Below are 57,671 nucleotides of genomic sequence, written 5' to 3' on the forward strand. Positions count from 1 at the left end.
GTGATCGACCTGGTGCGCGCCGAGCAACCGACGGTCTCGCACCAGACGATCTACGACGTGCTGCGGGCGCTCACCGACACCGGGCTGATCCGGCGCATCCAGCCGGCCGGGGCGAACGCCCGCTACGAGGCCCGGGTGGGTGACAACCACCACCACGTCGTGTGCCGTTCGTGCGGGGCGATAGCCGACGTCGACTGCGCCGTCGGCCACACCCCCTGTCTCACCGCTTCGGACGACCACGGTTTCGTGATCGACCAGGCGGAGGTCGTCTACTGGGGCACCTGCCCCGGCTGCGCGGCCGCCCGTCCCCGAAATGATTCGCCGCTCCCGGAAGGAAGTAAATGAGCTCCACCCAGGACAACCCGTCCAGCGCGCAGGGCGTGGACAAGAAGGCGGCGGCCGGTTGCCCGGTCGCGCACGACTCGGTGACTTCGCACGGAAGCGAGAGCGAAAACCCGGCGATCGACTCCCCGACGCCGAAGACCGGGGGCCGGCCGCGCACGAACAAGGACTGGTGGCCCAACCAGCTCGACCTGTCGGTGCTGCACGCGCACTCGGCCAAGGGCAACCCGCTCGGCGAGAACTTCAGCTACGCCAAGGAGTTCGCGAAGCTGGACGTCGACGCCCTCAAGCGCGACATCACCGAGGTGCTCACCACCTCGCAGGACTGGTGGCCTGCCGACTTCGGGCACTACGGCGGCCTGATGATCCGCCTGAGCTGGCACGCGGCGGGCACCTACCGCATCCACGACGGCCGCGGCGGCGCCGGTGACGGCAACCAGCGGTTCGCCCCGCTGAACAGCTGGCCGGACAACGCCAACCTCGACAAGGCGCGCCGCCTGCTGTGGCCGGTCAAGCAGAAGTACGGCCAGAAGATCTCGTGGGCCGACCTGCTCGTGCTCGCCGGCAACGTCGCCCTGGAGTCGATGGGCTTCGAGACCTTCGGCTTCGGCTTCGGCCGTGTGGACGTCTGGGAGCCCGAAGAGGTCATCTGGGGTCCCGAGGACGACTGGCTGGGCGACGAGCGCTACGTCAGCGAGTCGGAGATGGCGCCCGAGGTCGGCGCGACCGAGATGGGCCTCATCTACGTCAACCCCGAGGGTCCCCGCGGCAACGCGGACTTCGAGGCGGCGGCCCACTTCATCCGGGAGACCTTCGCCCGGATGGCGATGAACGACGAGGAGACCGTCGCCCTCATCGCCGGCGGCCACACCTTCGGCAAGACCCACGGTGCCGCCGTGGCCGACGACCACGTCGGCCCGGAGCCCGAGGGCGCCCCGCTGGAGGCGCAGGGCCTCGGCTGGCTGAGCACCCACGGCACCGGCAAGGGCGCGGACGCGATCACCAGCGGTCTCGAGGTCACCTGGACCGACAAGCCGACCCAGTGGAGCAACCGCTTCTTCGAGATCCTCTTCGGCTACGAGTGGGAGCTCACCACGAGCCCCGGCGGCGGCAAGCAGTACGTCGCCAAGGACGCGCCGGAGATCATCCCGGACCCGTTCGACCCGAACAAGAAGCACAAGCCGACGATGCTGACGACGGACCTGTCGCTGCGCTTCGACCCGGTCTACGGCCCGATCTCCCGCCGGTTCCTGGAGAACCCGGACGAGTTCGCGCTGGCCTTCGCCAAGGCCTGGTACAAGCTGCTGCACCGTGACATGGGCCCGGTCAGCCGCTTCCTCGGCCCGTGGGTCGCCGAGCCGCAGCTGTGGCAGGACCCGGTGCCGGCCGTCGAGGGCGACCTCGTCAACGACGCCGACATCGCCGCGCTCAAGGCGAAGGTCCTCGACTCGGGGCTCTCCGTCGCGGAGCTGGTCTCCACGGCGTGGGCCTCGGCCGCGAGCTTCCGCTCCACCGACAAGCGCGGTGGCGCGAACGGTGCCCGCATCCGCCTCGAGCCGCAGCGCAACTGGGAGGTCAACCAGCCCGAGCAGCTCGGCAAGGTCCTCGAGGTCCTCGAGGGTGTCCAGCGCGACTTCAACGAGGCCGGCGGCGCGCAGATCTCGCTCGCCGACCTGATCGTGCTGGCCGGTTCGGCCGCCGTCGAGAAGGCGGCGCGCGACGCCGGCGTCGAGACGACCGTGCCGTTCCACCCGGGCCGCACCGACGCCTCGCAGGAGCAGACCGACGCCGACTCGTTCAAGGTGCTCGAGCCGCGCGCCGACGGGTTCCGCAACTACCTGCGCTCCGGCGAGAAGCTGCAGCCGGAGGTGCTGCTGGTCGAGCGCGCGTACATGCTCGGCCTGTCCGCGCCCGAGATGACGGTGCTGGTCGGCGGCCTGCGCTCGCTCGGCACGAACCACGGCGGTGCCGCGCACGGCGTCCTCACCGACCAGCCGGGTGTGCTCTCAGGCGACTTCTTCGCCAACCTGCTCGCGCCGGGCACCAAGTGGAAGGCGTCGGAGTCGACGGAGAACGTCTACGAGATCCGTGACGTGACGACCGACGAGGTCAAGTGGACCGCCACCGCGGTCGACCTGATCTTCGGGTCGAACTCGCAGCTGCGGGCCCTGGCCGAGGTCTACGCCAGCGACGACGCCCGCGAGAAGTTCGTGGCCGACTTCGTGGCCGCGTGGACGAAGGTCATGGAGCTGGACCGCTTCGACCTCGCCTGATGTTCACCGCGACGGGCCCGGCCGGTTCTTCGGCCGGGCCCGTTCGCGTGTGCGGCGATCTTGACATCGGGTGACCGCCGACCTACCGTGAGTCCCACGCCGCCGGGTTGTCCAGACCATTTCTCCGTGAAAGGACACCCGACGATGCGTGTTCGCGCCCTGCTCGTCCTCCTGGCGGTCCCGGCACTGGCCGCGGCGACCGCGTCCCCCGCATTGGCGGCGGACCCGTCCGTCGCCCCCGGCGGCAACTTCGACCTGTCCGTCTGGCAGCTGCAGGAACCGGTCGGCTCCCCGGGCAAGCCGACGACCATCTCCTCGTCCCGGCTCCAGGGACCGAACGGCTTCCAGGACAGCTACTTCTACACCGACACCCGCGACGGCGCGATGACCTTCTGGGCGCCGGAGAAGGGCGTCACCACGCCGAATTCGAACTACGCGCGCTCGGAGCTGCGCGAGATGAACCGCGACGGGTCCGCGGCGAACTGGTCGCTGAGCGGGTCGCACAAGCTGAGCGCGACCCTGCGCGTGGTCTCGGTGACGTCGAACGTGTGCGTCGGCCAGGTGCACCTCGGCACCGGCGGCTCGTCGACGAAACCGCTGCTGGAGCTGTACTACCGGGCGAGCGGGGACATCGTGCTGGGCACGGAGAACTCCCCCGACGGCGGGCAGACGCCGCACACCGTCGGGCACGTGGCGCTGGGCAAGACGTGGACCTACACGATCGGCATCTCCGGTGGCAACACCATCGACCTCACGGTCAACGGCAGCACGACGCACTACGGCATCCCGGCGTCGTTCAAGCCGTACAAGCAGTACTTCAAGGCGGGCTCGTACAACCAGTCCTCTTCGGACAGCACGACGAAGGGCGCCCGCGTCGCGTTCTACGGCCTGAAGGTCACCCACGGCTGACCGAGCGGCCCGGCCGCCACCGGGCCGCTCCTCGTCAGCGCCAGCCCAGCTCCGGGGCCACGTGCTTCACGATGTTCTCCAGCACGTGCGCGTTGTAGTCCACGCCGAGCTGGTTCGGGACGGTGAGCAGCAGGGTGTCCGCGGCCTGGATGGCCTCGTCCTCCTTGAGCTGCCGCACGAGCTCGTCGGGCTCGCCGGCGTAGGACCGGCCGAAGATCGCGCGGGTGTTCTCGTCGATCATGCCGACCTGGTCGCGGGAGTGGCGGTCGCGGCCGAAGTACGCGCGGTCGGTGTCGTTCGTCAGCGCGAAGATGCTGCGGCTGACCGAAACCCGCGGCTCGCGCTCGTGGCCCGCCTCCGTCCACGCCTCGCGGTAGGCCTCGATCTGCTTGCGCTGCTGGACGTGCAGCGGCTCGCCCGTCTCGTCGTCCTTGAGCGTCGAGCTCTGCAGGTTCATGCCCAGCTTCGCCGCCCAGACGCTCGTCGCGTTCGAACCCGAGCCCCACCAGATGCGGTCGCGCAGGCCTTCGGAGTGCGGCTCGAGCCGCAGCAACCCGGGCGGGTTGGCGAACATCGGCCGCGGGTTCGGCTGCGCGAAGCCTTCGCCGTCGAGGAGCTTGAGGAACACCTCGGTGTGCTGGCGGGCCATGTCGGCGTCCGTCTCGCCCTCGCCCGGGGCGTAGCCGAAGTAGCGCCAGCCGTCGATCACCTGCTCGGGGGATCCCCGGCTGAGGCCGAGCTGGAGCCTGCCGCCCGAAATCAGGTCGGCGGCGCCCGCGTTCTCGATCATGTACAGCGGGTTCTCGTAGCGCATGTCGATCACGCCGGTGCCGATCTCGATCTTCGACGTCCGCGCGCCGATCGCCGCCAGCAGCGGGAACGGGCTGCCCGCCTGCCGCGCGAAGTGGTGCACGCGGAAGTACGCGCCGTCCACGCCGAGCTCTTCGGCGGCGATCGCCAGGTCGATCGACTGGTGCAGGAAGTCGGCGGCCGACCTGGTCTCGGAGTGTGCGCCCGCCGACCAGTGGCCGAACGAGAGGAACCCAATCTTCTTCACGCCCCCTCAGACGTCCGGCGGCCGGAAATGATTCCCCGGTGTGAGCCGGCCGACCGTCGCTCGTTCCGGTGAACCGCCGTCCGCCCGCGGCCCGGCCGGGTACTCCGCCGGAAACGAGGAGGAGACGCATGCCCGACAACGACCTCACCGGGTTCCTGATCATCGGCCTGGTCTTCGTGGTGGCCGACGGCCAGGTCCTCTACCGCGGCGGCCGTCGCTACCTGAGCGGGCCGGACGGCGGGGAGGGCTCCGGGTCGATGGCGTGGATGGTGGTGACCGTCTTCCACCTGGTGTCGTTCGGCGTGCTCGCCCTGCTCTCGGTGGTCGGCCCGCAGTGGTCGGGCTCGACGGCCGCGCTGGTCGGCAGGCTCGGCATCTTCCTCCTGCTGATGGCCGTGGCCCACGTGCTCACGCTGGCCGTGCTCGCCCGCCGCCGTCAGGACCGGATCGTCGAGGAGCACTTCCAGGAGCGGGAGGCCGGCACCGAGACCTACGTCCGGCCCGCCACCGAGGTGGTCGTCGAGCCGGCCGCGACGGACCCGGCGTGGCGCCCTGCCGTCACCCCCGTCCCCGGCCAGGACGGCCCGCAGCCGCGGGTCAGCCCCGATCTCGGCAACCACGGCCCGTACCGCACCTGACCTGCCCCTTCGGGGTTCACCGGATCGAAGGAACCCTCCGGCGAGCCGCGGTGTTCGTGCTGCTGCTCCCGCGCCCGCCGTGTTTTGATCTTGCCCGGCCGGTGCGTGAGGAAGGAAACTGCGGTGCGAACGTCCCGAGCAGGGCTGGCGGTGGCTGTCTCGGTCCTGGTGGCGGCCACGGCGCCCGCCGCCGCGACCACCTCCGACCCGCTCGCGCCGTACCGCGGCCAGGAAGTCGCCTGGGGCGCCTGCCCGTTCAAGCAGCGGGCCCAGCCCAAGCAGGCCGAGTGCGCGCGGATCACCGTCCCGCGGGACTGGGCGGACCCGGCGGCGGGCACCGACCTGCAGGTGGCCGTCAGCCGCGTGACCGCCACCGGCACCCGGCAGGGCGCGATCCTGGTCAACCCCGGCGGGCCCGGCGGCCGCGGCACCGCGCTCGCCGGCGCGCTGGCCGGCCTCGAACCGTCGGTCGGCGAGCACTACGACATCGTCGGGATGGACCCCCGCGGCACCGGCCAGGAAGGCGGCACCGACGCCGGCTACGTGTGCCGGGTGCCGCTGGGGCGGCTGCCCGCGGACGACGACCTCGACGCCCGCGACCGCTCGGCGGCCAGCATCGCACTGCACCAGCGGACACCGCGGGTGCTGGCCGAGGCGTGCCAGAGCGACGCGCTCGCGCCGTTCATCACCACCTGGCAGACCGCGCACGACATGGACCTGATCCGCACGCTGCTGGGCGACGAGAAGCTGAACTACCTCGGGTTCTCCTACGGCACCTGGCTCGGGGCGAAGTACGCGTCCCTGTTCCCGGACCGCGCCGGCAAGCTGGTCCTCGACTCCAGCGTCAACTTCGAAGGCCGCCTCCAGGCCGCGTTCGAGGCGTTCCCGAAGATCGACCAGCGCCAGTTCGACCGCGTCTACGCGCCGTGGCTGGCCCGCCGGTTCCCGGAGCAGCTGGGCAGGACCGCCGAAGAGGTCCGGGCCAAGTGGGAGCGGCTGCGCGTCTTCTTCAAGGAGCAGGGCGTGCCGCCGGACGTCTTCGACTCGGTCTTCGTCGGCAACGGCAGCGCCCGGCAGTGGCTGACCGGCGCCCTGATCCTCACCAAGGGCGCGGCGGCGCTCGACGGCAAGACCACTCCCCCGCCCGCCGCGCTGCGCGCCGACCTCGACCGGGCCTCGCGAGCCGTCTTCGGCCGTCCGGCGGACCGGCTGACCGCCGCCGACGTGGCCGCGGACCCGCCGGAGCCCGACTACGCCGACGTCCCGGGCACCCGGCTGGCCGTGGCGTGCGGCGACCAGCCGACGCGGACGGCGAGCTGGTACAAGCTGCTCAGCGACCTGCAGGGACCGGCGTACCCGCTGTTCGGCTGGGCGTACGGCCTCAGCGAGGCGTGCGGCTTCTGGTCCGACGCGCCCCGGCAGCAGCTGCCGCGGCTTTCGCCGCGCGCCGCGAAGAACATCCTGGTGGTGCAGGGCGAGTTCGATCCGCAGACCGGGTACGAGCAGGCCGAGGCGGGCGCGCGGGCGGCCGGCATCCCGATGATCTCGGTGGCGGATTCGCCCTTCCACGGCCAGTACGCCGTGAGCGGCAATTCCTGTGTGGACAAACTGGTGAACGGCTTCTTCCTCGGCACCGCCCGGCCGGCGGCCACCATCTGCCCCGGCGTGCCGCTGCCCGGCGAGCACCAGGTTTACCCGGTGCCGGGCCCGGCGGGCGAGCCGTCCCAGCCGGCGACACCGGCGCCGCGGGACGCCGACTCGCCGCTGCGCGAACGGCTCCAGGACGACATCAGCGCCGTCAACCGCGGTCGCTGATCCGGTAGGCCACGCCGCGCCGGTCGAACTCGGCCAGGTCCTCGGCGGACAGCCCCCGGCCGGTGAACCGCTCGACGGCGACCAGGCCCTTTTCGGTGCAGTCGCGGTGGTCCCGCCAGTCGAGCCCCGCCAGCGCCGCGACGACCTCCTCGTCCGCGGACGGCTCGCTCAGGCCCGGCTCGAACGAGGCGAGGACTTCGCCGGCGCGGGCGAAGGACAGGCGCGTCACGGCGTTGACGTTCCAGAACATGCTCGCCGCCCGGCCGGCGCGGGACGCGGTGGTGAGCACGGGCGTGCGGGAGCCGAAGGAGCCGTTTTCCTCGATCGCGACCACGGATGACCTCCTCGGCGGACAGGCCGGGTGGCGACCGTGACCGTCGCGGCGACCGCCAGCCGGGACCGGCCGATCCAGCGGTGGGCCGCCTCGGGCCGCGCCACCACCGGCGGTTCCGGTTCGCCGCGCAGGCGGTGGCCGAGGCGGTCGGCCCGGGCGTGCACCCGCGGCGGCTCGGGTGGTGCCGTCCAGATCCAGAGGTCGTGGTTTTCGGTCTCCGGGTCGTCGCGGCCGTAGGCGTGCACGCGGACGCGGTAGTCGCCGGGCCACGGCGGCGTCGTCACCCGCCCGCGGTGGCCGCTCACGCCGGCCGAGCCGCGTTCCGCGTGCCAGCTGAGGTCGACGACCTCTTCCCAGCCCACGGTTTCCACCGTGGCGGGCGGTTCGGCCAGCACCCGGACGCCGACCCGGACCAGCCCGTTTTCCGTGCCGGCGCGGACGACGACGCCACCGGCGGCGGGTTCGGCGAGGCCGTTGTCCGCGAAGCGGCCGTAGGCGGGGAAACCGCCTTCGGTCAAAGCGAAGACGTGCTCCCGGACTGCGGCAGCCGATACTCGGCCCGCTCCTTTTCCCGCAGGGCCGCGGAGTAGCCGTCGGGCATCGGCGCCTCGCGGAGCAGGCTCGCCGCGACCCCGAGCGCCGTCCCGACGATGCCCGCAACGCCGGGACTGCCGGCTTCGCGCGCGACGATGGTCGCGACCACCAGGGCGACCGCGAGGTGGTGGGCGCCGTGCGCGGCCGCGATCGCCGCCTCGTCACCTTCGGCGGATGGGGTTCCTTCGGCCACGAGACGGGCGGTCAGGTCCGCCACCCGGTCGAGGAGGTCGGGCCGGGACTGGTACAGCCACCGCGTTTCCCGCAGGGCAGCGCCCGCAACGACTTCAGCACGTCGGGCTCGGGAAAACCGGGCAACGGCCGGCGTGCCGGCTCGAGTTTCAGCCGCCCCAGCGCGGCGGCCGGCGCGGGCGGGATCACGGCCCGGACGGCGGGCAGCGCGGCAGCGCGGTTCTCCCCCATACGGCCACTGTGCCAGAAACCGGACCGGGGTCGTCTTCACCCGAACGAGCGAGAAAATCTCCTGTCGCGAGGGTAGACATTCGCCGCGGCCGCGGGTAACGTGCTGGGCGTACCGAGAGAGACAAGGAAGGAAGGGAACGGGACCATCATGGGATCGCCCGCAGCGGCCCGGTAGCGCCGCGCGGGTGCCGTAGGCCCATCGAGTTCGGAGGTGGTGCTCGGTCACGGATGCGCGATCCCCGCGTCATCCGGCGCTGTGCCGGACGCGGGAAGCCGGCGGTCACGCCGGCCGGAAATGGTGAAACCCAACCTTCGAGGACCCCGATCGCCACTCGGCGATCGGGGTCCTTCTGATGCGGAGGTGGAATGATCCCCGACGGGGAAAGACCGGCAGCACCCGGAAAGTTCGACGACGAGCACTACCCCGGCTACACGATGGGCCGCGCCGCGGACATGCTCGGCACGACCCAGGCCTTCCTGCGCAGCCTCGGCGAAACGGGCCTGATCACCCCCCAGCGCTCGGCCGGCGGGCACCGGCGCTATTCACGGCACCAGCTGCGCTTGGCCGCCCGCGTGCGTGAGCTGGTCGACGAGGGCACGGCCATCGACGCCGCCTGCCGCATCGTGTCGCTCGAAGACCAGCTCCACGAAGCCCGCCGCCTGAACCGGGCGCTCCAGGGGGAACCCGAGGGCTGAGGCGGTCCACTGTGGACGGCGGTCTCGCTCGGCGACGGCGCGTGCGGGATGACCGCGGCAACCGCCCTCGCCGCGCGGCGCACTCGCGTTGCGGCACCCGCCCGGCACCCTCGCGCCGCAACACCGCTCTCGCCGGCCGGCGCACTCGCGTCGCTGCACGCCTGGCTGGCACCGCCCAGCACACTCGCGCCGCAGCACCCGCCCCGGCACACTCGCGTCACGGCACCCGCCCTCGCCGCCCGACTGCCCACCCCTCCCCCGCGCCGCCCGCGCCAACCTCAGCGACTCCCAGCACTGCAAGCCGCATCGCACCCCAGCCCTTGACGTCCCCCGACCCCGGATGTTCTCATCTCTGGGAGCGCTCCCAGCCGGTGAAACATTCGAACACGGACCAAAGGGAGTTCGATGAAGCGCTCCATCGCTGCACTGGCACTGGCCGGTGCGACGGTTCTCGGCTGCACCGCGGTGCTGGCCATGCCCCAGGCGTCCGCCGCCGCTCAGGGGTGCCGGGTCGACTACACCGTCGCCAGCCAGTGGCAGGGCGGGTTCCAGGCCGGCGTCAAGGTCACCAACCTCGGCGATCCCGTCTCCGGGTGGTCGCTCCGGTTCACCTTCCCGGACGCCGGGCAGAAGGTGGCCCAGGGCTGGAACGCCACCTGGTCGCAGTCCGGCACGACCGCGACCGCCGCCAACGTCGACTGGAACCGGACCCTGGGCACCGGGGCCGCCGCCGATCTCGGGTTCACCGGGACCACCACCGGTGCCAACCCGGTGCCGACCTCGTTCAGCCTGAACGGGGTCGCCTGCACCGGCTCCACGGAGCCGACGCCCACCACCACCACGCCGTCGCCCGGCGGGACGCCGCTGGCGGCCAACGGGCAGCTGCACGTCTGCGGTGTCCACCTGTGCAACGAAGCCAACCGGGCGATCCAGCTGCGCGGCATGAGCACGCACGGGCTCCAGTGGTTCAACTCCTGCTACAACGACGCGTCCCTGGACGCCCTCGCCAGGGACTGGCGCGCCGACCTGCTCCGGATTTCCATGTACGTGCAGGAAAAGGGGTACGAGACCAACCCGGCCTGGTTCACCGACCGGGTCAACACCCTCGTCGGCGAAGCCGAGGAACGCGGCATGTACGCGATCATCGACTTCCACACCCTCACCCCCGGCGACCCGAACTACAACCTCGACCGCGCCAAGACCTTCTTCGCCGCGGTGGCCGCGCGCAACGCGGCGAAGAAGAACGTCATCTACGAGATCACCAACGAACCGAACGGCGTCAGCTGGGGCGGCATCAAGTCCTACGCCGAGCAGGTCATCCCGGTGATCCGCGCCGCCGACCCGGACGCCGTCGTCATCGTCGGCACGCGGGGGTGGTCGTCGCTCGGCGTCTCCGACGGGTCGAACGAAACCGAGATCGTGAACAACCCCGTCAACGCCACGAACATCATGTACGCGTTCCACTTCTACGCCGCCAGCCACAAGGACAACTACCGCGCCACGGTGAGCCGGGCAGCGGCGACGCTGCCGCTGTTCGTCACGGAGTTCGGCACGGTCACCGCCACCGGCGGTGGCACGCTCGACCAGGCCGGCACCACGGCCTGGCTTGACCTGCTCGACCAGCTGCGCATCGGCTACGCGAACTGGACGTACTCCGACGCCGACGAAAGCAGCGCCGCGCTGACGCCGGGCACCTGCGCGGGCAGCGACTACGGCAGCGGGCGGCTGACCGCGTCCGGGGCGCTGGTGAAGAGCCGCATCAGCACGGCGGACAGCTTCTGATCGCCCGGGTGGGGCTCCGAAACCGGGGCCCCACCCGTTCTCAACTCTTCGGTTGACAACGCCCGGGGCTCGCTCTACTGTCGTATTCAACCGAAGAGTTGAGGAAGACCGGTGGACGAAGACAGCGAGCGGCTCAACCGGGTGTTCGCGGCACTGGCCGACCCGACCCGGCGCGACCTGGTGGCGCGCCTGGCCGGCGCGGACGCGACCGTTGGCGAACTGGCCGAGCCCTACGACATGAGCCTCCAGGCGGTCTCCAAGCACGTGAAGGTGCTGGAAGAGGCCGGCCTGGTGACCCGCAGCAAGGACGCCCAGCGCCGTCCGGTCCACCTGGACGCGGAGGTGTTCGACCTGATGACCAAGTGGATCGAGCGGTACCGGCGGCAGGCCGAGGAGCGCTACCGGCGCCTCGACGCCCTGCTGGGCCGCATGACCGACGAAACCAAGCGCTCCCGGAAGGACGCATCATGACCATGGCGAAGTACGACACCGAGATCCTGGCCGACGACGAGGTCCCGGCCATCCGGCTCGTCCGGGAGTTCGACGCCCCGCCCGCGCAGGTGTTCCGCGCGCACGTCGACCCCGAGCTGTACGCGCAGTGGATCGGGCCGCACTCGGTCACGACGCGGATCACCCGGTGGGACGCGCGCACCGGCGGCGAATGGGCCTTCGCCAACGACCGCGACGGCGAGGAGCTCGCCACGTTCCACGGCTGCTTCCACGAGGTGCGCCCGGACGAGCGGATCGTCTCGACGTTCACCTACGACGGCGAACCCGACGGCGTCGCCCTGGAAATCCTGACCTTGGAGGAACTCGAAGGCGGCCGCACCCGGCTGCGGATGCTGAGCGTGGTGCAGGACTTCGCGACCCGGGACGCCATGCTGGCCAGCGGCATGGACGTCGGGGTCAACGAGGGCTACGTCAAGCTCGACGCCCTGCTCGCGAAGGAAGCCTGAGATGACGTCACCGGCTCGGCACCACGTCTCCGAAGCCGCCCGCTTCACCGAACTGGTCTCCTCGGCCGCGCCCGGCGACTGGACGCGGCCGGCCCCGGTCGCGGGCTGGACGGCGCTCGACGTCGTGCGCCACCTCGTCGAGTGGCCGCGCGGCTTCCTCCGCGGCGCCGGGATCGAACTGCCCGCCCTGGCCGTCGACGAGGATCCGGCCGGCGCCTGGAAGCAGCACGTCGCCGACATCCAGGCGATCCTCGACGACCCCGCCGGGCGGGTGCTCAGCAACCCGAACACCGGCGACCGGCCGGTGGAGGAGGCGCTCGACCAGTTCTACACCGCGGACGTCTGGATGCATTCGTGGGACCTCGCCCGGGCACTCGGCCGCGAGATCGACCTCGGCGAGCAGCGCTGCGCCGAGGCGTTGACGGCGCTGCGCCCGATCGAGCAGATGCTGCGCGACAGCGGTCAGTTCGGCCCGGCCGTGCCGGTCGACGAGGACGCTTCGGCACAGGACAAGCTGGTCGGCTTCCTCGGCCGGGACCCGGCCTGGCGGCCTTGACGCCGGACGGTCACGGCCAGGGACGAGCGAGCTTCTCGAACGTCGCCGGATCGCTGTGCACGGCCCGAGGACGGCCGACCGGGCACGGACGTGATTGACAAACGGCGGGTGCGCGGAGGACTCTGGGAGCGCTTCCAGACAACGCCGCCGGGGGCGCTTCCGCCTGCCTGCGGCCGAAGAAGGGCGGAAGGAGAGTCCATGGGATCCGCCTCCCGCCGGAAAGCCGCGCGCCCGGCCGTGCTCGCCGTGATCGCCGTGCTCGTCGTGGGTGTTTCCGTGCTGTGGCCGTGGCAGTCGGGGGCCGCGCCGGTCGCGCCGATCACCGGGAACGCCACCCACTTCGACGCGCTCGGCGCGCCCTACGGCGGCTGCGGCCTGCCGCAGGACATGCTCGACTCGCCCGATTTCGTCGCCCTCAACGTCTACAACACCCCCGGCGACTACAGCTTCTACCCGCGCCCGATCCCGCCCGCGCAGGCCGCGAAGATCGGCCTGTGGGACAACGGCCGCAACTGCGGGCGGTTCGTGCAGGTCACCATCGGCGACTACTGCACCGGCGTCAACGACGGCGCGGCGGGACAACCGTTCTGCCGCAACGGGTCCTGGGTGACCGACGGGTACGCCGGCGCCCAGCTGACCATGGTCGTGGCCGACAGCTGCGGCGACGCGAACGCCTGGTGCCGCGACGATCCCGGGCACCTCGACCTGTCGACGGCGTCGCTCAACCGGTTCGTGAAGAACGGCGTCCCGGTCGGGGACATGAACCCGGCGCACTGGAACAACCGGCGGGTTTCGTGGTCCTACGTGCCCGCCCCGAGCTACACCGGCGACCTGAAACTCGGCTTCCTCCAAGGCTCACAACGGTATTGGACGGCCGTCGCCGTGTCGCACCTGCCCAACGGCGTCCACGGCGTGGAGTTCCTCGGCGCGGACGGCACCTGGCAGCAGGCCCAGCCGGACAGCGACCTCGGGCAGGCCTTCCTCATCGGACCGACCGCCACGGCGGGCACCGCGTACGCGATCCGGGTCCGCGACGCGAGCGACGCGCTCGTCAACGACGGCCGCGTCTATCGCTTCACGTTGCCGGACCAGTGCCTGTCCGGGTGCGCGGCCGCCTACACGGCCATCAGCTACACGACCGGGACGAGCACGCCGACCACCACACCGACGACGACGCCCACCACGCCCACCACGCCGGCCGGGGCGTCGTGCGCGGTGACGTCCGCGGTCACGTCGTCGTGGACCGGCGGGCACCAGCTGGAGTTCACGGTGAGGAACACCGGCTCGGCCGCGCTGACCGGCTGGACGACGGCGTTCTCCTTCGCGGGCGGCCAGCAGCTGACCAACTCGTGGAACGCCGTGCCGGCGCAGACGGGCCGGCAGGTGCAGGCGGTCAACCAGTCCTACAACGGGAGCCTGTCGCCCGGCGCGACGACGACGTGGGGTGCGGTCGTGACCGGCACCGTCCAGCCGTTGGCCGAACTGGCCTGCACTGCCCGCTGACCCTCGGCCCGCGGTGCCCCCTAGGCTCGGCGGCGGAGCCCGGGAGGAGGTGACGGCGTGCCCGGACACGGACACCTGCCGCGGGTCAAGCGCGTGACCATCGAGGACGTGGCCCGCGAGGCCGGCGTGGGTCGGCAGACCGTCTCGCGGGCCCTGCGCGACCTGCCGGAGATCGCCCCGGACACCCGGGAGCGCGTGCTGGCCGCGGCGAGCAGGCTGGGGTACCGGCCGAACGCGCTGGCGAAGGGCATGCGCACCCAGCGGTCGGACGTCATCGCGCTGATCGTCTCCGACATCGCGAACCCGTTCTACCCGGCCGTGGCCCGCGGGGTGTACGACGCCGCCGCGGCGGCCGGGTGCAGTGTCGTGCTGTACAACACCGACGCCGACCCGGGCCGGGAACGCGACGCCCTCGAGGACGCCCTCGCCCGCTCCGCCCGCGGCGTCGTCGGCTTCTTCTACGGCCTCCCCGACGACGTCCTCGCCGGCTACGCGCGCTCGGTCCCGCTGGTGGTCGCCGACCGGCAGCTGCCGCCGGACGTGGCGGCCTCGGTGAGCAACGACTTCGCGAGCGGCACCGCGGCCGCCGTCGAGCTGCTCGCGCGGCGGCCGGACGCCTGCCTCGGCATGCTGGCCGGCCCGGTCGGCGTCGCGGCCGACGAGCGGCGGCTCGCCTTCGTCGCCGCGTGCGCCGCCCACGGGCTCGGCGACGTCTCGGCGCGCATCGTGCCGGGGCCGCCGACCATCGCGGGCGGCACGGCCGCGGCCCACCGGCTCCTCGACGCCCGGCCCGAGGTCAACGGCATCTTCGCGGGCAACGACCTGATGGGCATCGGGGCGGTGCAGGCGGTGCTCGCGCGCGGCGGCGCCGTCCCGCGGGACTGCGCCGTGGTCGGCTTCGACGACCTCGAACTGTCGGCCTACCTCAGCCCGCCGCTCAGTACCGTCCGGATCGACAAGTACGACCACGGGCAGACCCTCGTCCGGGCCCTGCTGGCCGACACCGCCGACCGCATCTCGCTGCCCGTCTCGTTGGTCACCCGCGCGACCGCGTGACGCCGGGGTGGTCAGGGGCGCCGGGCTCGTGGCGCGCGCAGTTGGCGAGGATCCCGAGCATCCCCAGCGTGACCAGCAGCGACGAACCGCCGTAGGAGATCAGCGGCAGCGTGACGCCGGTGACCGGCAGCAGGCCGACGACGTACCCGATGTTGATCGCGGCCTGGGCGACCACCAGCAGGGTGAGCGTGCCCGCCACGAGCCGGATCCAGGGGTCGAGGGCCCGGCGCGCGATCCGCGTCCCCACGATGGCGACGCCGGCGTAGAGCGCGATCACCGCGATGCAGCCGACGAAGCCGAGCTCCTCGCCGACGAGCGCGAAGATGAAGTCGTTCGCCACGCCGGGCAGGTAGCCCCAGTTCGCGCTCCCCTGCCCGAGCCCGCGGCCGAACGCCCCGCCGTCGGCGAGCGCGTACAACGCCTGGGTCGTCTGGTAGGCACCGGAGTCCGGGCCCGGCGAGTCGGACAGGAACGTCAGGACGCGCCCCAGCCGGTAGTCCGCGGACAGGGCGAGCACGGTGAAGCCCGCGGCCGCGCCGGACACCAGTGCCGCGAACAGCCCGGCGGGGATGCCCGCGAACCAGAGCAGGCCCAGCATGACGACGCCGAGGGTGATCGTGCCGCTGAGGTTCGGCTGGGCCATCACCAGCGCGAACATCAGCAGCGTCACCGGGACCACGGGCACCAGCAGGTGCCGCCACCGGTGCAGCAGGTGCTCCTTGGCCACCAGGACGTGCGCGCCCCACAACACCAGCGCGAGCTTGGCGAACTCGATCGGCTGGACCGACTGCCCGGCGATGACGAACCAGCGCTGCGCCCCGCCGCCCGCCGAGCCCAGCGGGGTGAGCACGAGGACCAGCATGCCGAGCGCCACGGCCATCGCCTTGCTCGCCAGCCCCCGGATCTTCCGCAGCGGCAGGCGCAGGCCGAGCCAGAACACCCCGGACCCCAGTACCAGGTACGTGAGGTGCTTGAAGAACATGTCGTACTGGCCGCCGCCGGTGCTCGGGTCGTAGGAGGAGACGGACGAGGCGCTCAGCACCATCACGGCCCCGAAGAGCCCGAGGATCCCGGTCAGGGCCAGCACGAGGTGGAACGACGCGAGCGGCCGCGTCAGCCACCCGGTCAGCGCCTGCCCCGCCCGCGGACGGCGGACCGCTGCCCGTTCCTTGACGTCGATGACGCGCCCCCCACCCCGCTGCGGGAACGGCGGCTCCGTCCCGGCCACGCCAAGCTAGCCACATCCGCCTGGCAGGATCCTGAGAACGCGGACTTCCGTCAGTGGCGTTCTTCAGGGGCGGTCTTCGCGCAGGGCGTAGCGGCGCTCGGCGTAGGCGAGGTCGTCCCGCCACAGCCGGGCGGCGGCCCGGCGCATGAGCGGCCGCAGGGCCGGTGCCAGCCGGGCCGCCGCGGCGAACCCCGGCCGGCCGGAGGCGGCGATCGTCGCCTCGATCACCGCCGTGCGGGGCCGGCCGTCGCGGTCCGGGCCGAGCGGGGTCGCGTGGGTCTCCACGACGCTGCCGGTGCCCTCACCGTCCACAATGGTCATCAGGACGGTGCGCGGGCCCGGGCAGGTGAACTCGGCGAGCACCGGGACGCCGAGCTTGCCCGCCAGCCGGAACGTCACCTCGACCACGAACCGGTCGTCGGCTTCCGCGACGTCGACGCCCTGCGGAGCCGAGAGCACGCGCAGCCGGGCGAACGAGTACGGGTGGAACCACGCGCCGTGCCACGGGTCGAGGCGGTTGGCGACGACGTCTTCTGGCTCGCAGACGCCGGTCAGCGTCGCGACGGCGTCGACCGTGGTCCCAGCCGGGCGGGCCGGCACGAGCGGCCGCTCGGTGGGCTGTTCGCCGCCGGCGCCGTCGAGGCGCACCCACGCCAGGACGCCGTCGTCGAAGGACGGCAGCGCCGTCCAGCCGGGCCGGCCCGCGCCGACGCGCAGGCCGTGCCACCGGCAGACCAGCTCGCCGCAGTGCACGCGAGCCTGGTCCAGCGGCGCGCCGAGGTGGGGGCACGCGCCCGGGCCGACCAGCAGCCCGCCGTCCGGACCGCGCCACGCGACCAGCTCTCGGCCGCCTACCCGCGCTCCGAAGGGCCGGTCGGCCCGGATGTCCCGAGCCGCGGCGAAGACGTACCAGTTGCCCGACGGCCGGGCGCCCGCCCGCTTGACCGCCGCCTCGATCAGCGCGGGGCTGCAGGCGGCGTAGGTGGGTTCCTGCCGGGCCCACGCCGGTTCCCGGAACGGCTGCACCGGCCACCGCGCCGGCCAGCGCTCGATCACCTGCCGCTTGAGGTCCACCGGTTGCGCTCCCGCCTGTCCCGGCCGGCCGGGACGGCCGGCACGCGAGTCATCCTCAGGCATCTGGAGCGGTTCCGCAACGCTTTGCCCGCCGCTCGGGTGCGGGGTTCAGGCCTTCAGGCGTTCGGTGGCCAGCTCCAGCGCCGCGGGCAGGTCGTTGACCCAGGGGGTGTCCCGCTCGACGAGGTCCGCCCAGCCCGGCCCCGCCGTCGCGACGTCGAAACCCCGCCGCCGCAGCCGCCGGGCGAGCAGGTCGTCGGCGGTGGCGGCGGACATCGACCACAGGAACACCACGACCGGGTCGAGCTTGGCCGCGATCGCGACGGTCGTCTCGGCCGGCACCAGCTGGCCGAGGTGGACCGCCGGGATGCCGACCTCCACCATGGCGGCCCGCAGCACCTCCATCGGCAGGCTGTGCCGCTCGTCCGGGCAGCACGCGAGCAGCACCGCCCGGCCCGGCGGGGTGTTCGCGAACCCGGCGCTGTAGCGCTGCAGGGCCAGCGAAATCTCCCCGGTCAGGGCCCATTCGGCGGCGAAGCAGACGTCTCCGCGCAGCCAGCGGCCGCCGAGGTGGCGCAGCACGGGGACGAGCACCTCGGTCCAGGCCGCGGCCGGGCCGAGGGCGTCCAGCGTTTCGTCCAGCAGTGCCGCCAGCGCCGCGAACTCGAGGCCTTCCGCGGCCCGCACGAGCTCCTCGGCGTGCCGTTCGGCGGACAGCTCGGGGACCGCTTCGCCGGCCCCGGAAAACGCCGCCGCGGCGGCCTCCCTGGCCCGCATCCCGCGGTCCATGAGCCGGTGCATGTACTGCAGCCGGCGGACGTCGGCGTCGGAGTAGCGCCGGTGCCGCCCGTCGTCGCGCAGCGTCGGGCCGACGCCGTACCGCGCGGCCCAGGTCCGCAGCGTCACCGGCGAGACGCCGAGCAGTTCGGCGACCTTGCCGGGCGTCCACGCACCGCCGGGCCGGGGCCCGTCCCGGCCGCTGACCGCGTCGACGTCCATCACCACCACGTTCTTCCAAGCCAGGCCCTGTCCGCTTCCACGGATACGGCATCCGGCACCCGCCGGACCCCCACGGCACGCCCGGACGCGCCGTCCGAATGACCATTTGTGACCCACGCCACAGATTATCCGGCTCGCCGCGGGCTACGCGTGTCCGACGGACACCCGGCGACGCCCGGGTGCAGACAGGGCGCCGCCGGGTGCGGGGCCCGCGGCCGAGGGGTGACCTGACGGACCCGCCGGGACGGGTGTGGCATCGCCGTCCCGACCACAGGAAGGTCGTTTGTCCGGCTGTGCATCGATTCGCGGCGGGACCAGCCGAGCTCACTGCGTTCAAGTGGACAAGCTACCGCAGTTGTGAAACGGTTGCGATTCGAATAGGCCGATCGTGCAGAGAGTGCCGAGAATCGAGGGGCGTCGGATGACCACGACCACAGCAGTGGCCCCCGCCGAGCAGCTGGACGCGCTGAGCCGTCGCTGCCTCGCCGAGGCGCACGGGTTCGTGACCGCGCGGGCGAAGGAGCACTTCTCCGGCCGCAGCGAAGGCGCGCTCGCCGAAACGGCCGTCCCGGAGTTCGTGGCGGGCGGGAAGTGCCTCCGGCCGCTGTTCGCCTACGTCGGGTGGCGGTGCGGGCAGCCGGACTCCGGCGCCGCGATCCGCGCGGCCGCCGCGCTGGAACTGCTGCACTGCTTCGCCATGGCCCAGGACGACGTCATGGACGGCTCGGAGCTGCGCCGCGGCCGCACCGCCCTGCACCTCCGGTTCGCCCGGTGGCACGAGGAGCAGGGCTGGGCGGGCTCGGCACGGCGGTTCGGCGAGTCCGCCGCGATCCTGTTCGGAGACCTGTTCCTCGTGTGGTCGGAGCAGCTGCTGCGCGAAAGCGGGCTGACGGCCGAACAGCTGGCCCGCGGCTGGCCGCACTACGACGCGATGCGTGCCGAACTGGCCGTCGGGCAGCTCGGCGACCTGGTGAACGACGCCAGGGCGCTGCCCAGCTGGGACACCCTGCTCGACGTGCTGCGCCGCAAGTCCGGCAACTACACGGTCCGCCGTCCCCTGGAGTTCGGGGCGGCACTGGCCGGCTGCGGCCCCGAGCTGCTGGCCGGGCTGGGCGAGTTCGGCGGCCTGGTGGGCGAGGCGTTCCAGCTGCGCGACGACCTGCTGGGCGTGTTCGGCGACCCGGCGGTCACCGGCAAGCCGGCCGGCCAGGACCTGCGCGACCGCAAGGCCTCCAGCGTGGTGGTGCTCGCCGCGGCGATGGCCGACCGGCGGCGCCAGACCGAGTTCGCCGAGCTGGTCGAGCTGGAGACGGTGGACGACGAAGCCGTCGCGCGCTGGCGGGAGCTGATCGTGGCGACCGGGGCGAGGGACCGGCTGGGCGAGCTGATCCGCGAACGGGCGGACAAGGCCCTCGCGGCCATCGACCCGGCGGTCGTCCCGCGCCACGCCGCCGACCTGCTCACGGCCCTCGCGGCGCGGTGCACGGAGCGGGACCGATGACGGGCGGGCGTGGCAGCGGGTCCGAACGTCATGAACGACTCTTTCATGACATCAGACGTCATGAAAGAGTCGTTCATTGCACCGGCGCGGAGCGGGACCGATGAGGACCGTCCCGGGACCGGTGGACCGCGTCGTCGTCGTGGGGGCCGGGCTGTCCGGCCTGGCCGCCGCCCTGCACCTGGCCGGCCGGGGACGGGAGGTCACCGTCCTCGAACGGGACCCCGGGCCCGGTGGGCGCGCCGGGCGGGTCGAACGGCACGGCTACCTGCTCGACACCGGGCCCACCGTGCTGACCATGCCGTCGATCCTGCGCGACACCTTCGCCGCCGTCGGGGCCGACCTCACCGCGGAACTCCCGCTCACCCGGCTCGATCCGGCGTACGTCGCGCAGTTCGCCGACGGCAGCACCCTGCCCGTGCACACCGACGCCGCCGCGATGACCGACGCCGTCCGTGACTTCGCCGGCCCGGCCGAGGCCGCCGGGTACGTCCGGCTGCGCGACTGGCTGACCCGCCTGTACCGCGCCGAGTTCGGCCGGTTCATCGACGCGAACATCGACTCCCCGCTCGGCATGCTCCGGCCGGAGCTCGCCCGGCTCGTCGCGCTGGGCGGGTTCCGGCAGCTCGACGGCCAGGTCGGCCGGTTCCTGCGCGACGAACGCCTCAAGCGGGTGTTCACCTTCCAAGCCCTCTACGCGGGCGAGTCGCCGATGCGGGCGCTGGCCCTCTACGCCGTGATCTCGTACATGGACACCGTCGGCGGGGTGTACTTCCCGCCGGGCGGCATCGCGGCCCTGCCGCAGGCGCTCGCCCGCGTCGCGGCCGGCGCCGGGGTCAAGTTCGGCTACGGCGACGCCGTCAGCGAGCTCGAACGCACCGGCTCGCGCGTCACCGCCGTCCGCACCGCCGCGGGGGCGCGCTACCCGTGCGACGCCGTCGTCCTGACGACCGAACTGCCCGAGAGCCACCGGCTGCTCGGCCGGCGGCCACGACGGCCCGTGCCGCTGCGGGCCGCGCCGTCGGCGGTCGTCGTGCACGCCGGCGGTCCGGCCACCCAGCCCGAAACCGCGCACCACACGATCTCCTTCGGCCACGGCTGGCGGTCGACCTTCGACGAGCTCATCACCCAGGGGCGGCGGATGAGCGACCCCTCGCTGCTCGTCACCCGGCCGACCGCGTCCGATCCCGGGCTCGCCCCGCCCGGGCGCCAGCTCTACTCCGTGCTCGCCCCGGTGCCCAACCTCGACCGCGGGCCCGCGGACTGGGCCACCGCAACGGATTCCTACGCCGAAGAGGTCCTCGACGTGGCCCGTGCGCGGCTGCTTCCCGGTTTCACCCCGGATTTCACCTACGTGCTCGGACCGGCCGAGTGGGCCGAGCGCGGCCTGGTCGCCGGGACGCCGTTCAGCTACGCCCATTCCTTCGGCCAGACCGGGCCGTTCCGGCCGCGGAACCTGCCCCGCGGCACGGACAACGTCGTCCTGGCCGGCGGCGCCACCGTGCCCGGCGTCGGCGTGCCGACCGTGCTCATCTCCGGCAGACTGGCCGCCGACCGGATCACCGGAGGGACCCGATGACCCGACGCGAACTCGACGCCGCCGGCATCCGTGAACCCGGGCTGCGCGCGGCCTACACGTGGTGCCGCGAGCTCAACGCCCGGCACGGCCGCACCTACTTCCTCGCGACGCGCCTGCTGACCCCGGCGCAGCGGCCGGCGATCCACGCGCTCTACGGCTTCGCCCGGTGGCTCGACGACATCGTCGACGAACCGGACGACGACGCCACCCCGGAGACGCTCGACCTCCGCCTGCACGAGGTCGAGAAGCACTTCCTCGCCGACCTCGACGCCGGGGCGAGCGACGACCCGCTGCTGACCGCGGTGATCGACACCGCGGCCCGCTACACGCTCGCCAAGGCGTACTTCGAGGCGTTCTTCACCTCGATGCGGATGGACCTGACCGTCACCGGCTACGCCACCCGCGCGGAGCTCGACACCTACGTGCACGGCTCGGCCGAGGTGATCGGGCTGCAGGTGCTGCCCGTGCTCGGCACGGTCGCGCCCCGCGCGGAAGCCGAGCCGCGGGCCGCCGCGCTCGGGAAAGCCTTCCAGCTCACCAACTTCCTGCGCGACGTCGCCGAGGACCTCGGCCGCGGCCGCGTCTACCTGCCCGCCGACGAGCTGGCCGCGGACGGCGTCGACCGCGAACGGCTGGCCTGGTGCGCCCGCGAAGGCCGGGCCGATCGGCAGGTGCGGTCCGCGATCCGCGCCCAGATCGCCGTCACCCGCGAGATCTACGCCGAAGCCCGGCCGGGCATCGCCATGCTGCACCCGGTTTCCCGCCCGTGCGTGGCGACCGCGGCCCGGTTGTACGGCGGCATCCTCGACCGCATCGAAGCCGCCGGCCACGACGTCTTCGCCGGGCGCGCGGCGGTTTCCCGCGGGCAGCGGCTGGCCGTGGCGTGCGGGGCCGTGGCGCGGACGCAGTGGGCCCGGCGGCGCCACCCCGCCCCGGCGCTCCCGGTGGCGGTGAACTGACGTGGGCAAGGCCGAATACCTCGTCGTGCTGGCCGCGTGCGTGCTCGTCACCCTGCCGCTGGAGCTCGCGGGAGCGCGCGTCTACCGGCAGCCCCGGCGGCTGGCGCGCGCGGTGCTGCCGGTCGCGCTCGTGTTCCTGGTCTGGGACGTGCTGGCGATCGCCGGCGGCGTCTGGGACTACGCGCCCGAGCACGTCACCGGCCTCCGCGCCCCGTTCGCCGTGCCGCTGGAGGAGATCCTGTTCTTCGTGGTCATCCCGATCTGCGGGCTGCTGACCTACGAGGGCGTCCAGCTCACCATCGCGGTGGTCAGGCGGCTCGCCCGGAAGGAGGCCCGCCGGTGATCCCCTGGGGCTACACCGTGCCCGCGGTCGCCGCGGTGGCCGTCGTCGTGCTGCTCGAACTCCGCCTGCTGCGCACGGGCCTGTTCCGGCGGCCCGCGTACTGGATCTCGATGGCGATCGTGACCGCGTTCCAGATCCCGGTGGACGGCTGGCTGACCAAGCTGTCCGACCCGATCGTCCGCTACTCCCCCGAACACATCACCGGCTGGCGCTTCCCGTGGGACATCCCCGTCGAGGACTTCCTCTTCGGCTTCGCGCTGGTGACCGCCGTGCTGCTGGTGTGGGAACGAACCTGCCCCCGACGGGAGCGCGCGTGAACGCCATGGCGAAGGACGGCCTGCCCCGCGGGGCGGTGCCGTCGGCCTTCGACACCGAAGCGCGGTGGTACGACCGGCTGGTCGGTGCCAACCCGGGCTACCACGAACACCTCCGGCTCTCGGCGCGGCGGCTGGCGCTGCCGCCGGACGGGACGGGCCTGCGGCTGCTCGACGCCGGCTGCGGCACGGGCGCGTCGACGGCGGCGCTGCTGTCCGTCGCGCCCGGGGCGGAGATCACCGCGTTCGACGCGTCCGGGGAGATGCTCGCGCAGGCCCGCGCCAAGGACTGGCCGGCGAACGTCACCTTCGTCCACACGCCGGTCGAGGACCTCGACGGCGTTTCCGGCCCGTTCGACGCGATCCTGGCGGCGTACCTGTTGCGCAACCTGACCGAGCCGACAGTCCAGCTGCGGCGGCTGCGCGGGCTGCTGCGGCCCGGCGGCCGCATTGCCGTCCACGAGTACTCCGTCCGGGATTCGCGGCGCGCCCGCTGGGTGTGGAACGCGGTCTGCGCGGGCGTGATCATCCCCCTCGGGAAGGTCACCACCGGCGACGCGACCCTCTACCGCCACCTGCGGCGCAGCGTCACCGGGTTCGACGGGATCGCCGCGCTCGCCGGCCGGCTCGCCGAGGCCGGTTTCACCGACGTCCGCACCGGAACGATGCCCGGCTGGCAGCACGGCGTCGTCCACACCGTCCTCGGCACCAACCCGCTGGAGCAGCCGTGACCCGTCCCGTCGGCACCGATCGCCGGATCGAGACGCGGCCCGCTCCGCCCGGCCTGGCCGACGCCGGGCTGCTCGGCCGCCGCCCGGCCGCGGCGGTCGTCGGCGGCGGCATCGCGGGCCTCACCGCGGCCACCGGGCTGGCCGAGCGGGGTGTCACGGTGACGCTCTTCGAGCGTGACGGCCACCTGGGCGGCCGCGTCGGCGGCTGGGCCGACCGGCTGCCGGACGGCACCGGCGTCACCATGAGCCGGGGCTTCCACGCGTTCTTCCGCCAGTACTACAACCTGCGGGCGCTGCTCATGCGCACCGATCCCGGGCTCGACCGGCTGACCCCGCTGGCCGACTACCCATTGCTGGACGCCGAGGGCCGCACGGACACGTTCGCCGGACTCCCCCGGACGCCGCCGTGGAACGCGCTGGCGTTCGCCTGGCGCAGCCCGACGTTCACCCCGCGGGACCTGGTGCGCCTCGACGGCCGCGCGGCCCTGCCGCTGGCGACGGTCAGCGTCCCGGAGACCTACCACCGGCTCGACGGCACCGACGCGGCGAGCTTCCTCGACGCGATCAACTTCCCCGAAGCGGCCAAGCACCTGGCGTTCGAGGTGTTCTCGCGCAGCTTCTTCGCCGATCCGCGCGAGCTGTCCGCGGCGGAGCTGGCGACCATGTTCCACCTGTACTTCCTGGGCTCCAGCGAAGGCCTGGTGTTCGACGTGCCGACGGAGCCGTTCCCGCAGGCGCTGTGGGATCCCCTCGCCGGGTACCTGGCCGACCGCCGGGTGAGCATCCGGACCGGCACCCCGGTGGCGTCGCTCGAGCGCACCCCGGACGGCTTCGCGGTCACGACGGCTCAGGAGGTCGCGGAGTTCGACGCCGTCGTGCTCGCCTGTGACGTGCGGGGGCTGCGGGAGATCGTCGCCGCGTCGCACGGGCTGGGCACGCCCGAGTGGCGCGCCGCGGTGGGCGGGTTGCGCACCGCGCCGCCGTTCCTGGTCCGCCGGCTCTGGCTGGACCGGCCGGTCGACGCGACCCGGCCGTCGTTCCTGGGCACCGGGAGCGTGCCGCCGCTGGACAACATCAGCGTGCTGGACCGCTACGAGGGCGAAGCACGGCGCTGGGCGGCCCGCACCGGCGGCTCGGTCGTGGAGCTGCACGCCTACGCGGCCACGACCGACGACCGCGAGACGCTGGTGAAGGCCGTGGACGACCGGCTGCACGCGATCTACCCGGAGACCGCCGGCGCGGGGGTGACGGCGTCGATTTCGTTGTGGCGCGAGGATTGCCCGCTCTTCGGGCTGGGTGACTTCGCCCGCCGCCCGACGGTCGGGACACCGGACCCGGCGCTGGCACTGGCCGGCGACGGCATCCGGATCGACCTGCCGGTCGCCCTGATGGAACGCGCGGCGACGACCGGCTGGGCCGCGGCGAACACGCTCCTGGCCGGCTGGGGGCTCGCCGGGCACCCGCTGCGGTCGGTGCCCAACCGCGGCCGGATCGGCCTGCTCAACCGGCTCGCGGCGACCCGGTCGTTCGGCGGGTGAGCGCGATGCCTTTCGACCGCGCACGCCCGGCGCCCTCCACCCCCCACTCCGGCAGGTGAGCGAAATGGCCGAAGTCGTCATCGTCGGAGCCGGGCTCGCCGGCTTGGCCGCGGCCGTCACGCTGCACCGGGCCGGGGTGCCGTGCGCGGTGCTCGAGGCCTCCGACGACGTGGGCGGCCGGGTGCGCACCGACGTCGTCGACGGCTTCCGGCTCGACCGCGGGTTCCAGATCCTCAACCCGGCCTATCCGGCGATCCGGCGCCTGGTCGACGTCGACGCCCTGGAACTCGGCCGCTTCTGGCGCGCGGTCCGGGTGGCCGACGACGACCGCGTCTCGCTGCTCGGCCACCCGCTCGACACGCCCAAGGCCCTGCGCGACATCGCGGCCCGCCGCTACCTGTCGGCGAAGGACCTGGCGGCGCTCGGGACGCTGTCCGCGCGTGTCGCCGCGGGACCGGCCCAGGCCGTCGTCGACCGCGCCGACCGCACGACGCTCGACGAGCTGCGCCACGCCGGGCTGTCGGCGCGGGCCGTGGAAACCGTGCTGCGGCCGTTCCTCTCCGGGGTGTTCCTGGAACCCGAGCTGACCACCTCGGCCCGGTTCTTCCAGCTGGTGTGGCGGAGTTTCCTGCGGTCGGCCCCGTCGCTGCCGTCGCTCGGCATGGGCGAGCTGCCGCGGCAGCTCGCCCGGACCCTGCCGACGTCGGCGATCCACCTGGACACCCCGGTCGAGGAGGTCCGCCCGGGCGAGGTCCGCACGGCGGGCGGCGAGGTGTGGCCGGCCCGCGCGGTCGTCGTCGCCACCGACGGCTCGACCGCCGCCCGGCTGGCCGGCGTCGCGGAACCGCGCTGGAACAGCGGGACGACGTGGTACTTCGCCCCACCGCGGTCGCCGTTGCGCGAGCCGGTGATCGTGCTCGACGCGCGCGGTGGGCCGGTGGTCACCACGAGCGTGGTCAGCGAGGTGTGCCCGGCCTACGCCCCGCCCGGCGCCGCGCTCGTGAGCGCGTCGGCGCTGACGGCCCTGCCGGAGAGCGAGGTGCGCCGGGCACTGGGCCGGATGTACCGCACGGACGCGACACGCTGGCCGCTGGTCGCCCGCTACGAGATCGCGCACGCGCTCCCGGCGATGCCGCCACCCCACGAGCTGCGCCGCCCGGTGCGGCTGGGCGAGGGCCGGTACGTGTGCGGCGACCACCGCGACACGAGTTCGCTCCAGGGCGCCATCGCCTCCGGTGCCCGGGCGGCCCGCGCGGTGCTCGCCGATCTCGGCGAACAGGGCCGCTGACCACCGCGGGCATTACGACATCCGGGCGGAAATTCGCTCCCCGCACTGCGAAAACCGCCGCGATCCCGTGCGTCACCCGGCACCGATCGTGCCGAGTCATCACTGAACAGAGTGAAACCCACCCCCGGGTCTTCGCTGTTCCGGCCCGGCAAAACCATGGTTTCGGTAGCCCGAATCCGCCGCCGTGCCCCGTTGAGCGCCTTGACACAGGGCGCTCCGAGTGACGTTCTGCCCGCTCGCTAACGAATTCCCGGCTTTTCCGTCTTCCCGAGGCAACCCGCAGTAATCCGGCCTTCGGAAGGGAAGTCCATGTCGCGGAGATCCTTGTTCGTCGCGCTGACCACGGTCAGTGCCTTGCTCACCCCGGCCGCGGTGGCGGCCGCGGCGCCGCCCGGGGTGGATCCGGCCACCGTCGACCTCACGCTCTCCGCCGGGCAGAGCACCACCGTCACCAAGCACGTCACCACCTCCGCCGTGCCGCCGAACCCCGACCTCGTGCTGCTCGCCGACACCACTGGCAGCATGGGCGGCGCGATCGCCAACGTCCGCACGAACGCCGGCGCCATCACCAGTGACGTGCTCGCCGCGCAGCCGACCGCGCAGTTCGGCGTGGCCGAGTACAAGGACTTCACCGACTCCGTGCCCTTCAAGGTCAACCAGGGCATCACCGGCGACACCGCCGCGGTGCAGGCCGGGATCGACCAGTGGTCGGCGAGCGGCGGCGGCGACTTCCCGGAGGCCGACCTCAACGCCCTCTACGAGCTGGCCAGTGGGGCGGTCACCTTCCGCCCGGACGGCACCCGCATCATCGCCTGGTTCGGCGACGCGCCGTCGCACGATCCCAGCGGCGGGCACACCTTGGCCCAGACCATCGACGCGCTCAAGGCGGCGAAGATCCGCGTGGTCGCGGTCAACGTCGGCAACCTGGACGCCGAGGGCCAGGCCAGCGCGATCGCCACGGCCACCGGCGGCGTGCTGCTGAACAACGTGCCGTCGGACCAGGTGTCGAAGGCCATCCTCGACGGCATCAAGGCCATCGAGGTCACGGTGACGCCGAAGGTCACCAGCTGCGACCCGCAGCTGACGGTCACCAACGCCCCGGCGAGCGTCAAGGTACCCAGCGGCGACGTCGCGACGTTCACCGAGACCATCACGGCCAAGGCCGACGCCGCGCCCGGCACCTACCACTGCACGGTCGACTACCAGGTCGACGGCGTGTCCCGCGGGTACGTCGAGACGACGACCGTGCGCGTGCTCGGCCTGAGCATCAACGACGTCACGGTGACCGAAGGCTCCGGCGGCGCGCCGGTGCCGGCCACCTTCACCGTGTCGCTGGTCGGTGGCGCGAGCCCGAACCCCGTGTCGGTGCACTACGCCACGTCCAACGGCACGGCGACCGCGCCGGCGGACTACCAGGCGGCGAGCGGTGACGTGACCTTCGCGCCCGGCGAGACGACCAAGCCGGTGACCGTCCTGGTCAACCCGGACACCGTCGACGAGCCGAACGAGACGTTCACCGTCACCCTCTCGGCCCCGGTCGGTGCCGGGCTGGTCGACCCGGCCGGCGTCGGCACGATCGTCGACGACGACCGCGACGGCGTGTTCTCCTGCACCGGCACCGCCGCGAACGTCATCGGCATCACCGCGGCCGTGGCGAACCCGGCGAACGTGCCCTGCGCCGACGACAGCAAGACCGTCCTCGACGCGACGCTCAACGCCGGCCTGATCAAGGTCCAGACGCACGCGCTGACCTCGTCGACCGACCTGACGCCGGACAACCAGTCGGCGGCCCCGGCGGCCGGTGACCAGGCGAAGGCGACGGCCAAGATCGACAAGACGGTGATCAGCACGCTCGGGCTGACCATCGAGCTGGGCGTGATCCAGTCCCAGGCGGCGGCGACCTGCCAGCCGTCCCCGGGCGGGCTCGCCCCGGTCCTGACCGGCAGCTCGAACGTCGCTTCGCTGAAGATCAACGGCGTCTCGGTCACGGTGGGCTCGGCGCCGCTGACCATCGCCCTGGTCATCGGCTCGCTGAAGCTGAACGGCCAGACGATCGCCAACGGCGTCGTGAAGCAGCAGGCCGTGGCGCTGGAGACCCCGCTGGCGAAGATCGTGCTCGCGGAGTCCCAGGCCGACGTGCACGGCACCGCCGCGCACCCGGCGGGCAACCCCTGCAAGCGGTGATCCGCTGAACCACCCGGGGCGGGCGGCCACCGCCCGCCCCGGGCTCACAGCTCGTGGGCCGTGGTTTCTTCGGTGGTCACCAGCAACGCGCTCCAGGCGGCGGCCGGGCTGATGTTGAGCAGCACCGCACGGCCGTCGAACTCCCCCGTCTCTCTCGCGGTCGAGAGGTTGAAGAACACGTCGTTGGGCCCGAGGTGGCCGTAGCGGGCCAGGTTGTCGAAGCACACTTTCGCGATCGGGACGCCGATCGCCTCCGACCAGTTCCGGAACGCGGCCGTGGACAGGTTCTGGGCGAGCCAGCAGGGGACGTCGGCCGGGCTCAGGCCGTTGCGGGCGAGCAGGCTGGTGACCAGCACCCGCAGCCGGTTGCGGGTCTCCACGGCCAGCCGGAACGCATACACCGCCGGATCGGTGCACTCCTCCCGCCAGCGCGCGAACTCCTCGTCGCGGTACTCGACGCGGAACAGGTCCGCGTAGGCCCCGTTCGTCTCCAGCAGGATGTCCCGGATCCGCAGATTTCCCCGACGGCGCAGAAGAAGCGCGCCACCGCTGTCGCCGTTGACCGTGACGGGGTGACGGTAGCGCCCGGGCGTGGCGGGCTTGCTCCCGTGCAGCACGAGCACGTTCGCCAGGCCCGGGTCGGCACGCAGCAGCCCGCTCGCGGCGAGCAACGCCGGGGTGAGCGACGCGCAGCCGAGGCCGCCGACCGAAAACGCCATCGCCCGCCGCGCGCCCAGCATCGCCTGCAGCCGGGTGGCCTCCGAGCTGACCAGCGTCTGCGGCGCCCGCGGCTCCACGGTCAGGACGACGTCGACGTCGGTCGCGTCGAGGCCCGCGGTGGCCAGCGCCCGCTCCCCCGCACGGGCGGCCAGGTCGGCCGCGGTCAGCGTGTCGTCGGCGGGCACCCGGTCGATGCCGAGCGCGGTGCAGGTCGCGCGTTCGGCATCGGACAGGGACGGCAGCTCGGCGACCGTCAGGAACGTCTCCGGCAGGTACCACGCCGACGCGGCGAGGGCGATCACGTGAGCTCGGTGAACGCGCCCAGGATCTCGTCGGCGAGCGCGTCCAGGCGTTCCTGGCCGACGCCGCCCGCCACGGCCAGCCGCAGCGCTCCGTCGCGCACCGCGCTCGTGACGACCAGCGGGAACCAGGAGGCGACCGCGCGCTTGAGGTTCACCGACAGGTCCCAGCGGGTGCGCAGCAGGCGGACGCCGGAGTCGAACGCCGAGGTGTCGCTCGGCCCGTGCAGCACCAGGACCTCGGGTTCGGGCAGGGCCCGCAGCTGCGCGGTGCCCGGCGTGTCCGGCGAGAGGTGGCGCAGCATCCCGTAGCCGACGCCGTCGTTCGGCACCGACCGCGCGCGGTCGGTGATCTCCGGCAGGCAGTCACGGGCTGTCGTGCCGGGCGCGACCGGCAGCACCAGCGGGTGCAGGGTGGTGAACCAGCCCACCGACGGGCCGCGCCCGGCCAGCCGGTACGGGTTGGGGGTGGCCTCCCCCTCGGTCATCACGAAGGCGCTCGGCGCGCCCTGCCACCGGGCCAGGCCGCAGGACACCGCGCACAGCGCCGCCTCCCGGCCGGCCGCGCCGCCGGCGGACAGCAGCGTGGCGACGGCCGGGTCGTCGAGGGTGCGGGCGGTGATGCCGTCGCCGGGCGAGCCGCCGATGGTTCCCCCGGCTGCACCGGCCCGGAGGGTCGCCGTCCAGTAGGTCAGTTCGCCGGACAGCTCGTCCGAGGCCGCCATCGCCCGCAGGTGCTCGGCCCATTCGCGCCACCGCGGCGGGCGGGGCGCCGGGGCCGCCGCGGTGTGGTCGGCGAGCAGCACGTCGAGGTCGTCGAGAACGACCACAGTGGACATGTTGTCGAAGACGAAGTGGTTGACCAGCAACACGAGCAGTCCGCCGCGAATGCGGCCGCGGTCGTAGTGGCGGACGCGGAACAGCGGCCCGCGCGCGGGGTCCATTTCGGCCTTCATCGCCAGGCAGTCGTCGGCGACGATCCCGAGCTCCTCGTCGTCGCTCAGCGGCGGGAGCACCTTCGTGTCGAACACGTCCGCCGCGGTGACGTCCGCGACCTCGAGGCGGGCGCCGAGTGCGTTGCGCCGCAGCCGGTAGCGCAGGGGTTCGTGCAGGGCCAGCAGGTGCCCGATCGCCGTCCGGATCGCGGCCGCGCCGATCCCGGGCGTGGTTTCCACGGTGTGCACGTCGACGAAGTCGCCGACGTCGTCCGGCATCCGGCGCAGGAAGCTGAGCATGATCGGCGTCGGCGGGATCGCGCGAGGCAGCCCGGGCGCCGCGGACGGCGCGGACACCGGTGCCGGGCCGTCGACGACCGCGGCCCGCGCCAGCTCGCCGAGCGTGCGGCACTGCAGCAGCTGCTGCGGGGTGAAGTGGACGCCGTCCTTCGCCGCCCGCGCGGCCACCCGGACGCCGAGCACCGAATCGCCGCCGAGGTCGAAGAAGTTGTCTCCTCGCGAAACCGGGCCGTCGGTCAGCAGGTCCGCGCAGATCGCGGTGAGGACGCGCTCGGCGTGGGCGACGGTGTCGCTGTCCACAATGGAGGATACAGCCATGGCGGGCTCCCGGTGGGTGGTGGCGGGGACCGGCTCGCCGTCGACGGCCGGGAGTGCGTCGAGCGGGCGGCCGGGTTCGCGCAGCACGGCGTCGAGCAGGCCGGGCAGCAGCCGGGCGAGCGCTTCCGCCGTCTCGCGGTCGAACAGGGCCGTCGCGTACTCGAAGTAGCCGTCCATCGGCCCGTCCTGCTGGTCGATGACGCCGACGGTGAGGTCGAACTTCGCGGTGCCCGGCGCGATCCCGGCCATCGTGCCGCCGCTCTCGGCGAAGCGCGCGCACTCCAGGCCGCCGAGCTCGGCGGTGTCCTGCGGGACGTTCTGGTAGGTGTAGGCGACGTCGAACAGCGGCTGCCGGCCGGGTTCGCGCGGTCCGCACACCGCGGAGACGATCTTCTCCAGGGGGATCTCTTCGTGGTCGAGGACCTGGGCGACGGTGTCCGCGCAGCGCCGGACGAGGTCGGTGAACGACAGCGAGCCCTCGACCCGGGTGCGGAACGGCGGCAGGTTGTTGAAGTACCCCATGAGGTCGTGCGTCGCCGGGTGCGTCCGGCCGGAGGTGGCGACGCCGACGACGACGTCGGTGAACCCGGCCCAGCGGTGCAGCAGGGCGTCGACCAGCGCGAGCATGGTGACGAACGTCGTCACGCCGTGCTCGCGGCTGAACGCACGGGCCGCCTCGGCCGCCGGTTCGGCGACGGAGAACTCCACGAGGCCGCCGTCGAAGGTCTGGGCCGCCGGGCGCGGCCGGTCCAGCGGCAGCTGCGCGGTGGGCAGGCCGGCCAGGGCCGTGCGCCAGAACCGCAGGCCGCGGTCGAGGGTCTCCCCCGTCAGGCGGGTGCGCTGCCAGGCCGCGAAGTCGGCGAACTGGAAGGGCAGGTCCGGCAGGTCGGGAGCCCGCCCGGCCAGCCGGGCCTGGTAGAGCTCGGTGAAGTCGCGGAAGAAGATCGTCGGCGACCAGCCGTCGAAGACGATGTGGTGGTAGGTCCACAGCAGGACGTGGTCGTCGGCGGCCAGGCGCAGCAGGGTGATCCGCACCAGCGGGCCGGTGGCCAGGTCGAACGGGCGGACGGCTTCGGCCTCGGCCAGCCGATGCGCGCGCCGCTCCGCGTCGGGCGACCCGCTCAGGTCGTGCACCACGAGCCGGGGTCCGGGTTCGGCGAGCCGGGTGAACGGCACGCCGTCGTCGTCCGGGACGCAGGTGCGCAGGACCTCGTGCCGGTCGAGCAGGTCCTGCACGGCATCGGCGAGCGCGGCTTCGTCCAAGGGACCGGACAGGCGCAGGTCGTGCGGGATGTTGTAGAGCGCGGTGCCGGGGTTCAGCCGGTCGACGTACCACAGCTGTTCCTGGCCCGCCGACAGCGGCAGCGGTCCGCCGCGTGGGAGGACCGTGATGGCCGGGATGTCTTCGGACGGTCCGCGTTCGGCCCGCACGGCCTCGACGCGGGCGGCGAACGCCCGCACGGTCGGGTGGCCGTACAGGTCGGCGAAGGTCAGCTCGACACCGAAGTCGCGTTCCATGGTGCGCAGCGCGGTGATCGCCGCGATGGACGTCCCGCCGAGGGCGAAGTAGTCGGAACCGGCGGTGAGTTCCTCCTCACCCAGCGCGCGGGCCCAGACCTCGGCGACCCGGCGCTCGGTGTCCACATCGGACACCACGACGGCCGGGGGTTCCCCGGCACGGGTTTCGGCGGCAGGCGCGCCCGGTGGACGGCACCAGCACCGGACACTCTCCAGGGGGTAGGCCGGGGCTTCGATCCGCGGCACGGGCGTCCCGGCGTAGTGGCGGTCCCAGTCGAGCCGGACGCCGAGCCGGTAGAGCGACGCCACCTGCCGCAGCACCGCCCGCCGTCCGGGACCGGCGATCAGCTCGACGCAGCCGAGCTCGGGCGCCAGCCGCCGCATCGTCCGCGACAGCACGCCGCCGGTGCCCAGTTCGACCAGCACCGCGCCGTCGCGGACGAACCCGCGCACCGCCTCGGCCAGCCGACCGGAGTCGAGCGTGGCCCCGACGGCCCGGCCCGCCGCGGCCGCCAAGCCGTCCACAAGGGACAGCTCGCCGCGCGCGATCCGCACCGACAGGTTGCCCGCGCCGGACCCGACGAGGTGGGTGTCGGGCAGGCCCAGCGACCGGGCCAGCCGGTGCAGGGCGTGGTGGACGGCGACGAGCCGGGGCCCCGGCTCGTCGGGCAGCGGGTCGTCGCCGAGGACCGGCCACGCCGCACACAGGTCCGCCCAGAGCTCGGGTTCGACCCCGCCGTCGCCGGAGAACAGCAGCACCACCGGCGGGTCGTCCGCCGCGGGCGCGTCGGGGACGGCGGCCGACCGCAGAGCTGCGGCGAGCGCGGCGGGTTCGCCGGCGACGACGGCGATCCGGAAGGGGTGGTCGTCGCGGCCGCGGTTCATCGCGTGGCCGATGGTGCGCACGTCGTGCCCGCTGGTTTCGGCGAATCCCGCGAGTTCGTCGCGGTAGCGGGCGAGCGCGGATGCCGTCTTCGCCGAGACGGTCACCAGGTGCTCGGTTCCGTCCGGTTCCGTGGGCTCGGGAGCCGGCGGGGGCTGCTCCACGACGGCGTGCACGTTGGTCCCGCTGAGCCCGAACGAGCTCAGGCCCGCGCGTCGCGGCGCGTCGCCGTCCCACGGGCCGAACGCCGGGTTGACCCGCACCGGGCCGCCGAAGTCGATCAGCGGGTTCGGCGTCTCGAAGTGCGCGGTCGGGTACCGGACGCCGCGCCGCACGCTGAGCAGCACCTTGACCAGCCCGGCGACCCCGGCGGCGTTGTCGAGGTGCCCGATGTTGCCCTTGATCGAGCCGATCGCGCAGGACGGGGTCGTCACCCCGGCGTCGAGGAACGCCTGCCGCAGCGCCTCGACCTCGACGACGTCGCCGAGCGGGGTGGCCGAGCCGTGGCACTCGACGTACCCGACGGTGGCCGGGTCGACATCGGCGTCGCGCCAGGCGGCGGTGATCACCTCGGTCTGGGCCGCCCGGCTGGGCGCGCTCATGCTGGCCATCCGGTAGCCGTTGTGGTTGACCGCGATGCCCTTGAGCACGGCGTGCACGTGGTCGCCGTCGGCGAGCGCGGCGGGCAGCGGCTTGAGCACGACGATCCCGCCGCCCTCGCCGCCGACCGCGCCGGTGGCCTTCTCGTCGAACGGACGGCACCGGCCCTCGGGCGACTCGACCCCGCGGACCGGGACGTGCCCGGCCTCCCGGATCGGCACCGGCCGGACGCTGATCCCGCCCGCCAGCGCCAGGTCGGCGGCCCCGCCGCGCAGCAGGGCGACGGCGTGGGCGATCGCGACCAGGCTGCCGCTGCAGGCGGTGTCGAGGACGAGCGCCGGCCCGGTGAAGTCGTGGCGGTAGCTGATCCGCGCCGCGAGCGAGGCCGTCAGGATGCCCAGGATCTGCTGCGGGTCCTCCTCTTCGAAGAGGTCGTCGTAGTCCGACCGCGAGCTCCCGAGGACGACGGCCGTCCGCGAGCCGCGCAGGGACCGGGGCGCGTAGCAGGCGTTTTCGAGGGCTTCATGGGCCAGTTGCAGGATGAGCCGCTGGTGCGGGTCCATCCACGCGGCTTCGGCCGGCGGCACGCCGAAGAACCGGTGGTCGAACCGGTCGATCCGGTCGAGGTAGCCCATCGGCAGGTAGCCGGGCCCGTCCGGGAAGCCGGTTTCCCACAGCCGTTCCTTCGCGGGCTGGCCGGTGACGTCGCGGCCTTCGGCGAGCAGGTCGTGCACGGCGTCCAGCCCGTGGGCGCCCGGCAGCAGGGCGGACACCCCGATGATGGCCACGTCGTCGTTGCGCACCGGCGCCGACCTCCTAGAGCTCGTAGTCCTGCGGGGGATGCAGACCGCGGTCCACCACCCGCCCCAGCGCGGCGGGCGTCGGGTGTTCGAGCATCAGGGCCAGCGCCCCGACGGTGGGGTTGTCGAACAAAGCCCGCGGCGGCAGGGAGGCACCGAAGTCCGCACGCAGCCGGGCGGTGACCCGCAGGCAGAGGAGCGAGTCGCCACCGAGGGCGAAGAAGTCGTCGTCGACGCCGACCTGGTCCACGGAGAGCACCTCGGCCCAGATCCGGCTCAGCGCCCGTTCGGTGGCGGTACGCGGCGCGAGGTAGGACGGCTCGCCCTCGACGGGTGCCGGGGTGGGCTCGCGCGGGGCTGCGGTGGATCCGGCTGCCTCGGTACGCAGGTCACCCGCGGCGGCGGGCTCGCGCGCGGGCGCGGGAGTCGGCGGCTCGCCCGGGAGCGCGGCGGGTTCACGCGGGCCGGCCACCGCCGCGGGCTGTCGATCGCGCGGGCGTGCGGCGGGGCCGGCTGGTTCGCGCAGCAGTTCCACCAGCTCGTCCGCGAGGTCCTCGACCGTGCCGGTGTCGAACAGGGCTGGGTCGTAGCCGAGCCGCAGGGTCAGGGGGTCGGTTTCGCGGGTGCTGCCGTGGGCGACCAGGACCAGCGGGTAGTTGGTGATCTCGACCGCCGTCAGCTCTGCCACGTGCAGCCCGCGCGCGGCCAGGCCCTCCGCGTCGAAGGGGTAGTTCTCGAACACCACGATGCTGTCGAAGAGGCTCGCCCGCGCGGGCAGCCCGCTCCAGCGGCGCAGCGCGGCGAGCGGGACGTGCCCGAACCGGCGCGCCTCGGCCTGGTCGGCCTGCAGCCGCCGGAACCAGCCGGGCCCGTCTTCCGCCACCGTCACCCGGACCGGCACCGTGTTGACGAACATCCCGACGATCGCGTCCACGCCGGGCAGCTCGGGCGGGCGGCCGGACACGACCGCGCCGAAGCAGACGTCCTCGCCACCGCCGTGCCGGGCGAGCAGGCGGGCCCACGAGCCCTGCACGACGGCGTTGACCGTCAACCGGTGCCGCCGGGCGAAGGCGGCCAGGCCGGCCGAGTCCACTGCGGACAGTTGACGGTCCACTGTGGACGTCGAGCGGGTGCGGTGGGCGCGGCCGGGCGGCCGGTCGAACGGCAGCCGGGTGGGGGTGAGGCCGGCCAGTGCCTTCCGCCAGTGGGCTTCGGCCGCCGCCGGATCCTGCTGCGCCAGCCAGGCCAGGTGGTCGGCGAACGGGCGACGCCGGCGGACCGGCACCCCGGCGACGTGGGCCAGGACGTCCGTGAGCACCTCGAAGACGCTCCAGCCGTCGAGGATCACGTGGTGGAACGTCCAGAGCACCCGGATCCGGGCGCCGGCCAGCCGGATCAGGGTGACCCGCAGCAGCGGCGCCGCGGCCGGGTCCAGTCCGGCTTCGCGATCGGCGGCCAGCACCGCGGCTTCGTCGTACGCGCTCCCGTCGTGCACGGTCACCGGCAGGGTCGCGGCCCGGTGCACGACCTGCACCGGTTCGCGGAGGCCGGTCCCGTGGATCGCCGTGCGCAGGGCGGGGATCTCGTCGACGGCCCGCCGCCAGGCCCGTTCGAGGACGGCGGGGTCGTCGACACCGGTCAGGGTGAAGCAGACCTGCTCGAGGTAGGTGCCGGGTTCCGACAGGCTGTGGAAGAGCATCCCGGCCTGCATCGGGGTCAGGGGGTAGACGTCCTCGACGTCGTGGCCGTCGCCGAGGAGCCGGTCGAGCTCGGCCTGGTCCAGCGTGGCGAGCGGGAAGTCCGACGGCGTGCGGCCCCCGGCCCCGGGTTCGGCACAGTGGGCGGCGATCTCCCGGAGAGCCGCGAGCACCTCGGTGGCAAGGCGGGTGACGGAGTGGTGGTCGTGCACGCCCGGGGAGTACGTCCACTCGAACTCGAGCTCCCCGGCGGCGGTGACGGCCGCGGTGATGTCGAGCCGCGCGGTCCCGGTGACGTGGGGTGCCCGGGTCAGGCCGATCACCGAAGGCGGGGCACGGAACGGTTCACCGGTCTCCGGCTCGGCGTCGAAGCGGCCGAGGTAGTTGAACGCCGCCACCGGCCGGGACGCCGGCACCTCCGCCGTCCCGAGGTACCGCAGCGCCCCGTACCCCAGCCCGCGGTCCGGGATCGCCCGCAGGCACTCCTTCACCGACTTCAGCACCGCGCCCCAGCCGCCGTCCCGGGGCACCTCCACGGGGCACGGGTACAGCGTCGTGAACCAGCCGACCGTCCGGGACAGGTCCACGTCGTCGAAGATCGCCTCGCGGCCGTGTCCCTCCAGCTCCAGCAGCACCACGTCCTCGCCCCGCCAGCCGGCGAGGACCCGGCCGAGCGCGCTCACCAGCACCTCGTCCACCCGCGTCCGGTACGCGGCCGGGGTGCCCCGCAGCAGTGCCGCCGTCTCCCCCGCCGCCAGCCGGACCGTCACCGCGCGGGGCGGCCGCGGGTCGCCGTCGGGTGCCGCTTCACCGGTGGACCGCCGCCAGAACGCCAGCTGGTCGTCGAACCGGTGCGCGCCCAGCCGCCGGGACCAGTCGCCGAACGACGTCGTGCGCGGCGGCAGCTCCACCGGCCGCCCCGCCCGGGCCGCGCGGTAGGCCGTGCGCAGGTCGGCGAGGAGGATCCGCCACGAGACGCCGTCCACGACCAGGTGGTGGGCCGCGAGCAGCAGCCGCGAGCCGTCCAGGACGGCCGTGAACAACGCGCCGCCGTCCAGCTCGAAGAAGTCCATGGTGGACACCGGGCCGGCGCGGAAGGCGGCAAAGGGTTCCGCGTACTCCTGCCGCCACGAGCCGTCCTCTCGCCGGAAGCGCAGCCGGAGGGCGTCGTGGTGCGCGACCAGCTCCTCGACGGCCGTGCGCAGGGCCGCGCGGTCGACGTCCGCGGCGAGCTCGGCCGACACCCACTGCGTGAAGTGGCCGGGGTGCTCGGTGACCGTCTCGAAGAACCAGTGCTGGATCGGCGACAACGGCACCGGACCGGACGGCCGGGGCGCCTCCCGCGCGGCCGGCTCCGCCCAGGAGCCCGCCGCGGCCAGCTCGGCCGGGGTCTGCCGGAGGAAGACGTCCTTGGCGCTCAGCCGCAGCCCGAGCTGCCGGGCCCGGGCCACGACCTGGATGCCGAGGATCGAATCCCCGCCGAGCTCGAAGAAGTTGTCCCGCGTCCCGACGTGCTCGACGCCGAGCACCTCGGCCCACACCCGGGTCAGCACCTCCTCGGCGGGCGTGCGGGGCGCCGCGGTGCGGGTTCCCGCGGCGCGCGGGGCCGGCAGCGCCCGGCGGTCGATCTTGCCCTGCGGGGTCAGCGGGAACCGGTCGAGGACGACCAGCGCCCCGGGGACCAGGTGGCCGGGCAGGCTCCGGCCCAGGAACTCCCGCACCGCGGCGGGCTCGACCGGCCGCCGCGGCACGGCGTAGCCGACCAGGCGCTTGTGGCCGGGGGTGTCCTCCCGCGCCAGCACGACGGCTTCGGCGACGTCCGGGTGCCGCCGCAGCGCCGCCTCGACCTCGCCCACCTCGATCCGGAAGCCGCGGATCTTGACCTGGTCGTCGGACCGGCCGAGGAAGTCGAGCACCCACTCCTCCCCTGCCCGCCAGCGCACGACGTCGCCGGTGCGGTAGAGCCTGCTGCCGTGGCCGAACGGGTCGGCGACGAACCGGTCCGCCGTCAGGCCGGGCCGGTCCAGGTAGCCGCGGGCCAGCCCGCTCCCGCCGATGTACAGCTCGCCGGGCACCCCGGCCGGCACCGGGTCGAGGTGGCGGTCCAGCACCAGGCAGCGCGTCCCGGTGATCGGCCGTCCGATCGGCACCGGCCGCCCGCCGTCGGCGGCCCGGACGCGGTGGCAGCTGGTGAAGGTGGTGTTCTCGGTGGGCCCGTAGCCGTTGACCAGCTCCAGGTCCGGCCACCGGGCCAGGACCGCGGCGCACTGCCGCGGCGACAGGACGTCACCGCCGGAAACGAGCCGCCGCAGCCCGGCGAACACCCCGGGGTCGGCCGCCGCCACCTCGTGGAACATCCCCGCGGTGAGCCAGAGCGAGGTCACCCCTTCGGCCCGGACGAAGGCGCCGAGGGCGTCGACCGACGGCACGTCTTCGGTGTCGATCGCCAGCCGCGCCCCGGACAGCAGCGCGCCCCAGATCTCCAGCGTCGAGGCGTCGAACGACAGGGGCGCGTACTGCGTCGCGACGTCGTCGGGGCCGAGCCGGGCGTAGGGGTCGGCGCACAGCCGGGTGACCGCCCGGTGCTCGATCAGCACCCCCTTCGGCCGGCCCGACGAGCCGGAGGTGTAGAGCACGCAGGCCAGGTTCGCCGGCCGGGCCCGGGGCGGCGGGGCCTCGGCGGGCGCCCCTTCGTCGTCCAGGAGCAGCACCCGCGCCCCGCGTGGCACCCGGTCGCGCACCGGCCGGGCGGTGAGCACCGTCGAGGCCCCGGAATCCGCGAGCAGCCACGCCAGCCGCTCGTCCGGGTAGCGCGGGTCGAGGGGGACGTAGGCGCCGCCGGCCTTGAGGACGGCGAGCATGCCGGCGACCGCGTCGATCCCGCGCGGCACGCACAGGCCGATCCGGACGTCCGGGCCGGCGCCGCGGGCGATCAGGCGGTGCGCGAGCCGGTTCGCCCGGGTGTCCAGCTCGCGGTAGGTCCACGCGGTGCCGGCACAGGTCACGGCGACCGCGTCCGGGCGCTCGCGGACGCGCTCGGCGAAGACGTCGAGGACGGTCAGCCCGGGCCCGTCCCCCGGCGGACGGCCCGCCGCCAGCAGCTCGCGGCGTTGCGCGGGCGCCGGGAACGGCAGCCGGGACAACCGCCGCCCCGGGTCGTCGGCGATGCCCGCCAGCAGGGCGAGGAGGTTGCCGGCCAGCCGCCGGATCGTGTCCGCGTCGAACAGCTCGGTGCGGTACTCGAGCGTGGTGCGCAGGCCGCCGTCCCGCGGCTCGAACTCCAGCGTGAGGTCGAACTGCGCGGACCGCCGGGGCAGGTCGAGCTCCTCGACCTCGAGCCCGCTCGGCCGCGGGAGCGCCGCGGGCGCGTTCTGCAGCACCACCATGGTGTTCACCAGCGGCGAGCGGCTCGCGTCGCGGTCCGGGGCCAGCAGCTCCACCAGGCGGCCGAACGGGACGTCGTCGTGGGCCATCGCGTCGAGCACGGTCGAGCGGACGCCGGTCAGGAAGCCGGCGAACGGTGGGTCGCCGTCGAGGCGGGAGCGGAGGACGACGGTGTTGACGAAGAAGCCGACGAGGCCGGCCAGCTCGTCCCAGGACCGCCCGGCCGTCACCGTGCCGAGCGCGATGTCGCGCTGGCCGGTGTAGCGCGCGAAGAGCACCTGCGCGGCCGCGACCAGCGTCATGAACAGCGTGGCCCCGCGCTCGCGGCCGATCTCGGCCAGCCGGGCCGTCACGGCCGGGGGCACGGTGCACCGGTGGGTCGCGCCCGCCGTCCCCCGCACCGCGGGCCGCGGCCGGTCGGCGGGCAGCTCCAGCGCCGTCACCCCGGCCAGCTGCCGTTCCCAGTAGGCGATCCGGTCGTCGAGCTCCGGGCCGGCGAGCCGCTCGCGTTGCCAGGCGGCGAAGTCGGCATAGCGCAACGGCAACGGCGGTAGCTCGGCCGCCTTCCCGGAGTACAGCAGGCCGAGCTCGCCGGCGAGCACGCCCATCGACCAGCCGTCGGTGACGATGTGGTGCAGCACCAGCACCAGCAGGTGGTCGTCCGGCCCCAGCTCGAACACCGTGGCCCGGAACAACGGGCCGCGGGCGAGGTCGAACGGCCGCTCCACCTCCGCGAGCAGATCCTGCTCGAGGTCACCGGCCGCGCGGACGTCCGGCCTGATCACCGGCGGCGGCCCGATGACCTGGACGCCCCGCCCGGCCACGGTGGGGAACGTCGTGCGCAGGGACTCGTGGCGGGCGGCCAGCGCGGTCAGCGCGCTCGCCAGCGCGTCGAGCGAGAGGGGCCCGCGCAGCCGGAAACCCGCGCTGGTGTTGTACTCGGCGCTGCCCGGCGCGAGCTGGTCGAGGAACCAGAGCCGCTGCTGCCCGGACGACAGGGGCAGCGCGGCCCCCGGCGTCGCCGGTGCGGGCGCGGGGCTGCCGGGCGCGGCCGGGAGCGCGGCCGCGAGCCCGGCGACGGTCCGGTGCTCGAACACGGCCCGGGCGGGCAACGCCGTGCCCAGGCGGCGGTTGAGCGTCCCGGCCGCCCGCATGGCGCCGATGGAGTCCCCGCCCAGCTCGACGAAGTCGTCGTCGGTGCCGACGCGGTCCAGCCCGAGCACCTCGCACCAGACTGCGGCCACCAGTTCCTCGGCCGGGCTGCGCGGAGCGGCGCCCTCGGGGCTTCCGGGCGCGGGCAGGGCGCGGCGGTCGAGCTTGCCGCCGCCGGTCAGCGGCAGCGCGGCCAGCTCGACGAACCGGGCGGGCACCAGGTGATCCGGGACGCGGTCGCGCAGGTACCCCCGCAGTCCGGTGACCGGTGCCGTCTTCGGCACGACGTAGGCGACCAGCTGGGCGTCGCGGCCGTTTCGTCCGGCCACGACGGCCGCGGCGGCCAGGCCCGGGTGGCCCCGCAGGGCGGCTTCGGCTTCGGCCGGGTCGACCCGGATGCCGCGGATCTTGACCTGGCCGTCGGCGCGGCCGAGGAAGTCCAGCAGCCCGTCGTCGCGGCGGCGCACCCGGTCGCCGGTGCGGTACATCCGCGAGCCGGGCGGCCCGGCCGGATCGGCGACGAACGCGGCGGCGGTGGCACCCGGCCGGCCGAGGTACCCGCGGGAAAGCCCTTCCCCGGCAAGACAGAGCTCGCCCTCCGCGGCCGGTCGCAGCCCGGCGTCCAGTACCTGCGCGCGCGTGCCCGCGATCGCGCGGCCGAGCACGGCCCGCCCGGCGGGCGCCACCCGGCAGACGAGACTGTCCACAGTGGTCTCGGTGGTGCCGTAGGCGTTCCAGGCCACCACGCCGGCGGCTTCGAGCGCGGCACCCAGCCCGGGATCGACGGGCTCCCCGCCGGTGACGACCACGCGCGGCCGCGCGGGACCGTCCAGGAGGCCGGCGAGCAGCAGCATCCGGAGGTGGGACGGGGTCACGTCGAGCACGTCGACCCGCGCGGCGGCCAGCGCGGCGACGGTCTCCCGCGGGTCGCGCAGGGCGGTCTCGTCGAGGACGTGCAGCTCGTGCCCGGCCAGCATCCACAGCAGCGGAACCCAGGAGGCGTCGAAGGACAGGGTGGTGGTGTGGGCCACCCGCAGCCGCTCGCCCGCGGTGGCGAAGATTCCCGCGCGGTGGGCGGCGAAGAGGGCGAGGAGGCCGCCGTGGGTGCCCAGCACACCGCGGGGCCGTCCGGTCGACCCGGAGGTGTAGAGCACGTACGCCAGGTTGCCGGGCCGGATCCGCGGCAGCGGAACGGCAGGCCGGTCCCCACCTGTCCCGAACACGGGCGCGCACGACGGCGGCAGCCCACCGGCCTGCTCCGGCCGGGTCAGCACCAGGGTGATCCCCGCGTCCTCGACCAGCGAGGCCCGGTGCCGGGGCGGGTGCGCCGGATCGAGCGGGACACACGCGGCGCCCGCCTTCAGGATGCCGAACAGCGCCACCACCATGTCGGTCCCGCGTTCGAGCAGGAGCCCGACCCGGGTTTCCGGCCCCGCTCCCCGCTCGGCGAGGCGGGCCGCCACCGCGTCGCTGCGGGCCGCCAGTTCCGCGTAGCTCGACCGGGTGCGGCCGCACACCACCGCGGTTTCCGCCGGTGTGCGGGCCGCCCGGTGGGCCAGCAGGTCGCCCACGCTGCTCAATGGTCCAGTCGTGGTAGTCATCCCCAGAATTCCCCGTGCACGATGCCGGAAATCCCGGCGGTGACGAACTCCGGATACTTCCAGCGGCTTCGCGCCGACGGCAAGCCGCCGATCGAGGGATCGGCGATCACTGTCCATAATTGCCGCCGAACACAAGGGAAATTGATCGTCCATTGGGGACATTCGAATTCCGGGCAAGCGATTACGCCGTTCGGCGCCGTCGGTGCGCGGAAGTCCGTGTTAGCTTCGAACGGGGGTGACCTTCGTCGAGGGAGGACGCGTGACGGGCGGACAGCCGGGGGGCGCGGACAGCACCGCCGAGGAGATCTTGGCCGAACTGACCGGGTTCTTCGCCACCGCCACGGCCGGGAACACCCCCGGACCCGACGAAGACTACTTCGCGCTGGGCCTGGTGAATTCACTGCTGGCCCTGGAGCTCGTGGCGCACATCGAGCGCCGGTTCGGTATCGAAGTCGCGGTGGAAGACCTCGACCTCGACAATTTCCGGACGATGAACCGCGTGACCGCCTTCGTGCTCGGCAAACGATCGGCCGGAAGTCGGTGACCACAATGGACTCACGGGGCTCCGCCCCGGGCCGGGGGCTCTGCCACCCGGAACCCCCGAAAACCGGCTATGACTCCGCCGCGTTCGCGGCGTCGCTGCGGCCGGACGCGGCGGAGTGGGACGCCCGCGGCGGTCTTCCGCCGGACGTCGTCAAAGCCGTGGCGCACGAGGGTTTCCTGGCCACCGACCGTGCGCCGGGCGCGCTCGGTGCGCTGTGCGCCGACTTCGGCAGCGTGTGCAGCTCGCTGCGAGCCCTGGTCACGGTGCAGGGCATGGTCGCCGCGGCCGTCCGGCGCTGGGGCACCGCCGCCCAGCGTGAGCGCTGGCTCCCGGCACTGGCGCGCGGTGCCGTCCTCGCCGGGTTCGCGGCCACCGAACCCGGCGCCGGGAGCGACCTGTCCGCCGTGACGACGTCCGCCGAGCGCGAGGGCGGGCAGGTGCGCCTGCGGGGCCGCAAGCTGTGGGTCACCTTCGGGCAGCTGGCCGACGTCTTCCTCGTGCTCGCCACGGCCGCGGGCCGTCCCGTCACGGTGCTCGTCGAAGCCGACCGGCCGGGCGTCGACGTCGAACCCGTGCGGGGCCAGCTGGGAATGCGTGCGGCGCAGCTCGCCCACGTCCGGTTCGACGGGGTGCTCGTGCCCGCGGAAAACCTGCTCGCCCCACCGGGTTTCGGTCTCTCGCACGTCGTGGCGACGGCACTGGACCACGGGCGGTTCACCGTCGCCTGGGGCTGTGTCGGGATGGCGGAGGCGTGCCTGCGCGCGGCCGCGGACCACGCCGCGGACCGGGTGCAGGGCGGGGTGCGGCTGGCCGGGCACCAGACCGTGCGCGCCCTGCTCGGCCGGAGCCTGGCCGACACGACGGCCGCGCGCGAGCTGTGCGCCCGCGCCGCGACCCTGCGGGAGCACGGCGACCCGGGAGCCGTGGCCGGGACCGTGCTGGCCAAGTACGTCGCCGCGCGGGCCGCCGCCGCGGTCGCCGACCGGGCCGGCCAGGTCCTCGGGGCCGCGGGCTGCGCGGAAGAAAGCCCGGTGGGCCGGTTCTTCCGCGACGCCAAGGTCATGCGGATCATCGAAGGCGCCGACGAGGTCGCCGAGCAGCAGCTCGGCGAGTACGCGCTGCGGTGGCGGCCGTGAAGACCGTCAAGTGCCTGGTCTGGGACCTCGACGACACGCTCTGGGACGGCGTCGTGCTGGAAGGCGACCGGCCGCGGCCGTTCCCCGCCGCGATCGACACCCTGCACACGCTGGACCGGCGGGGGATCCTGCACGCCGTGGCGGGCCGCGGCGAGCCCGCGCGCGCCGCCGGGCACCTCGCCGAACACGGCCTGGCGGAACTGTTCTGCGCGGTCGAAGTCGGCTGGGGCGAGAAGTCCGCGGCGATCCGCCGCATCGCCGCGGAGCTGAACATCGGCCTGGACACCATCGCCTTCGCCGACAACGACCCGGCCGAGCGCGCCGAGGTCGCCGCCGCTCTGCCGATGGTCCGCTGCTACCCCGCCGAGCGGGTCGGCGAGCTCGCCGGCCTCGCCGAGTTCCGGCCGGCGCTGGTGACCGGCGAGTCGCGCCGGCGGCGGCACCGGTACCTCGCCGAACGCGACCGGGTCGCGGCGGAACGCGCGTTCCCCGGATCGCCGCCGGAGTTCCTCACCTCGCTCGGGCTGACGATGACCGTGCGGGCCGCGACCGAGGACGACTTCGCCCGCGCGCACGAGCTCACCCTGCGGACGCACCAGCTCAACACCACCGGCCGCACCCTCGACGCCGCCCAGCTGCGCGAGCTGTGCGCGTCGCGCGAACACGAGGTGCTCGTCGCCGACGTGACCGACCGGTTCGGGGCGCACGGCACCGTCGGGCTCGCGGTGCTGCACCACGACGGCACCGACGTCGTCCTCGAGCTGCTCCTGACGTCGTGCCGGGTGCTCAACCGCGGGATCGGCACGGCCCTGCTCGGGCACCTGGTGCGGGACATCCTCGCGCGCGGACGGCGTCCGGTCGCCCGCTTCGTCCCGACGGCAGCCAACCGGATCATGCTGGTGACGCTGCGGTTCGCCGGGTTCGAACCGGCCGGCGAGGAGACGCTGGCGTTCGACCCGCGGCGGCCGCCGCCCGCGGCACCCGGGCACGTCCGGATCGTCGACGGGAGGGCGCGGTGAAGGTGGGAGTGGTGGGTGCCGGGGTGATGGGCACCGGGGTCGCGCAGTGCTTCGCCGCGGCCGGGCACGACGTCGTCGTCGCCGACGCCGACCCCCGAGCGCTGGCCCGGGGCCCGGAAGGGATCCGGACCGGCCTGCGGATGGCGGCGCTGCTCGGCTCCCGCCCGCCGGCCGGGACCGGGGACCGGATCCGCTGGACCGGACGGCTCGAAGACCTGGGCGGCAGCGAGTTCGTCGTCGAGTGCGCGGCGGAACGGCTGGCGCTGAAGGAAAAGCTGTTCGCCGAACTCGACGGGCTCTGTCCGGTCGCGACGGTCCTCGCCTCCTGCACCTCCGCGGTGCCGATCGGCAGGCTCGCCGCCGCCACCGGCCGCGCGGACCGGGTCATCGGCACCCACTTCATGAACCCGGCCCCGCTGAAGGACACCGTCGAGGTGGTCCGCGCGGCCACGACGGGCGAGGAAACCCTGCGCACCACCACGGACGTGCTGGCCGGGCTGGGCAAGCGGGCGATCGTGGTCGCCGACGGCCCGGGCTTCGTCGCCAACCGCGTGCTGATGGCCACGATCAACGAGGCGATCGCGACGGTCGGCGACGGCATCGCCGACGCCGGCACGGTCGACCGCGTCTTCGAAACCTGCTTCGGGCACGCGATGGGCCCGCTGCGCACCGCCGACCTCATCGGGCTCGACGTCATCCTGGACACCTTGGTGGTGCTGCTCGAGTGCACCGGACAACCGATGTACCGCCCGTGCCCGCTGCTGACCGAGCTGGTGGGCACCGGCAGGCTGGGCCGGAAAACCGGCCGGGGCCTGCATTCCTACCCGGCCTAGCCGGACGTCGGCAGCAGTTCGAGCGTCTCGGCGGCCAGCCGGTCCGCGCCGTCGCGGAAGTCCGCGTCCAGCTTGCGGAACAACGTCTCGGCCTCGATCGCCGGCCAGTCCGCCGGCAGGTGACCGGCCGGGAGGTGGGGGTCGCGGCGGACGACGTGCAGCCAGTCCGAGTGCAGCATCAGCCGGCGCGTCAGGTCGTCCGGGAACGACGGCTTCCCGGCGTCCCACTTCTCCATGAAGTCGTGGTAGCGCGAAGCGATCGTCGCCGTGTCGAAGGCCTTGCGGACGAGCTCGGCCGCTTCCGTCGGCTTCGCCGGGTGCGCCGTGAAGACCGTGACGTGCCCGTCGAGCCCGAGCTGCTCGACGATCGCCGAGACGTCGCGGACGCCCGGGGCGACCCACAACCCGTTCTGCAGCAGGCCGAACCCGGCCCAGGTCAGCTGGCGGCGCAGGTCGTGCCGGTCGCCGCGGCGGGTGTCGGGCAGGGAGAAGCCGACCAGCGTCCAGCCGCCGTCTTCCGACCGGTTGACCGCGCCGGTTTCCCAGATCCGCCGCCTGCCGTCCTCGAGGACCGCGGCGAGGCGCTCGCTGAGCCCGAAGTAGACCCTCCGCCCGTGCCGGTGGCGGGTCAGCAACCCGGTGCCCGCCATGCGGGTCAGCGTCGAGCGGACCGCTTCCTCCGAGACGCCGACCCGGCCGAACACGTCGATCACGCTGCCCGAATAGATCGCGCTCGCCCGGCCGAGCAGGTGGATGCCCAGGAAGGTGAGCATGACGGACTTCGGGCGGGGCCCGGAGCCGGTCTCGTCGAAGTGCGGCACGAGCGTCAGCGTAACCCGGCCCGCGATCACTTGATGTTGTGCAGAATATTGACGGCCGTCATGCCCCTGACTAACGTTGGGGCCCGCTCCCCCGTCGTCCGCCCCGGACGAACCTGCGCCGGAAGACCTGCCCCCAAAGACGAGGGTGAACCTCATGAGCACTCAGCTCCGCAGAGCGGTTGCGTCCAGCTACCTCGGCAGTCTCATCGAGTACTACGACTTCCTCCTCTACGCCACCGCGAGCGCGGTGGTCTTCGGCAAGGTCTTCTTCGCCGACCTCGATCCGGCTCTGGCCACAGTCGCCAGCTTCGGCACGTTCGCCACCGGCTACCTCGCCCGCCCGCTCGGCGGCCTGATCTTCGGTCACTTCGGCGACCGCCTGGGCCGCAAGCGGATGCTCGTGCTCACCATGACCCTGATGGGCCTCGCGAGCTTCCTCATCGGCCTGCTCCCCGGCTACGCCCAGATCGGCGCGGTCGCCCCGATCGGCCTGGTGCTGCTCCGCATCGTGCAGGGCATCGCGGTCGGCGGCGAGTGGGGCGGCGCCGTGCTGATGTCGGCCGAGCACGCGCGGTCCCGCCGCGGGCTGTGGGCGGGCTTCACCAACGCCGGCGCCCCGAGCGGCATGGTCGTGTCCACGCTGGCCATGTCCGCCACCGCGGCGCTGACGTCCGAAGCGGACTTCCTCGCCTGGGGCTGGCGGATCCCGTTCCTGCTCAGCATCGTCCTGCTCGCGATCGGCCTGTTCGTGCGCTCCCGCGTCGACGAGACGCCCGCGTTCCTGGCCGCCCGCAAGGAAGAACGGCGCCGGCTCCCGGTCGTCGCCGTGCTGCGGGACCACCCGCGCGTGCTGCTGCTCGGCATCGGCGTCGGGCTCGCCGCGTTCGTCGTCCAGGCCACGCTGACCACGTTCGTGCTCGCCTACGGCGTCCAGCACGGGCACCCGCGGCCGGAGATGCTCAACGCGCTCACGCTGTCCTCGGCCTGCGCGGTCGCGGGCATCCTGCTGTGGTCGGCGCTGTCGGACCGGATCGGCCGCCGCCCGGTCGTCCTGGCCGGCGTGGCCGCGATGGCGGTGTTCGGGTTCCTGCTGTTCCCGATGGTCCGCAGCGACAGCGGGTTCCTGCTCGTCCTGGCTCTGGTGATCGGCCAGGGCATCATCCACCCGATGATGTACGGCCCGCTGGCCGCCCTCTACTCCGAGCTGTTCGACACCGAAAGCCGCTACACCGGCGCGTCGCTGGGCTACCAGCTCGCCGGGCTCGGCGCCGGGTTCGCCCCGCTGATCTTCGCCGAGCTCCAGCGCGCCAACGGCGGCGGCTCGACCACCCCCGTGTCGTGGACCATCGCCGCGTTCTGCCTCCTGTCGGCGGTCTGCGTGCTGGCCCTGCGGGAGACCCACCGCCGCGACCTCACCCCCGAGCCGGGTGTCCCCGCGGCCGCCCAGCGGGAAGGACACCGAGGATGAGCAGGTGGCTCCGCCGCGTCGGCGCCCTTGTCGTCACGACACTGACCGCGATCGGCCTGACCACCGGCAGCACGGCACAGGCCGCCACCCCCACGCACTACACCGGGCAGCTGCCCGACGGCGCGACCTGGGTGGCGGACGTGCCGGCCGCGTGGAACGGGACGGTCATCCTCTACAGCCACGGCTTCGGGCCACTGGAGGCGCGCAACGCGCCGGACGAGCCGACCGGGCAGGCCCTGCTCGACGCCGGCTACGCGCTGATCGGCTCGTCCTACAGCGGCCCGTCGTGGTGGGCGCTCGCCTCCGCCCCGCGTGACCAGTTCGCCTCCCTCGACGAGCTCGTGCGGAAGATCGGCGAGCCTCGCCGCACCATCGCGTGGGGCACGTCGATGGGCGGGCTGGTGAGCGCCCTCGAAGCGGAGTCCGGCCACCGGCGGCTCGACGGCGCGCTGACGACGTGCGGCCTGGTCGCCGGCGCGCTGAACCTGAACAACTACCAGCTCGACGGCGAATACGCGTTGTCGCGCCTGCTCTCCCCGGCCCAGCCGGTGAAGCTGGTCCGCTTCGCGAACGCCGACGAGGCGAACGCGTCGGGGGCGGCGCTGACGAAGCTCGTCACCGACGCCCAGGCCACCGCGGCCGGCCGGGCCCGGATCGCCCTCGGCGCGGCGCTGATGAACACGCCGACGTGGCTGGCCGGCGACGCCCCGCCCGGCCCGGCCGACTACCTGGGCCAGGAACAGCAACAACAGCAGGCGCTGGCCCAGTTCGTGCTCGGGTTCGTCGTCTCCGGCCGCTACCAGGTCGAGCTCGCGGCGGGCGGCAACAGCGCGTTCACCCGCGGTGTGGACTACCGAGCGCTGTTGTCGGGCAGCCCGCTGGCCCGCCAGGTCCGGGCGCTGTACCGGGCGGCGGGCCTCGATCTGGACGCCGAGCTGGGCGAGCTGACCCGCCACGCGGACATCACGCCCGACCCGCAGGCGATCGCCACGCTGGCCCGCACGTCGCAGGCGACCGGGCGGCTTCGCGTGCCCTCGCTGGCCATCCACACCACGGCGGACCACCTGGTGCCGGTCGAGCAGGAGAACTGGTACGCCGGCCGGGTCCGGGCGGCGGGCCGGGAACCGTTGCTGCGCCAGGCGTACGTGGGCGCGGCGGGGCACTGCGCGTTCCAGCCGTCGGAGACCATCGCGGCGCTGCACGCCCTGGAGTCCCGGATCGAGACGGGCCGGTGGCCCGACCTGCGGCCCGAGCGCCTCAACGCGGCCGCCGCCGCACTCGGCGCACCGGGGCGGTATCTCGGGTACAGCCCGGCACCGCTCACCGGCGCGGGTCACCGCTGAGCCTTCCTTGCGTCACGGTAAATCATTACTTGCCGAACTTGCATTTGATGTCAACGGCCGGGGTCCCTAGCGTGGTCGGCATGAACCTCACCGTCCTCGCGGCGTCCGGCCGCACCGGACTCGCGCTCACCCGGGAAGCCTTGCGGCGCGGGCACACCGTCACCGCGATCGCCCGCGATCCCGGCCGGATCACCGTTCCCCCGTCGGCGCGGCTGCACACCGTGGCGGGCGACGCCGAGGACGCGGCGACCCTGGCGATCACCGCGGGCACGACCGTCCTTTCCGGACTCGGCACGGACCGGGCGGGCGTGCTGGCGGCGGGCGCGAAGGCCGTGGTCGCCGCCCGGCCACGGCGGATCATCTGGCTCGGCGCGTACGGCACGGGCGAGTCGGCGGAGGTGGCCGGCGAGGCGGCCGCGGCACTGTCGAAGCTGCTGGGCGACCGGCTGGCCGACAAGATCGAAGCCGACACCACGATCCTCACGGCCGGCGGCACGGTGTTCCACGCGGGCCTGCTCACCGACGGCCCGGAAAGCCCCCGGCGCCGGACGGTCGCACTGGCGGCCGGCCCCCCGCTGGACTTCGAGGCGGTGATCAGCCGCGCAACGGTCGCCGCGGCGATGCTCGACGAGGCCGAGACACCCCGCTTCCCGGGCACGATCGCCCTCCCACTCCCCACCTGACCGCCCCGCTCCGCCCACTCGCCCCGCCCGCTCCGCCCGCCGCGCCCGCTCCACCCACCCGCCCGCTCGCCCCGCCCGGCCCGCCCGCCGCGCCCGGCCCGCCCGCCGCGCCTCAAGCGCCCCAATGTGGCGTTGGGTGCGTCCAACGCACCGAACGCCACATTGGGTGCGCCCAACGCACCCAACGCCACATTCGGTGCACCCAACGCACCCAACGCCACATTCGGTGCACCCAACGCACCCCGAGCTTCCCCCGGTTGTCCGGACACCTGACCTGAGATGACCGATGGTCACCAGGGAGGATGTTCCGATGCCTGCACCACACCCGCCTGAGTTCCGTCAGCGCGCCGTCGAGCTGGCCCGCCTCGGCGACAAACCGGTCGCCGCGCTGGCCAAGGACCTGGGGATCAGCGAGTCCTGCCTGCGCAACTGGATGGCCCAGGCCGACGCCGACGAGAACGGCTCAACCACAAAGCTGACCAGTGCGGAGAAGAAGGAGCTTGCCGAGCTGCGCCGGAAGAACCGGCAGCTTGAGATGGAGAATGAGATCCTGAAACGCGCGGCGGCGTACTTCGCGCGGGAGAACATCCTCCCAAAGTAACCTTCCCGCTGGTCCATGAGCTCGCCGCCGACGGTATCGACGTCGCGGTGGCCTGCCGGGTATTGAACGTGTCCCGCTCCGGATACTACGAATGGCGCGACCGGCCGCCCTCGACCCGAGAGGCGGAGAACACGGTACTGCTGAAACACATCGAACAGATCCACGCCGATTCCCGCGGCACCTACGGCTCACCGCGCGTGCACGCCGAACTCATGCTCGGTCTGGGGATGCCGGTCAACCTCAAACGGGTCGAGCGGCTCATGCGCGAGGCCGGGATCCAGGGCCTCTACCGGCGCCGCCGGCACCACACCACAGTCCGTGACCCGGCCGGGCAACCCAGCGCCGACCTGGTCAACCGCCAGTTCACCGTCGACGCCCCGGACCGGTTGTGGATCACCGACATCGAGCGCCACGAGGCGCTGTTGAACCGTGAGGAGGTGCAAGACCTTCTCCGCTCTGCTGTCGCAGCGGTGGGGTGAAGCAGGGGGCAGCCTGAGCCGGGAGGTGCCGGTGAGGGCGGGAAGCAGCCCTGTCAACGACGAGGCGGATCAGGACTGCCAGATGGTCCGTGCTCGGCAAGCGAGACGGAAAGGCGTACGTGAGGAACCAGCGGCTGAACGCCTCTCAAGGGAGCCACCAGCTCGAACCTGGCGGATCTGGGCTGGGTTGCAGCGCGCACCCGAATCACGTTGTGGTGCGGGGAACTTCTGGGCCGGGTGATGTCGCCGGTCGGGAGGCCACGGTGAAAGTCTGCGGCGTAGCCGTGGCGATGCTGCAGGGGCATAGCTGGGCGCCGACCCCGTCGAACGGTTCGACAGTGAACGTGGGAACCATCCTGGTGGCCCCCGGCCCGGGTCGCGGCCAGCGATCCGGTGGGAAGGCCCGCCGTCGGCTGATGCCACTGGGGTGGGGCGGAGGACCCGTAGTAGTCCGGGATCGGGAAAGCCGGTCACATGGCGAAGGGGTCCAGCGTGTTCGCGGCATCCGCGCTGATCCGGGAGGTCGCTGGTGAATATCGGCGCTCCGTGGCCCGGCCTCGATGAGGCCGAGATGCGGGTACGGGTGATGCAGAGGAAGCTGCACCGATGGGCGATGGCCGATCCTGGCCGTCGGTTTGATGATCTCCGGAACCTCGTCTACGACCCGGCTTTTCTGGTTGTGGCTTGGAACCGGGTGCGGGGCAACAAAGGTGCACGAACGGCTGGAGTCGACGGCATTGCACCACGCGATGTTGGCTTCGCCGCGTGGGAACTGCTCGAGGAGCTGCGAGCTGAGCTCAAAGCGAATCGGTTTGTTCCTCGGCGGGTGCGGGAGAAGGCAATCCCGAAAGCGTCGGGCAAGCTCCGGCGCTTGGGGATCCCAACGACCGCGGACCGCGTCGTGCAGGCTGCGTTGAAGCTGGTGCTCGAGCCGATCTTCGAGGCGGATTTCAAGCCGTGTTCCTACGGTTTCCGCCCGAGACGCCGGGCTCAGGACGCGATCGCCGAAATTCACTACCTCGCCTCACCCACGCGCAACTACGAGTGGGTGTTCGAGGCGGACATCGAAGCGTGCTTCGATGAGATCTCACACCCAGCCTTGATGGACCGGGTGCGGGATCGGATCGCGGACAAACGAGTCCTGGCCTGGATCACGGCGTTCCTGCGGGCAGGCGTCCTCACCGAGGACGGCCGCAACCGCGAGACGATCACCGGTACACCCCAGGGCGGGATCCTGTCACCGCTGCTGGCCAACATCGCCCTGTCCGTCCTGGACGAGCACTTCACCCGCAAGTGGCAAGCGCTCGGCCCGGATTGGACGCGCAGCAAGCACCGACGTGCCGGCGGCGCGGTCATGAAGCTCGTCCGTTTCGCGGACGACTTCGTGGTCATGCTGGCCGGGCAACGCGCCGATGCCGAAGCGCTCTGGGACGAGGTCACCGCAGTGCTCGCGCCGATGGGCCTGAGCCTGTCGGTCGAGAAGACCAGGGTCTGCCACATCGATGAGGGGTTCGATTTCCTTGGCTGGCGCATCCAGCGCCGCGCTTGGCGGAACCGAACCGGCAAACGAGCTGTCTATACCTATCCGTCGAAGAAGGCACTTGCCTCGATCGTGGACAAGATACGGGCGCTCACCCGCCGTCGGAATCATCGGACACTTGCCGACCTGCTGCACCGTCTCAACCCGGTGCTGCGGGGATGGTGCAACTACTTCCGTCACGGGGTGTCGTCCCGGACGTTCGGCTATATCGACCATTTCGCCGTCTGGCGAATCATCGGCTGGCTCCGGAAACGACACCTCGGACTGAACATGCACACTGTTATCCGGCGCTTCCTGCCAGGCTGGCAGATCCGAGCCGGAAGTATTGAGATGTTCCGACCGGAAACCGTAACAATTACGCGTTACCGGTATCGGGGCGCTCGCATCCCCACACCATGGTCGCAAACAGACACATCAGGCTCACCCGCACCAGCGGCATGAACACGTGGAGAGCCGGATGCGGCGACGAGTCGCACGTCCGGTTCGGAGGGCGGGCACGGGAAACGGACCAGCAGAAACGCTGGAACCGCGCCCGTGTCCGACCCTACACCGAACACCCCACCGAGGAGGGCCGGGTCTACTGCGCCGCGGTCATGGACGCCTATTCCCGGCTCATCATCGGCTGGTCCATCGCCGGCCATATGCGCACCGAACTGGTCACCGACGCCCTCGGTATGGCCATCCTGCGCCGCCAGCCGGAAAACGACACCACCATTCTACATTCCGACCACGGCTCGCAATATACCTCGTGGGCATTCGGGCAACGTCTCCGCAATGCCGGACTGCTCGCGTCCATGGGCACAGTCGGCGACTGTTACGACAATGCCATGATGGAATCGTTCTGGGGCACTCTTCAGCTTGAACTTCTCGACTCGAGAACGTGGAAAAACCGAGACGAACTTGCCAATGCGATATTCGAATGGATAGAGTGCTGGTACAACCCGAAGCGGAGACATTCCAAGATCGGGATGCACAGCCCCGCCACGTTTGAGGCCCTCAACCAGCCACCACACGCGGCACCCTGACCCCACACCCGCCGTGTCCGGCGAACGGGGGGAAGCTCACCCAACGCCACATTCGGTGCACCCAACGCACCCAACGCCACATTGGGGCGCTGGAGACCGGGCCTCAGCGGCCGGCCGTGATCTCCTCGAGGGCCGCCCTGACCTGGTCGCGGAGCCATGCGTGCGCCGGGTCGGAGTCGTAGCGCTGGTGCCACGTGCAGCAGATCTCCGCCGCCGGGGACTCGGCCGGCAGGGGGTGGGTGATCAGCCCGAAGGCGTCGATCAACGGCCGGCCGAGCACCGCCGTGCAGCTGACCAGCGCGTCGCTGCGTACCGCCAGCTGCAGGGCCGTCGCGAGGGTCGCCACCGAGGCGATCACCCGGCGGCGCAGGCCTTCCTCGGCCAGCACGTCGTCGATCGGGGCGGTGAGCCGGCCGCGGCGGGAGACCAGGACGTGCGGGTGCGCCGCGAACTCCCGCAGGTCGAGTCCCTCGGCCGCGGGGTGACCCCGGCGCATCGCCACCACCAGGGGGTCGTGCCCGAGCACCGCCGAGCGGAACTCGGGCAGCTGCGGCCGGGCACCACCGAGTTCGACGTCGACGCGGCCGTGGCGCAGGTCGTCGGTGTCGGCGGAGTGCTCGGCGAGCACCCGCAGCCGCACGCCCGGCGCCCGTTCCTGGAGCCGGCCGGCCAGGACCGGGACCACCGAGGCCGCGAGCGCGTCGTGGCACTGGATCGTGAACGTGCGGTCCAGCTCGCCGAGGTTCAGCTCGCGGGCCGGCTGCAGGACCGCCCGCGCCTGCCTGACCAGCCGGTGCACGTCTTCGCGGACGGCCACCGCGTACGGCGTGGGCGCCATCGTGTGGCCGGTGCGGACCAGGATGTCGTCGCCGGTCACCGCGCGGAGCCTGCCGAGGGTGCGGCTGACCGCCGGCGACGACAGGTGCAGCCGCTCGGCCGCGCCCATCACGCTGCCCTCCTCGAGCAGCGCGTCGAGCACCGTGAGCAAGTTCAAGTCGAGTTGCACGCCAGCAAGACAACCACAGGAGAACCCATGAGCCAGGACCTGCTCGCCGCCACCACCACTGCCGTCCGGGACGCCGGGGCGCGGATGCTGGCCCGCTACTCCCCCGCGGCCCGCCAGCCCGGCCTCGCCGAGCTGCTCGAAAGCCTGCACGACAACGATTCCGCCGTCACCGACGTGCTGCGCCCGGCCTTGACCGCGCTCCGGCCGGAGGCGCGCTGGCTCGACGACGAACACGGGTCCGGGCCGCTGCCCGCGGGGCGAGTGGTGGCTCATCGATCCCATGGGCGGCAACGTCAACGCCGTGCACGGCATGCCCGGCTGGAACATCGGCGTGAGCCTCGTCCGCGACGGGCGCCCGGTGCTGGCCGTGCTGTACTTCCCGGTGGCGGACGAGCTGTTCACCGCCACCGAAGGCGGCGGAGCCCACCTCAACGGCGAACGGCTGCGGGTCTCCGCCAAGACGGCACTGGACGGCGCGCTGGCGGGCACCGGCCAGGCCCAGCCGGGCCACGACGCCGCCCTCTTCGCGCGGATGGGCGACTCGTTCGCCGCGATGTCGGCCGCGGCCTTGTACGTGCGGATCTCGGTGCCGGTCACCCACCAGCTCGCCCAGGTCGCCGCGGGCCGGATGGACCTGCACTGGCAGTTCGACAACGTGCGGTCGCACGCCGCCGGCGTCCTGCTGGTCCAGGAAGCCGGCGGCGTCGTCACGGACCTCGACGGCGGCCCGTGGGACATCGCGGGGACGAGCTACCTCGCCGCCGCGCCCGGGGTGCACGCCGCCGCGCTGCGGGTCCTCACCGCGTGAGCGCCGGTCAGGACAGGCCGAAGAAGGCGATGGCGGCGGCCGCCATCCCGGCCGACGGCAGGCTGTGCCCGGCACCCTGGATGCTGTAGGCCTCGACCTTGTCGGCGTACCGGCGGCGGTTCCAGTTCGCCTGCGGGGTGTCGGTGGACGTCGGCGCCTGGCTCAGGCCGAACACGTTCGTCCACTGCTCGATTTCCTCCTGCAGCAGCGAATACGGCACGAGCGTGTCGGCGGTGCCGTGCCACAGCTGGACGCGCGGGCGCGCGCCGGTGTACCCGGGGTAGGCCGCGCGGACGGCGTCACCCCACTGCTGGGGCGTGCGGTTCGCGCCGCCGCTGCCGGTGCACTTGCTGCTCCACGGCGGGAAGTCCGCCGCGTTCGCGAAGCACGCGAAGGGCACGCCCATGAACGCCGCGCCCGCCTTGAACACGTCGGGGTACAGGGCGAGCATTTCGTTGGTCATCATGCCGCCCGACGACGACCCGGTGGCGAAGACGCGGTTCGGGTCGCCGCCGTAGCGCTGCTGCGCGTACGTCACCATCGAGACGATCGACACCGGGTCGCTGCCGCCGCCCCGCCGCTTCGCCGCGTCCGACCACGTGTCGAAGCACTTGCCGAAGCCGGCCTGCTGCTGGGCGCTGGGGTAGATGACGAGGAACCCGTAGCGGTCGGCGAGCGAGGCGAACTCGCTGCCGGAGTAGAAGCCGGGTCCCGAGCCGCCGCAGCCGTGCATGGCGACGACGATCGCGGGGTTGGCGGGCCGCCTGTCCGGCACGTAGACGTGCATGCGCATCCCGCCCGGGTTGTTCCCGAAGCCGGTCACTTCCACCAGCGCGGCGGCCGACGCCGTCGACGGCACCACCACCGAGGTGACGGCCATCAGCAGGGCACTGGCGATGGTCACGAACGCCGTTCTGAATCCACTCATCGGTGACCTCCGGTCGGCGATCCCCCTCGCCCCACCGAGGTTAGGCAGATTCGGAACGACCGTCAACAATTCATCGAGTATTCCGCGATGCCGAAACTTTCGAACTCAGTGATATCCTCGAAATGCCGAACAAACGATTGATGATCGTCGCGAAAACAGCGAAGAATCCGGCGCGCGGGAGGTGGGCGCATGCTCGAAGCGGCCGGCTGGGCGGAGGAGGAGGGCGCACCGGGCGTGCGGCCCGAGGCCCTGTTGCTCACCCTGTTCGGCGACCACGTGCTGGACCGCGGGATCGCCGTGTCGACGGGCGGGGTCATCGCCGTCCTCGACCGGCTCGGCGTCGGCGAGCACGCCACCCGGGCGACGCTCAGCAGGATGAGCCGCCGCGACCTGCTCCGCACCGTCCGCCGGGGCCGCCAGGCGTTCCTGGCCCTGACCGCGCACGGCACGGCGGTGCTGCGCGACGGGCAGCGCAAGCTCGACGGCGACGTCGTCGACCGGCACTGGGACGGCCGGTGGACGCTGCTGACGTTCTCGGTCCCGGAATCCCGCCGCGCGGAC

The 57,671-nt window shown here is 73.2% G+C and carries 48 protein-coding genes (2 of these 48 only partly in view); 34 read left to right on the forward strand and 14 right to left on the reverse strand.

The features are described from left to right. The 3 genes from BLW76_RS29755 to BLW76_RS29765 form a co-directional block, all read left to right on the forward strand. Positions 1-345 carry the 3' portion of a Fur family transcriptional regulator gene (locus tag BLW76_RS29755; protein WP_091313529.1) on the forward strand. 108 nt of this gene lie to the left of the window's left edge, so 345 of the gene's 453 nt are visible here — the last part of the coding sequence; the start codon falls outside the window, past its left edge; it ends in the stop codon at positions 343-345. Next, complete coding sequence (katG, locus tag BLW76_RS29760) at positions 342-2,615, forward strand: catalase/peroxidase HPI (RefSeq protein WP_091313532.1); 2,274 nt, start codon at positions 342-344, stop codon at positions 2,613-2,615. Before BLW76_RS29755 ends, katG begins: the two co-directional genes overlap by 4 nt. Before the next feature lie 144 nt (positions 2,616-2,759). Next, positions 2,760-3,524, forward strand: coding sequence for a polysaccharide lyase family 7 protein (locus BLW76_RS29765; RefSeq protein ID WP_091313534.1), 765 nt, complete (start codon positions 2,760-2,762; stop codon positions 3,522-3,524). A gap of 34 nt (positions 3,525-3,558) precedes the next feature. Here BLW76_RS29765 and BLW76_RS29770 read toward each other — a convergent pair whose 3' ends face one another. After that, entirely contained in the window at positions 3,559-4,581 is a 1,023-nt protein-coding gene (locus BLW76_RS29770) for an LLM class flavin-dependent oxidoreductase (RefSeq protein ID WP_091313537.1), read from the reverse strand. Between the two features lie 128 nt (positions 4,582-4,709). On the opposite strand from BLW76_RS29770, the gene BLW76_RS29775 reads away from it, so the two are divergent. Together BLW76_RS29775 and BLW76_RS29780 are read left to right on the forward strand one after the other, a co-directional pair. Then, on the forward strand, positions 4,710-5,219 hold the full coding sequence (locus BLW76_RS29775) for a hypothetical protein (protein ID WP_091313538.1): 510 nt from the start codon (positions 4,710-4,712) through the stop codon (positions 5,217-5,219). A gap of 150 nt (positions 5,220-5,369) precedes the next feature. After that, positions 5,370-7,034 carry an alpha/beta fold hydrolase gene (locus BLW76_RS29780; protein WP_091313541.1) on the forward strand — a complete coding sequence of 555 codons (1,665 nt, stop codon included), beginning with the start codon at positions 5,370-5,372 and terminating at the stop codon, positions 7,032-7,034. Here the strand turns inward: BLW76_RS29780 and BLW76_RS49930 are convergent. Genes BLW76_RS49930 through BLW76_RS49945 form a run of 4 tightly spaced genes read right to left on the reverse strand, consistent with a single transcriptional unit; the run spans position 7,018 to position 8,385 of the window. Beyond that, entirely contained in the window at positions 7,018-7,368 is a 351-nt protein-coding gene (locus BLW76_RS49930; RefSeq protein ID WP_341866507.1) for a DUF6461 domain-containing protein, read from the reverse strand. The two genes, BLW76_RS29780 and BLW76_RS49930, sit on opposite strands and share 17 nt — an antisense overlap. Next, positions 7,260-7,886 carry a hypothetical protein gene (locus BLW76_RS49935; RefSeq protein WP_244170368.1) on the reverse strand — a complete coding sequence of 209 codons (627 nt, stop codon included), beginning with the start codon at positions 7,884-7,886 and terminating at the stop codon, positions 7,260-7,262. Before BLW76_RS49935 ends, BLW76_RS49930 begins: the two co-directional genes overlap by 109 nt. Continuing rightward, positions 7,883-8,179, reverse strand: a complete 297-nt coding sequence (locus BLW76_RS49940) for a hypothetical protein (protein ID WP_244170369.1) — start codon at positions 8,177-8,179, stop codon at positions 7,883-7,885. Before BLW76_RS49940 ends, BLW76_RS49935 begins: the two co-directional genes overlap by 4 nt. After that, a complete protein-coding gene (locus BLW76_RS49945) occupies positions 8,167-8,385 on the reverse strand; it encodes a hypothetical protein (protein WP_244170370.1) in 219 nt (72 codons plus the stop codon). Before BLW76_RS49945 ends, BLW76_RS49940 begins: the two co-directional genes overlap by 13 nt. A 366-nt stretch (positions 8,386-8,751) precedes the next feature. On the opposite strand from BLW76_RS49945, the gene BLW76_RS29790 reads away from it, so the two are divergent. From BLW76_RS29790 to BLW76_RS29820, 7 genes are all read left to right on the forward strand, one after another. Next, positions 8,752-9,081, forward strand: a complete 330-nt coding sequence (locus tag BLW76_RS29790) for a helix-turn-helix domain-containing protein (protein ID WP_091313544.1) — start codon at positions 8,752-8,754, stop codon at positions 9,079-9,081. A 405-nt stretch (positions 9,082-9,486) separates the two neighbouring features. Then, positions 9,487-10,863 carry a cellulase family glycosylhydrolase gene (locus tag BLW76_RS29795; RefSeq protein ID WP_091313547.1) on the forward strand — a complete coding sequence of 459 codons (1,377 nt, stop codon included), beginning with the start codon at positions 9,487-9,489 and terminating at the stop codon, positions 10,861-10,863. Between the two features lie 111 nt (positions 10,864-10,974). Then, positions 10,975-11,334: an ArsR/SmtB family transcription factor gene (locus BLW76_RS29800; protein ID WP_091313550.1), complete on the forward strand. Its 360-nt coding sequence runs from the start codon at positions 10,975-10,977 to the stop codon at positions 11,332-11,334. After that, positions 11,331-11,819, forward strand: coding sequence for an SRPBCC family protein (locus tag BLW76_RS29805; RefSeq protein ID WP_091313553.1), 489 nt, complete (start codon positions 11,331-11,333; stop codon positions 11,817-11,819). The genes BLW76_RS29800 and BLW76_RS29805 overlap by 4 nt, the downstream gene beginning before the upstream one ends. A 1-nt stretch (position 11,820) precedes the next feature. Then, entirely contained in the window at positions 11,821-12,375 is a 555-nt protein-coding gene (locus tag BLW76_RS29810; RefSeq protein WP_091313556.1) for a TIGR03086 family metal-binding protein, read from the forward strand. Between the two features lie 198 nt (positions 12,376-12,573). Beyond that, complete coding sequence (locus tag BLW76_RS29815) at positions 12,574-13,878, forward strand: cellulose binding domain-containing protein (protein ID WP_091313559.1); 1,305 nt, start codon at positions 12,574-12,576, stop codon at positions 13,876-13,878. Positions 13,879-13,935: 57 nt separating this feature from the next. Continuing rightward, positions 13,936-14,934 carry a LacI family DNA-binding transcriptional regulator gene (locus BLW76_RS29820; protein ID WP_091313561.1) on the forward strand — a complete coding sequence of 333 codons (999 nt, stop codon included), beginning with the start codon at positions 13,936-13,938 and terminating at the stop codon, positions 14,932-14,934. Here the strand turns inward: BLW76_RS29820 and BLW76_RS29825 are convergent. The 3 genes from BLW76_RS29825 to BLW76_RS29835 form a co-directional block, all read right to left on the reverse strand. After that, a complete protein-coding gene (locus BLW76_RS29825; protein WP_091320023.1) occupies positions 14,915-16,114 on the reverse strand; it encodes an FtsW/RodA/SpoVE family cell cycle protein in 1,200 nt (399 codons plus the stop codon). The two genes, BLW76_RS29820 and BLW76_RS29825, sit on opposite strands and share 20 nt — an antisense overlap. Before the next feature lie 111 nt (positions 16,115-16,225). Further along, a complete protein-coding gene (locus BLW76_RS29830) occupies positions 16,226-17,236 on the reverse strand; it encodes a Rieske (2Fe-2S) protein (protein WP_208613412.1) in 1,011 nt (336 codons plus the stop codon). A 108-nt stretch (positions 17,237-17,344) separates the two neighbouring features. Next, on the reverse strand, positions 17,345-18,235 hold the full coding sequence (locus tag BLW76_RS29835) for a MerR family transcriptional regulator (protein WP_091320024.1): 891 nt from the start codon (positions 18,233-18,235) through the stop codon (positions 17,345-17,347). A gap of 421 nt (positions 18,236-18,656) precedes the next feature. On the opposite strand from BLW76_RS29835, the gene BLW76_RS29840 reads away from it, so the two are divergent. The 9 genes from BLW76_RS29840 to BLW76_RS29880 all read left to right on the forward strand — a co-directional run bounded on the left by BLW76_RS29840 (position 18,657) and on the right by BLW76_RS29880 (position 28,669). Further along, entirely contained in the window at positions 18,657-19,736 is a 1,080-nt protein-coding gene (locus BLW76_RS29840) for a polyprenyl synthetase family protein (RefSeq protein ID WP_091313567.1), read from the forward strand. A 100-nt stretch (positions 19,737-19,836) separates the two neighbouring features. After that, entirely contained in the window at positions 19,837-21,312 is a 1,476-nt protein-coding gene (crtI, locus tag BLW76_RS29845; RefSeq protein WP_091313570.1) for a phytoene desaturase family protein, read from the forward strand. Next, on the forward strand, positions 21,309-22,271 hold the full coding sequence (locus tag BLW76_RS29850) for a phytoene/squalene synthase family protein (RefSeq protein ID WP_091313572.1): 963 nt from the start codon (positions 21,309-21,311) through the stop codon (positions 22,269-22,271). The genes crtI and BLW76_RS29850 overlap by 4 nt, the downstream gene beginning before the upstream one ends. Position 22,272: 1 nt before the next feature. After that, a complete protein-coding gene (locus BLW76_RS29855; RefSeq protein ID WP_091313574.1) occupies positions 22,273-22,614 on the forward strand; it encodes a lycopene cyclase domain-containing protein in 342 nt (113 codons plus the stop codon). Beyond that, positions 22,611-22,931 (forward strand): lycopene cyclase domain-containing protein, encoded by a 321-nt coding sequence (locus BLW76_RS29860; RefSeq protein ID WP_091313576.1) that lies wholly within the window; start codon positions 22,611-22,613, stop codon positions 22,929-22,931. Before BLW76_RS29855 ends, BLW76_RS29860 begins: the two co-directional genes overlap by 4 nt. A 5-nt stretch (positions 22,932-22,936) precedes the next feature. Then, complete coding sequence (locus BLW76_RS29865; RefSeq protein WP_425266061.1) at positions 22,937-23,659, forward strand: class I SAM-dependent methyltransferase; 723 nt, start codon at positions 22,937-22,939, stop codon at positions 23,657-23,659. After that, positions 23,656-25,197: an FAD-dependent oxidoreductase gene (locus BLW76_RS29870; RefSeq protein WP_091313581.1), complete on the forward strand. Its 1,542-nt coding sequence runs from the start codon at positions 23,656-23,658 to the stop codon at positions 25,195-25,197. The genes BLW76_RS29865 and BLW76_RS29870 overlap by 4 nt, the downstream gene beginning before the upstream one ends. A gap of 64 nt (positions 25,198-25,261) precedes the next feature. Next, positions 25,262-26,485: an NAD(P)/FAD-dependent oxidoreductase gene (locus tag BLW76_RS29875; protein ID WP_091313584.1), complete on the forward strand. Its 1,224-nt coding sequence runs from the start codon at positions 25,262-25,264 to the stop codon at positions 26,483-26,485. Positions 26,486-26,794: 309 nt separating this feature from the next. Beyond that, positions 26,795-28,669 (forward strand): Calx-beta domain-containing protein, encoded by a 1,875-nt coding sequence (locus tag BLW76_RS29880; protein ID WP_167384774.1) that lies wholly within the window; start codon positions 26,795-26,797, stop codon positions 28,667-28,669. Between the two features lie 44 nt (positions 28,670-28,713). Here BLW76_RS29880 and BLW76_RS29885 read toward each other — a convergent pair whose 3' ends face one another. Genes BLW76_RS29885 through BLW76_RS29895 form a run of 3 tightly spaced genes read right to left on the reverse strand, consistent with a single transcriptional unit; the run spans position 28,714 to position 42,846 of the window. Further along, on the reverse strand, positions 28,714-29,691 hold the full coding sequence (locus BLW76_RS29885) for a 3-oxoacyl-ACP synthase (protein ID WP_091313588.1): 978 nt from the start codon (positions 29,689-29,691) through the stop codon (positions 28,714-28,716). Beyond that, positions 29,688-35,045 (reverse strand): condensation domain-containing protein, encoded by a 5,358-nt coding sequence (locus BLW76_RS29890; RefSeq protein ID WP_091313591.1) that lies wholly within the window; start codon positions 35,043-35,045, stop codon positions 29,688-29,690. Before BLW76_RS29890 ends, BLW76_RS29885 begins: the two co-directional genes overlap by 4 nt. Positions 35,046-35,058: 13 nt before the next feature. Continuing rightward, positions 35,059-42,846, reverse strand: a complete 7,788-nt coding sequence (locus tag BLW76_RS29895; protein ID WP_244170371.1) for a non-ribosomal peptide synthetase — start codon at positions 42,844-42,846, stop codon at positions 35,059-35,061. Positions 42,847-43,111: 265 nt separating this feature from the next. On the opposite strand from BLW76_RS29895, the gene BLW76_RS29900 reads away from it, so the two are divergent. From BLW76_RS29900 to BLW76_RS29915, 4 genes are read left to right on the forward strand one after another with little or no spacing between them, the layout of a single operon-like run. Beyond that, a complete protein-coding gene (locus BLW76_RS29900; RefSeq protein ID WP_425266030.1) occupies positions 43,112-43,420 on the forward strand; it encodes an acyl carrier protein in 309 nt (102 codons plus the stop codon). Between the two features lie 5 nt (positions 43,421-43,425). Next, the gene (locus BLW76_RS29905; protein WP_091313599.1) at positions 43,426-44,556 is read left to right on the forward strand and encodes an acyl-CoA dehydrogenase family protein; all 1,131 of its coding nucleotides are present in this window, start codon (positions 43,426-43,428) and stop codon (positions 44,554-44,556) included. Continuing rightward, positions 44,553-45,575 (forward strand): HAD-IIIC family phosphatase, encoded by a 1,023-nt coding sequence (locus tag BLW76_RS29910; RefSeq protein ID WP_244170372.1) that lies wholly within the window; start codon positions 44,553-44,555, stop codon positions 45,573-45,575. The genes BLW76_RS29905 and BLW76_RS29910 overlap by 4 nt, the downstream gene beginning before the upstream one ends. After that, positions 45,572-46,408: a 3-hydroxyacyl-CoA dehydrogenase family protein gene (locus tag BLW76_RS29915; protein WP_091313603.1), complete on the forward strand. Its 837-nt coding sequence runs from the start codon at positions 45,572-45,574 to the stop codon at positions 46,406-46,408. Before BLW76_RS29910 ends, BLW76_RS29915 begins: the two co-directional genes overlap by 4 nt. On the opposite strand, the gene BLW76_RS29920 is transcribed toward BLW76_RS29915, so the two are convergent. Next, a complete protein-coding gene (locus tag BLW76_RS29920; protein WP_091320027.1) occupies positions 46,405-47,229 on the reverse strand; it encodes a PaaX family transcriptional regulator in 825 nt (274 codons plus the stop codon). The genes BLW76_RS29915 and BLW76_RS29920 overlap by 4 nt on opposite strands. A 154-nt stretch (positions 47,230-47,383) precedes the next feature. On the opposite strand from BLW76_RS29920, the gene BLW76_RS29925 reads away from it, so the two are divergent. The 7 genes from BLW76_RS29925 to BLW76_RS29955 all read left to right on the forward strand — a co-directional run bounded on the left by BLW76_RS29925 (position 47,384) and on the right by BLW76_RS29955 (position 54,368). Then, positions 47,384-48,697: an MFS transporter gene (locus BLW76_RS29925; RefSeq protein WP_167384775.1), complete on the forward strand. Its 1,314-nt coding sequence runs from the start codon at positions 47,384-47,386 to the stop codon at positions 48,695-48,697. Next, complete coding sequence (locus BLW76_RS29930; protein ID WP_091313608.1) at positions 48,694-50,040, forward strand: alpha/beta hydrolase; 1,347 nt, start codon at positions 48,694-48,696, stop codon at positions 50,038-50,040. Before BLW76_RS29925 ends, BLW76_RS29930 begins: the two co-directional genes overlap by 4 nt. 80 nt (positions 50,041-50,120) lie before the next feature. After that, positions 50,121-50,723, forward strand: a complete 603-nt coding sequence (locus tag BLW76_RS29935) for an NAD(P)-dependent oxidoreductase (RefSeq protein ID WP_167384776.1) — start codon at positions 50,121-50,123, stop codon at positions 50,721-50,723. Positions 50,724-51,033: 310 nt separating this feature from the next. Next, entirely contained in the window at positions 51,034-51,324 is a 291-nt protein-coding gene (locus BLW76_RS29940; protein ID WP_167384425.1) for a transposase, read from the forward strand. A gap of 68 nt (positions 51,325-51,392) precedes the next feature. After that, positions 51,393-51,803: an IS3 family transposase gene (locus tag BLW76_RS29945; RefSeq protein ID WP_244170686.1), complete on the forward strand. Its 411-nt coding sequence runs from the start codon at positions 51,393-51,395 to the stop codon at positions 51,801-51,803. A 529-nt stretch (positions 51,804-52,332) separates the two neighbouring features. After that, the gene (ltrA, locus tag BLW76_RS29950) at positions 52,333-53,784 is read left to right on the forward strand and encodes a group II intron reverse transcriptase/maturase (RefSeq protein WP_091313615.1); all 1,452 of its coding nucleotides are present in this window, start codon (positions 52,333-52,335) and stop codon (positions 53,782-53,784) included. Next, a complete protein-coding gene (locus tag BLW76_RS29955; protein WP_425266062.1) occupies positions 53,781-54,368 on the forward strand; it encodes an IS3 family transposase in 588 nt (195 codons plus the stop codon). The genes ltrA and BLW76_RS29955 overlap by 4 nt, the downstream gene beginning before the upstream one ends. 103 nt (positions 54,369-54,471) lie before the next feature. On the opposite strand, the gene BLW76_RS29960 is transcribed toward BLW76_RS29955, so the two are convergent. Then, complete coding sequence (locus BLW76_RS29960) at positions 54,472-55,524, reverse strand: LysR family transcriptional regulator (RefSeq protein ID WP_244170373.1); 1,053 nt, start codon at positions 55,522-55,524, stop codon at positions 54,472-54,474. Positions 55,525-55,654: 130 nt separating this feature from the next. Here BLW76_RS29960 and BLW76_RS29965 point away from each other — a divergent pair, with 130 nt between their 5' ends. Further along, entirely contained in the window at positions 55,655-56,182 is a 528-nt protein-coding gene (locus BLW76_RS29965) for an inositol monophosphatase family protein (protein ID WP_244170374.1), read from the forward strand. Between the two features lie 7 nt (positions 56,183-56,189). Here the strand turns inward: BLW76_RS29965 and BLW76_RS29970 are convergent, their stop codons facing one another. Then, entirely contained in the window at positions 56,190-57,110 is a 921-nt protein-coding gene (locus BLW76_RS29970; protein ID WP_208613413.1) for an extracellular catalytic domain type 1 short-chain-length polyhydroxyalkanoate depolymerase, read from the reverse strand. 189 nt (positions 57,111-57,299) lie between these two features. Between BLW76_RS29970 and BLW76_RS29975 the strand changes: the two genes are divergently transcribed. Continuing rightward, positions 57,300-57,671, forward strand: partial view of a PaaX family transcriptional regulator gene (locus BLW76_RS29975; protein ID WP_091313627.1) — the beginning only. Its footprint extends 465 nt past the window's final position; only the first 372 of its 837 coding nucleotides appear in the window; its start codon is at positions 57,300-57,302; its stop codon lies beyond the right edge, outside the window.

This window comes from Amycolatopsis tolypomycina, from assembly GCF_900105945.1.
In the GTDB taxonomy this organism is placed as follows: Bacteria; Actinomycetota; Actinomycetes; order Mycobacteriales; family Pseudonocardiaceae; genus Amycolatopsis; species Amycolatopsis tolypomycina.

Coding starts and splice junctions, on each gene's coding strand:
- BLW76_RS29875 (WP_091313584.1), top strand. CDS start 25,262: ATGGCCGAAGTCGTCATCGTCGGAGCCGGGCTCGCCGGCTTGGCCGCG.
- BLW76_RS49945 (WP_244170370.1), bottom strand. CDS start 8,385: ATGGGGGAGAACCGCGCTGCCGCGCTGCCCGCCGTCCGGGCCGTGATC.
- BLW76_RS29790 (WP_091313544.1), top strand. CDS start 8,752: ATGATCCCCGACGGGGAAAGACCGGCAGCACCCGGAAAGTTCGACGAC.
- BLW76_RS29810 (WP_091313556.1), top strand. CDS start 11,821: ATGACGTCACCGGCTCGGCACCACGTCTCCGAAGCCGCCCGCTTCACC.
- BLW76_RS29815 (WP_091313559.1), top strand. CDS start 12,574: ATGGGATCCGCCTCCCGCCGGAAAGCCGCGCGCCCGGCCGTGCTCGCC.
- BLW76_RS29835 (WP_091320024.1), bottom strand. CDS start 18,235: ATGGACGTCGACGCGGTCAGCGGCCGGGACGGGCCCCGGCCCGGCGGT.
- BLW76_RS29905 (WP_091313599.1), top strand. CDS start 43,426: ATGGACTCACGGGGCTCCGCCCCGGGCCGGGGGCTCTGCCACCCGGAA.
- BLW76_RS29840 (WP_091313567.1), top strand. CDS start 18,657: ATGACCACGACCACAGCAGTGGCCCCCGCCGAGCAGCTGGACGCGCTG.
- BLW76_RS29865 (WP_425266061.1), top strand. CDS start 22,937: ATGGCGAAGGACGGCCTGCCCCGCGGGGCGGTGCCGTCGGCCTTCGAC.
- BLW76_RS29795 (WP_091313547.1), top strand. CDS start 9,487: ATGAAGCGCTCCATCGCTGCACTGGCACTGGCCGGTGCGACGGTTCTC.
- BLW76_RS29940 (WP_167384425.1), top strand. CDS start 51,034: ATGCCTGCACCACACCCGCCTGAGTTCCGTCAGCGCGCCGTCGAGCTG.
- BLW76_RS29925 (WP_167384775.1), top strand. CDS start 47,384: ATGAGCACTCAGCTCCGCAGAGCGGTTGCGTCCAGCTACCTCGGCAGT.
- katG (WP_091313532.1), top strand. CDS start 342: ATGAGCTCCACCCAGGACAACCCGTCCAGCGCGCAGGGCGTGGACAAG.
- BLW76_RS29935 (WP_167384776.1), top strand. CDS start 50,121: ATGAACCTCACCGTCCTCGCGGCGTCCGGCCGCACCGGACTCGCGCTC.
- BLW76_RS29965 (WP_244170374.1), top strand. CDS start 55,655: ATGGGCGGCAACGTCAACGCCGTGCACGGCATGCCCGGCTGGAACATC.
- BLW76_RS29955 (WP_425266062.1), top strand. CDS start 53,781: ATGAACACGTGGAGAGCCGGATGCGGCGACGAGTCGCACGTCCGGTTC.
- BLW76_RS29970 (WP_208613413.1), bottom strand. CDS start 57,110: ATGAGTGGATTCAGAACGGCGTTCGTGACCATCGCCAGTGCCCTGCTG.
- crtI (WP_091313570.1), top strand. CDS start 19,837: ATGAGGACCGTCCCGGGACCGGTGGACCGCGTCGTCGTCGTGGGGGCC.
- BLW76_RS29880 (WP_167384774.1), top strand. CDS start 26,795: ATGTCGCGGAGATCCTTGTTCGTCGCGCTGACCACGGTCAGTGCCTTG.
- BLW76_RS29805 (WP_091313553.1), top strand. CDS start 11,331: ATGACCATGGCGAAGTACGACACCGAGATCCTGGCCGACGACGAGGTC.
- BLW76_RS29850 (WP_091313572.1), top strand. CDS start 21,309: ATGACCCGACGCGAACTCGACGCCGCCGGCATCCGTGAACCCGGGCTG.
- BLW76_RS29775 (WP_091313538.1), top strand. CDS start 4,710: ATGCCCGACAACGACCTCACCGGGTTCCTGATCATCGGCCTGGTCTTC.
- BLW76_RS29765 (WP_091313534.1), top strand. CDS start 2,760: ATGCGTGTTCGCGCCCTGCTCGTCCTCCTGGCGGTCCCGGCACTGGCC.
- BLW76_RS29930 (WP_091313608.1), top strand. CDS start 48,694: ATGAGCAGGTGGCTCCGCCGCGTCGGCGCCCTTGTCGTCACGACACTG.